Genomic DNA, 56,048 nt, shown 5'->3' with positions numbered 1-56,048 from the left:
TGGAAGTGACGTTCCTCCAAGGTATTCACCACTTTTTCAATGGTAAAGACAATGTGATCTTGTGGTAAAATGCAAGCAAGTTCTAGTGGTAAAGTCGTTTGATTTGTGTTATAGTGAATGTGCATGGGATAGCCTCTCTAAATGGTTTATTGGGCAATTCTATTTTAGCAAGACTATTGCAACCATGCAAAAAGCAACGGCAAATCCGTTGCTTTTTTTGTAGCAAAGGGACTATTGTCCCAGACTCTCTCTTATACGTTGCTCTATTTAGATGGCATAAAATTTTTTAGAATGGTTGCGAAGGTTTCAAGGTTGAGACTTTGGACATAAACTTCTCCATAACCTGAGAAAGTATTAACAATGCCCTCGCCCGTTCCCATGGACTGCAAGAAACCATGCTCAAGGTGAACGTTATAATCAAGTTCCTTATTCCATGCCACTACATGGGCGTTATCAATTGTTACTTTTTCGCCATTTAGTTCGAGCTTCTTAATGGAACCAAAGGCATTCGCAAGAAGCGTACCTTCGCCTTCTGTTGTCATAACAAAGAAACCACCTTGACCTCCAAATATTGCCTTACCAACTGACTGACGTTCCATCTTATAATTAGCAGAACCATCTAAGGCGAGGAAGGCACCGTCATTGAGGCGATATTGCTTTCTGCCTAGCTCAAGTGCAATGACTTGACCAGGCATTGATGGCGCTAAAGCCAACCTACCATCGTCAGCATTTGAGACTGCCTGCGTGATAAACATGGATTCACCTGATACCATAGAACGCCCTATAGCACCCACCAATTTCCCGAGCCCTCCACCCCGTGCATTTAGCTTGGTATTTAGGGTTACACTTGGAGTGTGGTAAACCATACTCCCTTGTTGAATAAAGGCTGTCTCTCCTGCTTCAAGAGCAATCTCAACCAGCGGGAACTGCATGCTTTCATCCATCGAATACTTCATTCTATTGTCCATATCTTTTCTCCTTTTTGATACTATTGCTCACAAGCAGATTAAGAGGAGTGTTTTCTTCCAAACTTTACTCCAACTAGTCCAAGAAAGCTGACAAGACCGATACCTAGGATACTTAGGATTGATGATGAACTTTCACCTGTTGCTGGTAGGACTGATTCTTTAACTGGATGAGCTGCTAGGGGCTTTGGTTTTTTCATATCTTTTTGTTCATTATCGCTGGCAGGTAAATCTAATGGTTCATGCACTGGATGAGCAGTCTTAGAGTTTGTTACAATTTCAGTATAGTGTTCATATTTGACAACAGTTTTCTCAAGGAGAGGACCTTCATAGACTTTATTGACAATCCATTGAGAGACACTCGTAGACAAAGTGTCGGCAAAATCACTATTGATATCCAAGAAGAGACCTCCAGTGCCTGCTACAAGCGAATTAAAGACACCTTGCAAATTGGACAGACTAATCACAGTAGTGCTAATCTTAGCAGCATTAAGAGCCTGGATTGTAGCTTCTTCAGTCGGTGTTGTGGAATCAAAATCATAATCTTCGTCTGTCACTAAGATGGCAAAACGTTTATTCCCCTTTTCCCAGCTATAAAAACCTGCATCAGTAATCTTGGTCAGAGGAACCGTAGGACTTTCTATACCGCCCTTAAGGACAATGGCTTCCAAGGCTGCGATAAAGGCTGTAGTGTCTGTTGTAAACTTAGAGCCGTTAAAGTCTGCATAGTTTACAGTTGCAGAGTCACTATAGTCAACCAAACCAAGTCTGACCTGAATATTTTTTTTAGCCAACTCCTTAACAAAATTAGTGATATTGTTTTTAACCCCTCCAATGCCTGTCTCCATAGAGACCGTATGGTCAATAACAAAGACAATATCAGCTCCGACAGTTTCCACTACGTCAGAACCCGCTCCCTTAACTACTTCGACAGTTTTAGTCGAAATGCAACGAACAAATTTTTGATAAGTGTTTTGCTCATCCTCGCCTGATTCAGTATAATCTAGGACTTTCACTTGAGGTTCTTGCTTGCCAATCTGAGCATCTGGAGCTGCGATACGGGTAGTGACAAGAGTAGCACTATCCGTTTGAACTTGCTTACTACCTGTTGCTGTCGGTGTGGTCACATCAGTATCAAGTGCAGGACTATTTTCATAATCTATAGAAATAACATCCCCAGGCTGAGCAGATTCAATAGGAACCGTAGGTAAGCTCAGTTCTTGTTCTATTTCTTTATTGGCGATACCAACTGGATTCGTATCAACTACCTGATAGTTAGCACCCTCTGGGATAGCAGGTGCACCTTCTGGGGCAACAGGGGCTTCCTTTGCAACTGATGTCACTGGAACAGCCAAAGCCGTTTCAGTGGATGGTGATGATGTTGCTTCAGTACCAGCAACCACTTGTTCAGAGCTTGCTGGTACTGCTGTACTTTCTGTTACTGGAGTGGAAGCAGGTATTGCTAAGTTGGCCTTAGCAGCGTTTGGAGGTAGACTTTCTGATGCTTGTGGCGAAACAGGGGCAACTACCGATGCTGCTGGCTGTGTAGCTTGCGTCGAAGATGGTGATGTCACTGGACCTTGATTTGAACTTATTTCAGTCACTGTCGGTACTGCTGGTACTGGATCATCTGCTGCAACTGGTCCTGCAAAGCTAAAGCAAAGCGCAATGGCAACGGATACTGCACCATATTTTGCCTTACGCAAACTGTAGCGTCTTTGACTATTAAATTGACTTGTCATAATACGACCTCCTTTTTTTATAAAAATTATTGATTAACTTATATCCAATGTTTTACTTGACTTTTTTACAGATAAACGTATCCGATGTATAGGTATCTGCATCAACCACATCTACGGTCAAAGTATTATCATCTGTTAATTCCCCTAGAATGTAGTAAGAGTCTGTCTGTAAAATACTAATCTTCTTATCACTGACACTCGTCGGCAATTCTCCTAAATCTTGACCAAAATACTTAATCTTTGTTGTCCCTTGTAAGGTGTACTCTAAGCTAAAAGCGTCTTTTAGCTCAGCATCAGCAAGTGCCGCATCCCCTCGTTTGGAACCTTGACTAGCTTCCCATTTTCCATAGATTTTCTTAGCTGATTCTGAAAAACAAGCTAATATTGTCTCTTCCTCAGCACCCTTTTTTACCAGAGAATACTTATCACCTACACCAACTAAATCGTATAAAGTAATCACCTTACCATCAAAACTACCAGTCCTTTTATCACCGTCGGATGGAGTTAAAGTCAATGTTTCACCAGTCAAATCCCACTTGATATCATCTAAAGTATCCTCTTTATTAACACCATCAGAAACTGACACAGTCTTATCTTCTTTAAATTCAAAGACGAAATTGTCGCCTAAAACATAACCTGAGCTATACTGTGTCTGGTCCTTGCTAGCAACCACAACTTCCCACTCTCCTAGCAGTGCTTTTTCAGGTTTGACCTCAACCTTTGACGTCCCCGTTTGCTTATCCTCCTTTTTGGAAGGTGTATTAGACTTGCTCTGACTACAAGCAATCAAGCTCAAACTAAGAACGATAACCAGACCAGCTGATAATATTTGGCGTAACTTCATTTTTAAACCTCCTTCTTTACTTCGAATCTTCTGTTACTGGAGGTTGTTCTAACTCTTTAAATTTACCATCCTTAACTTCAACGTAACCATCATCTTTATAGGCTTTAATTGTTTTTGATAGACTAACACCATCAGTCCCTGTTAAGGACGTTTGGGACTCCAGTTGAGTGAACTTTTCAAAATCGATTTTGTTATAATCAAATTTTACCGTTAAAGTTACCATCTTACCGTTATATTCAGTGGAATAGTCAATGCCTTCCATACCACCAAATTCTTTCTTAAATAATTCAGCTAAAGTTTTTTCAAACACCTCCTGATCTTCTATACCCGAACTAGTAAAGTCACGTGTGGTAACCTCTTCCGCATAAATAACATGATCATCTCCAGACTTATGTCTAAAAATAATACGATTATCCACTGTATCTTCAATTTTTTGAAGATATACTGTCTCAATCTCAGAAGAAGTCTTCCCAGCATCATTATCACTCTTGCATTGTGTCATCAAACTAAAGATGCCAAAAGCTACCGTAAGCAGGGCGCCAATAATACGAAAAATCGGACTCCGTCTTCTTTGTTTTCTCATGATAATCCCTCCTTTAAGAATAATGATTATATTACCTTTTTAATTTAGTTTATCACACACGTAAGTATAAATATCAGATTTATACTTATCGTCAATGACATCAACCATTATCTTTTTATCGTCAATTAAAGAAATAGAAATTGTATAGCCCTCCACATCAATGAGCCCACTGTCCTTGGATATATTGTAGGTCACACCTACATATTTCTGACCTTTATAGATAACATCTGCACTTAAATCATCATAGAAAGATATTTTCAAATCATGACTTATTCCCGCTTCATGTGAAGCCCGCGTCCTATAAGTCTTAGACTCCCATTTTCCTAATAATTTAATCAGACTCTTGGCCATATAGGGTTTAATATAGCTCGAAGCAGTTCCTTCTCTAGCAAAAACCAATGACAACTTTGTACCGTAGACAAAATCATCAAAAAGTAAAACATTATCCGCAACCTTTGCCTCCAGAGCGTTATCTTTTTGACTAATCTTAATCCTCCCCTCCTCAAGTTCCCAAGTAACGTCTCTTTCTTGCTTGTTCATTTTGAGTATTCCTTGATGATCAGCTTTTAATTTTAAGCTAATGCCCTCACCAAACGAATCTTTTATCTTAACTGGTATATCCTCTCCACCATAATAAACTAGTAACCACGTTCCTACAAAGTCAGTATCTTTTGATTGAACTGTTACCAATTTTATCGTTTTTTCTTCACTTTGACTTATCTGCTTTGTTGATCCATATTTAGTTGCTAGACTTGTTCGACAAGCAATAAACAGTGAAGATGCTGCTAATAAAAATAAGAATAAGAAAATAGGTACTATTCGACTTTTCATTTTTATCCCTCTTCACTTCTAAGTATACTCTCTTCTAATCAAAATACTAGATATGTCATAAAAATATCAATGACAAAACAATGACAAGCTATTAACATTCATTTATTTTGAATTTACAATTTACAAATAAATCTCTGCTATGATATAATATTAAGAACATAGTGTTCTGATTCTATAAAAAATTACTTTATCGACAACTTTTGATATTTAGGAGATTTATAATTATGAAAGAGGACAATATATTTGTTAGTAAGGTCAACTTTTTGCTAACGGTTCTAGGGGCTAGCAATTCAGATATTGCTCACATGATTGGGGTTGACCCTTCAAATATTAGTCGTTTGAAAACAGGAAAAAGACTTCCTGCAAAAAACAGTTCTAGTATTAGTCATTTTATTGAGGGAGTTTATCTTTTCGCTTTACAACATCAGAAACTCTCCATCCTGGAAAGAATTTTTGATAATCAAAATTCTCTAGATGAGAAGTCACTCAAAACAGCTCTACAAAACTGGCTCTTTAACGATGACAACGTACCTAACTTATTTCCAAAACAGACAGAAAATAATCTACGATTTTTTGGTGAAAAATTAGATGCGGTGATGAATTTACTTGGCCTCTCTAATCGTCAAATGGCTAAAATCTTAAACACTGACCCCTCCTACATTAGTCATTTTAGAACAGGTACTCGAACACCTAAACTCACAAATCAGCTTATTCAGGATATTTGTTTACTACTTGCAGAGCAGCTTATCCAACAAAATAAATTAATCGATTTTCAAAAGCTTCTGCTAAGCAAGGAAATCCTACCTGCACAACCAGACAAACTTAGGGAGACTCTATTTGTCTGGTTTGGCAACATCACACCTCTCACCGCTCAATCTCCGATTATAGATTTTGTTAATTATCTGGATAGCTTTGAAATAGAGAATTCCGAAAATATTCCAGATATTGATCCAAGCGCTTTTAAAGAGTTTTATCAGCAGCAAAGTCAATATTATAAGTATGAAGGATTCCGTCAAGCTACCCTTCGTTTTCTGATAGATGCCGCAGAAAACAAAGGGGAATTATGGCTCTACTCAGACCAAGCCATGACTTGGATGTTTGAAGATAAAATATATCTAAGCAGATGGAAGGCATTGATGTGCCACTGCATAAAATCTGGTGTACAGATTAAAATCATTCATAATATTAATCGTGACAGCAGAGAAATGATTAAATCGATCGAAAGCTGGCTGCCCCTTTATATGTCAGGGATGATTCAACCCTACTATTGTAAAAAGAAACCAGATAACCGATTCTCAAATACTCTCTTTCTCTGCCCAGGTATTGCCTGCATTGAAGCAACCCATGTCCGAAACTTTGAAAATGAAGGAGTTTACAACTATCATACACAAGCAGAGCGATTGGAGTTACTAAAAAAAGAATTTCTAGGTCTTTTATATGATTGTGAACCCCTCTTGCAAATCTTCACTGAAAATGACAAGGAAAACTTCCTGTTCGCTTTCAACCATAAACCTCAAAAAACAATCAACAACCTTTTGCCAACTCTTTCTCTTGCAACCATGCCAGAAAAACTGATGCAAGATATAGCCAAAACCTCAGCCCTATCTTCTGCAGAGAAGCTCCATTTTAAAACACTCTGGAAGCTGCAAAAGGATCAACTCCGCTATGCTTTGGAAAATGGCCATGTCTTTGAATTCCTCCCTCTCCAAAATCCCATCACAGACAACATTCCTATTGATTGTCAAAATATTATTCTGTCTCAGGAAATTAATTATTCACCAAAGCAATATAATTTGCACCTGAAGCAGATTTTAAAAATTTCTCAGGAGCACTATAACTTCTTTCCTGTTCCTCTGAATCAAAAAATCTTCGAACATGTTCAACTAATCATTGGCTCACAGCAGGTCATGGTTATGAAAAGAAATAACCCCCGCATTGTCTTTCTCTTCACACATCCTTTGATGTTGAAAGCGTTTAATGATTATATTGAGCAATTAAAGAATAAGCACGATTACTATAAAGAGGAAACGAACCTTCTCCTTAAAAAATATTTAGACTGTTCTTTAGCTGACTAGATCATTTTTATAGTCAATAACACTCTGAATAACAGACTTCGAATACTTAATCAATTCAAAGGTGATCTTGGCATCAACAATAGCAGCCAATGCTCTTTTATTGTTGATGCTTTTCGTTTTGCTTCAACACTTTTGTTAAGGCTGAGGATAGAAAAAAGGTAATTCAAACTTTTAATACTCCTTACTTCAAATATTAAAAGTTTGAAAAGAGTTCTATTTGCCACACATTTAAATTTTTTAAAAACCTACTATCGTAGCCTTTCAAAGGATCTTTTGTAAATAAAACAGCAGCAAAGATAAATTATGTCGAATCTTTCTTTGTTGCTTATCCTAGTAAGTTTTATGCACTTATTCAAACATATGAATTCACTAATCAAATAGACATGCAGGGGTACTTTTGTTAGTGTAGGGAGACCTACCTTGTCATCTTACCTTTCTCAATACCTATCCTACATCTGATAGATCTTTCCGACCTCATTAAACAGGCAGCTATGGTAGGGGAACACAGCCACATTCTTGTCGCATTTTCGTATTGCTTCTTTGAACAGGTGGATCTCGCGCTTGGCCTGCTCGATATTCAGGCTAGCCGTCGGATCATCGGCTAGAATAATGTCTGGGTTCTTGTAGAGGGCCTGGACATTAGTCACCCGTGGCTGAACAAAATCTCTTTGAATGCTAGAAACAAAATCCACTCCTTCAAATGAGAAACTATTTTCATGTCATGCTTTTACTAGATGAAAGCATATTTCCCGTCAATCTAGGGGAAGATTAGTTAGCAGCGTGATATTGGAGAACTATCCCTCATGACGAGTTCCTGAAAATCCAATTGGTTAAAATAAACTTTAATTAATTGATATAGTGGGAGTCGTATCGGCTTCTTCTATTGAAACCTTACATCGAGCAATGTTTTTACGATTCTTACATTCTACAGACGACGCTTTCTCGCATGACTCTTTACAAATGTGTGGTATTTGTAGTATGGATAATTCGATTTAAGATGGTACTCTAAAGGACTCACTTACAGCACCACCCCAATGGATAGTTTCAAAACTTGACAGTAAATCTCTTTTTCAGTATAATGAAAGTGAACAACGTTCATATTGAGGTGACCAAATGAATACAGTTGTAACGTCAAAAGAGAAAATATTAAAAACGAGCCGAGAGCTGATTCAAGAGCAGGGCTGGTCTGCGGTCAGCATTCGCTCGGTCGCGGCTGCCTGCGAGGTATCGGTAGGCTCTATCTACAATTATTTTGATTCCAAGACAGACTTAATCAGTTCTACCGTGGAAAGTGTCTGGTGCGAGATTTTTCACCGCCCCGAAGATGCTGCCGTATTTCAGGATATTCAGGCCTGTGTGACATGGATTTACGAACGAATGGCCTACGGCTGCAAACAGTATCCTGGCTTTTTCACTCTGCATTCTCTCGGCTTCATGCGGGAAGACAAAGCTGACGGCAAGCAGCGGATGCAGCAGACTTGGCAGCATATTTTAGCTGGCTTGTGCTCTGTCTTGAAACAAGATGTCAACATTCGGGCAGATGCTTTCACGGAAGACTTTACCGCAGAAAAATTTGCGGATGTCTTATTTTCCCTAATGATTTCGGCTCTACTGCGGCAAGACTATGACCCCTCAGCCGTGCTGGAGATTATCCGCCGAACGCTTTATTAAAATTCCTACTGAATTGTGGGAAATTTTTATCCAGTAAATTGAACGTTGTTCAGAAAGGAGCTATTTCATGAAGGTAAAACGAAATACCTTGCTACTTATCGCCTGTCTTGTATGGACCACAGCAGGTTTTAACATCCTTCGCATTGGACTTTTAGCCTATCCTGCCTATCAAGGAATAGTAAATTATCTGCTGACCGCACTGGTTTTCGCTGTGTTTCAAATCTTTATTTTCGGCAAACTGGTCAAAAAGCATACAAGCAGGATTCGTGCTTATCAAGAAGAACGCCACTTTTTTCTCAAATTCTTTGACGGAAAATCCTTTGCTATCATGGCGATGATGATGACCGTCGGTATCTGGTTACGGTCAAGCGGTTTTGCACCAGAGCGATTTATCGCGTTTTTCTATACCGGTCTGGGAGCTTCTCTTTTACTGGCAGGGCTCTTGTTTGGCTTTAACTTTGGCAAAGCGATATTTGCCGCTGACAAAGAAAGATAGTGAATAATTTAAGAAAAGAGGCGATTAATTGATGCAAGCAATCGTAGAAACACTTTTTGACGCTGTCTATCTGGTAGCCGTCATGACCATTGGCATCCTGATGATTCGTAAAAGCAAGAGAAATTCTCAATTCCGTTTATTCGGATGGATGGCGGTGGTACTGGGAGCAGGTGATTCTTTCCATCTGATTCCCCGTGCGCTGGCACTATGCACCACTGGACTTGGACAATTTACCGTTCCTCTAGGTCTTGGAAAGTGGATTACCTCCGTCACCATGACCGTCTTCTATGTGCTGCTTTACTATGTCTGGCAGCAGCGGTATCAAGTCAAAGGGCAGAATGGTCTGACTGCCGTCGTGTACGCTTTAGCTGGTGTACGGATTCTGCTTTGCATGATGCCGCAGAATCAATGGTTAAGTTCCGACTCCCCTCTTTCTTGGGGCATCTATCGCAACATTCCCTTTACGCTAATGGGTTTATTAATCATTGTGTTCTTCTATCAGAGTACAAAGGAACACAGGGATCAAGCCTTCCGCTGGATGTGGCTGACTATTGTGCTCAGCTTTGCTTTTTATATCCCAGTAGTGCTATGGGCAGATACTCTTCCTCTGGTCGGGATGCTGATGATTCCCAAGACCTGTGCCTATGTTTGGACAGTGTTCATCGGATATTTTGCAATGAAAAAAGAATGTGAGTAAAGAAAAATGAACTTGAAACGATACATGAACGCCTCTATGCTCTATGCCATCCTTGCTATGGCGGGAGGTGTGTTTTACCGCGAATTCACTAAATTCAATAGTTTTACTGCCAAAACCTCCCTCGGAGTCGTGCATACACACTACTTCCTGCTGGGCATGGTCGTCTTCCTTTTGTTGCTCCTGCTAGAAAAGAACTTTTCCTTTACTGGAGCAAAGACGAAGCGTCTGTTGCTGACTTATCATATCGGTCTGAACCTAACTGCTGTGATGCTTGTGGTGCGGGGTGTGACGCAAGTATTAGGAGTGGCTCTCTCCTCTAGTATGAGTGCGGTAATCTCCAGCATCGCTGGGATTGGACATATCCTGCTTGGAGTCAGTTTGCTGCTCTTGTTGCTACAAGTCAAGCGCAGTATGTCAGAGATGCGCTAGATTCTCCTAATATTATTCCTGATTATCGGACATTCTCAGCGAAGCGGTAGACCGAGAATAATCGTCACTTTATGTCATTAGGGAAACTTATTCCCTAGAAATGTCATCCTTGCAACCTATTGCTTCGAATATTTGTGATTAACTGAGCAGTCACCACAACAGTGGCTGCTTTTTTCTGCTCTGAGAATCTTTCATATTATAAGTACCCCCGATATGGAGAATGAGTATCGCAACAATTTAGCTCTGGCACTATTTTAAAAATATAAACCAACATGTTCGAGAGAGAAAATGAGAATTTTTCACCACCTTGAAAATTCGTCCAATGCTTTTAAGTCTACATTTACTACCAAGTTAAAAGACCAACTGTCACATAACAGCTGGTCTTTTCTCGTTTAGAGAGTTTTGCGTTTCTTAGCGGCTTTGGAAAAAGCAATATCCTGAATCTGATCATAGCGCAGGAATTGCTGAATAAGCTCCCTATCGCTTACCTCAGGATTCAAATCAATTACATAGTCTAGCTTGATGGTCTTCTTTGCAGCCGACTGGATAGAGGTCAACTCAACCGACTTGCAGGCCGTTTCAAAGAGAGCTTCAAAAAGAACTTCATAGTCGAAATCAGCCGGAATCTGAATCTGAACATAGCGTCTGGTCTGACTGACAGAGCTAAAGGTCATCTTTTCAAAGAGCAGCCAAACTAAGGAAATAAAGAGAGTAAAGACGATTCCCAGAGTTACAAAGCCCATACCTGTCGTAATCCCAATCGCTGTCGCCATAAAGATAGCCAAGAGCTCCTTGGAGCCTCCTGCTGCCGATCGGAAGCGAATCAGACTGAAGGTCCCCGCTACGGCGACACTGGTACCCAGATTGCCATTAACCAAAAAGATGATCATAGAAACAATCGTCGGCAAAAGGGAAAGAGTGATGACAAACTCTTTGGTATAGATGGTCTGGTGCTTATAGACCTTGGCCAAAACGATTCCCAAAACTAAGCTGATTGCCAGAGAAAAAAGTAGAGCTAAGAGATTAATCTTTACCTCAGCTGAGGAATAAATACTGTTAAATAGCTGATCAAGCATAGGCTATCCCTCCTTAGGACTTGAGCGTTTGAGCCATTCTTTCCTTCATTTTTAGATAGGCTCTGCCATATTTTGAGAAGGACTGCTCCTCAATGCCGTACTTGTTTAAGATATCGGCCAACCACTGAGGATATTGACCGGAAATTTTGATTTCCATAATCACCTGACCCTCCTCCAATAAAGGTAAACCATAGCGGCCTGAAGTTAAGTCTACATCATAATCTCGGTAACGGATATTGGAATCGACCGTCACACGAACTTTTTTGTCTTCTAAGCCCTTCCTCGAATAGCGCTCATAGCTAATTACCATTTTTGGCTTCAAGTCCACATAGCGCTCCTGTAGCTCTTCCACTTCTGCCTTAACACGTTCGTCAGAAATAGTCTGATCTGCTAGACCGTTCTCAATATAGTTGACAACAGAGGTTAGATTTGAAACTAGACGGTATTTAAAACCTACTTCATCACATTTTTTCTTGATTTCCAAGAATACCTGACTATCATCTGTTGGTTCTTCCACATAAGTTCGCATCCGCAACTTTTCACGCCCGCCTTTTTTGGCAATCGAATCCTGAATCATCTGGAAATCATCATTATCAAAATATACATTGGAAATTGTCGAAGTCGCATAATCGTCTGGAATCAGGTAAGCCTGCATCTCAGCCTCTAGCAGAGCAAGCGTTGCTCGGTCTAGAATATACTTGGTTTCGATACGTTGGAAGTTTGTTTGGATTTGCTTTTGTTTCATTTAAATTCTCCTTTTATTCTACAAATGTAGTTTGTTCTTTTAAAAGAAAGAGAGCTTCCGCTCTACATCTCACAAGCATCTGGCTAAACTTTATCTGTCTTCTCCTTTCCTAACAGTATTTTCAAAAGACTTTCTACAATTGTAGTTTATAGTTATATTCTACACTTGTCGTTCTTGGAAGTCAAGAGCCAAATGAGTGATTTTTCTAAAAAAATGAACGAGTCTCCTCTAATAATTAAAGAAAAGCAAATTTAGGTTAGAAAACGGACTGAAAGATTGTTGGTGCGAACAGCTGAGGTTCGTTAAGGAGATCTAACATCAACTTTTCAAAGAACCTGAGAAGATAAAAAAATCTACTAGCCCAAGTTTTTAAGAAACTTAGACCAGCAGAATTCTTTTATCTAATCATCGTCATCATCGTCATCGTCTTGATCATCATCAGTATCTGGATCATCCTGAGAAACCGTATTCTGGGCAGGGGGCTGTACTGTTGTCGCGCCGGCACCAGTTCCCGTACTATAAGAACTGGCTGTTCCCGTCTGTCCTGTGACTGGAGTTTCATGGTTGGCTGGATTGGCTCCAGTAGCCGATGAGGAAGGACTGACTTCTTTCTCGACTGTCACTGTCTTTTCGATAGTGGTGTGCTGCTTGGACTGGAGAAGCTTCCCATCCTTGGCATTGATAATAATCTCATGAACTGTCTGTTCGTGAGAAAAACGAATTTTATAAGTATCTTTTTCACGCACAACCTGCAGGTCTTTAACATCCTTTTCAGCAAGAGACAGTTCTTTTAGGGCCGCAGTTAGAGCTTGACTCTGGCTGAGCCCTTGAGACTGCTTCTGACTGGTCACCAGCTTGCTCTTCTGCACTTGGACATCTGGACTTTCAAAGGCAAAGACCGAGCTAGACAGCAGCAAAAGGAAAGGAGCTGCCACTATAAAGGCAGTGGATAAAAACTTTTTAGGCAGGCGACTATCCATAATGCCAATAATCCGCCGCTTAAGATTAAACTTGTCGGAGTAAAAGCAAGTCGTCAGGGCGATAGGGCTCTTTTTGCTACGATCGATCATGGTCAGAATCGTTTCGCCATAAAAAGTACGATACTCCGTGTCTCGGCTACTTAGAACATCATAGTCACAGTACATTTCTCCTACTTCTTGCATCTCCCGACAGGCAAAGCGAACAACTGGGTTAAACCAATGCAAGCTCCTAGCAAGAATCCCTAAGAGATTGACCAAAATATCTCGGTGCTTGTAGTGAGTCAGCTCATGCTTGAAAATCAACTGCAGTTCTTCTTCTGTATAGTCCAGTTCTGGCAACACAATCAAAATGTCTCTGAATCCAAGTAACATCGGACTTTGAGTCATAGGATAGTGAAGCAGACGAATCTTGCTGTTAATCCCCATTTCCTGCTGAACAATCGGCAACTGAGCAAGCGTTCCCTCGTCTTGAACTTCTGTCCCCCAACGCTGCAACATCTTTCTGAAGCGAATATAGGAATAAACATACCTACCTAAGCTAAAGGCAAAGCCGACCAGCCAGACAACAAAGAGAATTTCAAACCACGGTAGCCTTAAAAAAGCCTCCCACAGATTTGACTGGGCAGCTTTTTCAGCTACTTGCGAACTTCCTTGTGCTCCATCTGTCCCAACAGCAGTGACTGCCGTCTGAACAGCCGGTCCAGCATTCAGCCGAATCAAGCCTGAGCCCAATTGGGGACGAAATGGGACAAGAAAACTCAGCAGGACCAGAAACCAGATAAAATATTTGACCCTGACCGAAATCTTGGTCTTTAAAGCCGCAAAAAGAAGACTTAGCAAAAGAACCAAAATTGATGTCGAAAGACTGGTCAGCAGGAAGGACAAAAGGAGCTGTTTCATGGCTATTACCTCATCTTACTCTTTCTGATTCAGGAGATTACGCAACTCATCTAGTTCATTTTCTGAAAATGAATTAGACGAAAAAAGTGTTTTGACAAAACCACCCATGGAATGACCGCTGTAGCGCTTCAGGAAGTCTGACGTTTCCACTTCTAGGTATTCCTCCTCCGAAATCAAGGCTGTGTACTGCCTTTCACGCCCCTTGCGGACGCTTTCTAAAAATCCCTTTTCCGTCAAGCGTGCTAAGACCGTCAACAAAGTTTGAGGTTTCCAATGGTTGTCTTCTCCCAATTTTTCCATGATTTGGGCTGAAGTCGTTGGGTTTGGCAAATGCCAAATAATCTTTAAGATAGCAAATTCACCATCTGGCAAACGTTTCATTGAACTTTTCATTGTTTTTATATACTTTCTAAAGGCTATTTCTAACTTTATTCTACACATGTCTAACAAAAAAGTCAATCATTATGTAAAAAAATAGCGGGAAATCACTATTTCCCGCTCCTTTTTAGAAAAATAAACTCAGCAAAGTCAACATTGCCAAACCACCCTGCTTGAGCAGAATTTTCGGATCGCTGGTAACTGCACCATAAGCCGCTACTAAGATGATATAAACCATAAAAATTCCCAGCCAAACTGGATTAGGCTGCACAAAGGCCGCAATTAAAACCAAAATACCCAGCAGACCATTATAAACTCCTTGGTTTTTGAAAAGAGTATTGACCGACTTCTGCTCTAACTCCTCTTGAGACATACCAAAGGCCCGTGCTGTCGTAGCTGAAGTCGTTGCGATAGTCTCTAAGTACATAATATAGAAAAATTCCAAGGCAACCAAACTTGCCAAAATCAGTGTAAAAATAGACATTTTCTTCTCCTTATAGAAATTTATGACGAAAAGAAGTATAACATAGCGCTAGAATTTAGTACCAATAAAGAGGTAAATTATGTTAACCTATGATTTAATTGTCATCGGCTTTGGTAAGGCCGGTAAAACATTGGCAGCCAAAATGGCGACTCAAGGAAAAAAAGTTGCTTTGATTGAGCGTAGCAAGGTCATGTACGGAGGAACCTGTATCAATATCGCCTGCATCCCAACCAAAACTCTGCTTGTCGCAGCTGAAAAAGGCCTAGCTTTCGACTAAGTCATGGCTGAAAAGAACGCTGTAACCAGCCGTCTCAACGAGAAAAACTACGCAGCAATCAGTGGCGCTGGTGTCGACATCATGGATGCGGAAGCTCATTTCCTTTCAAATAAGGTCATCGAAATCACAGCTGGCGATGAAAAAGAGGAACTGACTACTGAAACTATTGTCATCAATACTGGTGCAGTTTCCAATGTCCTGCCAATTCCAGGACTGACTGAAACCGAGCATGTCTATGACTCAACTGGCTTCCAGAACAAATGTCTTGGGATGTGGAAACAGTCAGGGAAGTGACTGTTTCAATCGGAAGATAGAGATGAGCTTTATTGCTCAAGATTTCGATTCCAGAAAGATCCTAGCTATCCTAGACGGACGGACACAAGTAACGATTCGCAATCACTTTCTGCGCTATTCCAGACAGGTCCGAAACCAAGTTAAAGTCATTACCATGGACATGTTTAGTCCCTACTACGATATTGCCAGAAAACTATTTCCAAACGCTAAAATCATCCTCGATCGTTTTCACATTGTACAACATCTTAGCCGGGCTATGAGTCGTCTTCGCATCCAAATTATGAATCAGTTGGATCGAAAATCGTACGAATACAAAGCGCTGAAACGCTACTGGAAACTGATCCAACAAGACAGTCGGAAACTCAGCGATAAACGCTTTTAGCGCCCAACTTTTCGCTTGCACTTGACCAACAAAGAGATTCTAGAAAAGCTTCTCTCTTACTCTCAAGAACTCAGAGAACACTATGAAATCTACCAGCTCTTACTCTTTCATTTCCAAGAGAAACAGACTGATCATTTCTTTGGACTCATTGAAGATACCATTTCTTATGTAAATCCTATCTTTCAGACTGTTTTTAAAACCTTTCTCAAGGACAAAGATAAAATTATCAACGCTCTTGAACTCCCTTACTCAAATGCAAAACTGGAGGCTACTAACAACCTCATCAAGGTTATCAAGCGCAACGCTTTTGGCTTTCGGAATTTTGAAAACTTCAAAACTAGAATCCTCATCGCTTTGAATATCAAAAAGGAGAGAACCAATCCGGTCCTCTCCAGATGTTAGCTGACATCGACCCACTACAGTTGACAAAGAGCCAAGAAAATGACCTCTAGCTTTACTCGGCTAGAGGTCTGACTTACCTTGCTGATATTTGAGAACATTCAGTTCATCTCATTCGGAACTGAACAACAACTTGATTGTTGATTATTTAATTTATTAAATTTTTAATTCCTTTAACCGCTAATGATTTTCTTTTATCTTAGCATCAGAAACATTTATAATAAAGCAACTATTGATTAACATCTTGAAGTCTGAAAACCATCTAAAAGCTTCTACTTTCTATCCCACCGTCATAATCAGATAAGCTAAGCAGGCCTATCTAATGATTTAACCAATAGTCCAGTAAAGCAACTACTTATATGTTATAAACATCTATATTTATCAGCAAAGCAAATCGAATGCGAAATTAATTTTTTCCTTTCCCTATCTTTACTTATATTATACTCCTCTGCACAGAAAAATGCAAGCGTTTACAATCAAAAAATATAAATTTTTTAAATAATTTTTGCAACTAAAAAGAGCTGAAAATATCAGCTCACAATCTTATTCAAATAAGCTATAATAGTCAGCTATGGTCAGCTTGGCCTTTTCTTCCTGCTTGAGGTCTTGGATGATCTGACCTTCCTTCATGACAATCAGCCGGTTGCCGTATTTGAGGGCATCTTCCATGTGATGAGTAATCATGAGGGCCGTCAGTTGGTCTCTTTGGACAAAGTCATCAGTCAGCTCCATAAGGGCAACACTGGTTTTTGGATCCAGCGCTGCCGTATGCTCGTCTAAAAGAAGCAGTTCTGGGCGCTTGAGGGTCGCCATCAGCAGACTTAAAGCCTGTCTCTGACCACCAGAGAGAAACTCTATCGGCGTATCCAGATGTTTTTCCAGACCATTGCCAATTTTATCGATGGTCTCCTGAAATTCCTGCCGGTGGCTATTCAGCCGACGAGGGACTAGACCGCGCGATTCGCCACGAAACTTGGCAATCAGAAGGTTTTCTGCCACCGTCATCCGAGGAGCCGTTCCCATCTTGGGATCTTGAAAGACCCGCGACAGATATTTAGCTCTCTTTTCAGGAGAAAAGTTGGTTACATTTTCGCCTAATATATAAATGCTTCCGCTGCTCAGAGAGAGCGTACCGGCAATGACATTAAAAAGAGTTGATTTCCCTGCTCCATTGCCACCCAAAATCGTGATAAAATCATGCTCATGAATCTCCAGCGAAACATCGTTTAGGATGACCTTTTCTTCATCAAAGCCGTTATTGACCCGCTTGCTGGCATTTTTTAATTCTACAATCGCTGTCATTTGCTTAACTTAGCTCCTTTAAAGAATTTATTTTTCAAGGTCGGAATCATGAGGCAGACCGCCAAGATAACCGCACTATAGAGGCGGAGATAACTCGTGTTGAAACCAAGAGCGATGACACCCCAAATCAGAAACTGATAGGCAATCGCACCAACTACAATGGTAATCAGACGTTCAGCCAAGGTCAGGCTCTTAAAGAGAACTTCCCCGATAATCAGACTAGCCAAACCGACGACGATAACCCCAATCCCGCGGGATACATCAGCATAGCCTTCCTGCTGGGCAATCAGAGCACCAGACAAGGCAATGACGCCATTGGATAAAATCATGCCCATCAATTCCATGCGTCCAGTATTGATACCGAAACTACGTGCCATATCAGGATTATCTCCAGTCGCGATATAAGCCTGCCCTAGCTTGGTATCTAGGAAAAAGAGCAGGGCTGCAATGACCAGACTGACAAAAATCAAGCCTGTCAGGAGATTGTTTATGTCTCCAGAGAAGGGCAAAAAGTCCTGAATCTGCCGAGTTCCCAGCAGACCTAGGTTAGCCCGCCCCATGATCATCAGCATAATGGAATGGCAAGAAGTCATGACCAAAATCCCTGATAGCAGGGTTGGAATCTTACCCTTGGTATAGAGAAGCCCTGTCGCCAAACCTGCTAGACAGCCTGCCAGTACCGCAGCTGCCGTTGCCAAGAAAGGGTTCATCCCTTTGGTAATCAAGGTGACGGCTACCGCCCCACCCAAGGGAAAGGAGCCTTCTGTCGTCATATCTGGAAAATTCAAAATCCGAAAGGTCATGAAAATCCCCAGACCCAAAATGGCCCAGACCAGCCCTTGTGAAATAATGGAAAGAATCATCTTATTGTCCTAACTAAATTAAAATCGTATTCTATTTTAACATAAAAAAGCAGCCAATTTCAATGTTGACGCGCAAACAAAGAAATTGGCTCACTGACTATTCACTTAACCACCGTCATCCGTCCTGTGTCCACATCGTAAACTGCCCCTGAGATTTCTACATCGTCCGGAATCAGCGGCGACTGCCGCAGCAATTTCATATCTTCACGTACACTTTCCACCACATCTGTAAAGGGCAGAAAATCCTGACCGCTGACATCGACACCCAGCTCTTTGTTGAGATAGGCTACAAACTCCTCATTCTTAAAGGTCTGTGCTCCGCAGTCTGTATGGTGCAAGACCACGATTTCCCGCGTTCCTAGCTGCTGCTGAGAGATGACCAGCGAGCGAATTATGTCCTCCGTGACCCGGCCGCCAGCATTCCGCAAAATATGTGCATCCCCAAGAGCCAGACCCAGAGCCTGAGCCACGTGGAGCCTAGAGTCCATGCAAGTTACAATGGCTACTCTGGTTTTTGGCTTGATAGGGAGATGTGCTGTTCCATGCAGATCAACATAAGCTTGATTGGCCTTCATAAAATTTTCAAAATAAGACATTTTCACCCTCATAGATACTTTGATATTCAAATAATTTTCTCTTATCTTACCATCTTTTCGGTCATTTGTCAGCTGTTAGCTTTTTTATAAAAAAGCTAGGACAGATAAATTCAGCACCTGTCCTAGTTTGTCTTTTTATGAGCTTTTTGGAATATACTTGCTGAGTGAGCCTGCAAAGGTTTGAAGATTCAAGCTTTGAACATAGATTTCTCCAGTACCTCGGAAGGTATTGACTACGCCTTCTCCCGTTCCGATAGACTGCCAGAAGCTATTTTCCAGATGGATATTATAATCCAAAGACTGGCTCCAAGCTACTACATGGGCATTGTCAATGGTCACTTCTTGGTTATTCAGTTCAATTTTCTTAATAGATCCAAAAGCATTGGCCAAAAGTGTGCCTTGCCCTTGGGTCGTCATAACAAAGAGACCGCCCTGACCGCCAAAGAGAGCCTTGCCAACAGACTGGCGCTCCATCGTATAGTAAGCCGTACCATCAAGAGCCAGAAAAGCTCCGTCATTGAGCCGATACTGCTTCTCTCCCAGATAAAGAGGAATGACCTGACCAGGAGCATCCGGCGCCAGAGCCAAAAAGCCATTATCCGACTGAGCGACCGCCTGCGTGATGAAGGTGCTTTCGCCAGACACCATCGAACGCCCGACTGCTTTGACAAAGCGTCCCAAACCAGAACCGCTAGCATTGAGCTGGGTGTTCAAGGTTACATTAGGCGTGTGGTAGACCATACTGCCACGCTGAATAAAGACTGTCTCACCTTGATTTAGGTGCAAGTCAACGAGTGGGAATTGCATATTGCTATCCATGGAAAATCTCATGATCTTACCTCCGTATTTTTATATGATTAGATTATAACATTGGAAAAATATTTTTGCAAACAAAAACTAGTCTGACAATAAAATTTAGCCAAAAACCTTTTTCAGAACTTCTCCAATCGTTGTCACACCGATAACTTGGATATTGTTCGGAACCTTGAGACCATTCAGAGAGTTTTTAGGAGCGTAAACCTTGGTGAAACCCAGTTTTGCTGCTTCGTTGATGCGCTGCTCGATGCGGTTGACCCGACGGATTTCGCCAGTCAGACCAATTTCACCGATAAAGCACTCTTGAGGGTTGGTCGGCAGATCTTTGTAGCTGGAAGCAATGGCTACCACCACCGCCAAATCAATAGCTGGCTCATCTAGCTTGACACCACCAGCTGATTTGAGGTAAGCATCTTGATTTTGCAGGAGGAGCCCTGCTCGTTTTTCTAGAACAGCCATGATGAGGCTGGCTCGGTTAAAGTCCAGACCAGTCGTGGTCCTCTTAGCATTGCCGAACATGGTCGGTGTCACCAAAGCCTGCACCTCAGCTAAAATCGGCCGCGTCCCTTCCATGGTCACAACGATGGAAGAGCCTGTCGCACCATCCAGCCGCTCTTCTAGAAAGACTTGGCTGGGATTGACAACCTCAACCAAACCGCTGGACTGCATTTCAAAAATGCCAATCTCATTGGTTGAACCAAAGCGATTTTTAACTGCCCGTAAAATACGGAAAGTGTGTTGGCGTTCGCCCTCAAAATAAAGCACGGTGTCCACCATATGCTCTAGCGTGCGGGGGCCAGCTAAGGTTCCTTCCTTGGTCATGTGACCAACGATAAAGGTCGCGATATTATTGGTCTTAGCCAACTGCATGAGCTCAGCCGTCACTTCTCGTACCTGAGAAACAGAGCCTTGAACACTGGAAATTTCCGGCGACATAACTGTTTGAATGGAATCGATAATCAGAAAATCTGGCTTGATTTTCTCAATCTCCGTACGGATATTTTGCATATTGGTCTCGGCGTAGAGATAAAATTCACTGTCAATATCACCGAGCCGTTCCGCCCGCAGCTTAATCTGCTCAGCTGATTCCTCCCCGCTGACATAAAGGACGGTGCCCTGATGAGAAAGCTGGGTGGATACTTGCAGAAGCAGAGTGGACTTACCAATACCGGGATCTCCGCCAATCAGGACCAGACTGCCAGGCACTACGCCACCACCCAGCACACGATTGAACTCGTCCATGTCCGTCTTGGTCCGGTTGACATCAATCGAAGTGACCTCAGCCAGCTTCATAGGCCGAGTCTTTTCGCCCGTCAAGGAAACGCGGGCATGCTTGACCTCAGCAGCCTCTACCTCCTCAACAAAAGAAGACCAAGAGCCACAGTTGGGACAGCGGCCTAGATACTTGGGCGAATGATATTCACAATTTTGACAGACAAAGGTTGTTTTTTTCTTAGCGATGAGATATCTCCTTTATTATTTCTAATTCACATTCAATAAACTGGCAGAAATCAATAGTTTCATCTGGCACAAACTGACGGATGAGCATGCGATGGGCTACAACGACTACTGTCTGGTAGTCACGATACTTTGCCATACATTCTACAAAACGAGACTTCATCTGCTCAGCTGTCTCATACTGAATAGGACTACTGGAGAGCAAGGCTCCATTATTTTCTAAAAACAGGCTTCGAGCTTTTTCAAAGTTCTCTCTTCCCGTTTCATAAACCTGCCATTCATGCAGCAAAGGCTCCACAAAAAGCGGTAGTTGGCGGTCTCGAATCAGATAGGAGGCCGTCTCCAAAGCCCGCGTCACAGAAGAGGAAATCAGAATTTCCGCCTGTTCCAGCAAAGGATTAGCAGCAGCCTCTGTCGCCATCCGACGACCAGCAACTGACAAAGGAGCCAAATCTAATCCAAAACCAGTATAACCAGCCTCTTCCAAGAGTGAATAATCTGGTTCTCCATGGCGCACAAAAATCACTTTCATCTCAATGCCCAGTAGAGCCAAATCCGCCTGTCCGCACACCTTCCGCTTCATCTCCATCTGCAATCAAAAATGGTGCAAAGACAGCCTGGACCACACGTTCCCCCACTTCGAGGACGACTTCCTGATCTGTGATGTTTTTCATCTGAGCAAAGATATGCCCTTCATTTCCAGGATTGCCGTAGTAGTCACCATCAATAACCCCAACGGAGTTAATTAAAACCAGACCTTTTTTACGAGGATTGGACGAGCGGTCATAGAGGTAAAGCACCTCGCCCGGCTGCATATAGGCCTTGACACCCGTCGGAACCAGCTTAATCTCCCCCGGCGCAATGATGATGCGCTCTGCCACTTTTAAATCATATCCTGCTGCGTGAGCCGTCTCTCTCTTGGGCAGCAAATCGTCATTTGGAAAGCTGGAAACCAGCTCGAATCCGCGAATTTTCATACAGTTCTCTTTTCTATTTTTACTGTCCCTATTATACTAAATTCGCAAAAAACAAGCAAAAAAACCGCCGATTGGCGATTCTCCCTAGTATAGATCTCTGATGATCTCTCCATTATCCAGATAGGTAAACTGCTCCGTCAAATCTGATGTGAAAACTTGATACATTTCTTTAAAGCTCAAGGCCAGCGAGTGGTGATCAAGTTCCTCGCGTTTAATCCAGAACACTTCTCCTTCGTCGGACGAGACCAGCTCTCCTTCAAAACGATTGGTCTTGTAAAGAAAAACGATATAGCGCTCATCTTTTTCAGTATAAAACTGCTTGACACCACACAAGCGAGGCTCGTATATGGTCAGTCCCGTTTCCTCTTTGACTTCACGAATCACTGACTTAACAAAGGACTCCCGATGTTCAACATGACCGCCTGGAAAGCAAAGGCCGGTCCAATCATCATTTACTTTATTTTGCACTAAAATGCGGTCTCCATCGTAAACCATACACATATTTGTTAAAATAACTCGCTCCGCTCTTGACATCTCTGCTCCTCCATCTACCGACCGATTCGCTCGGCCTATTTGTGACTCATTATAACATAAAAGACATCAAATTGCTGAAAATCCAGATTGCTCAGCCTTTCCAGCAAAAAAACCGCCGATTGGGCGGTTCTTATAGGGAGATTATTATGAAAAAGAAAAGTTTTAGGATTTCATCAAATAAAGTTAGGAGGTCTTCATTTGATGGTTATATTATATAAAGCTTATCTTAAAATTACCTAAAATCAATTTCAGTTTTTATAATTCTTGCAAAAGATATTGGAAGAGCTCCAAATTGCCCTTTTCTTCGTTGATCAAAAACTCTGGATGCCACTGAAGGCCGATGATACGACTGCCATCCACAGCCTCAATCGCTTCGATGGTATTATCTCTTGGATCAAAGGCAGTTGCTCGGAAATTGGACGCCAAGTCCTTGATGCTTTGGCGATGGACAGAATTAATCTGACTCGCCTGACCAAACAAGCACTCCACAACGCTATCTTTCTCCGTGCGAATGGAGTGCGAAGTTCCAAATGGCTGCCCCTGCCAATGATTGTCAATCTGCTGATTAAGCGTGCCGCCAAAAGCAACATTTACCAACTGCAGACCGCGGCAAATCGCCATGACTGGCTTATTTTGGCGCAGAGCTTCTTTCAAGAGTGCCAACTCAAACTCATCGCGAACCAGATTGTAATCATCGCTGTCAATGGTCTTCTCCTCCCCATAAAACTGCGGGTGAACATTTTGCCCACCTGACAAAATCAGCTTGTCAATGGTTTCTACGTAATCCTGAACTAAACTTTTATCGCCAACGGGAATCACCATCGGCAGGCCACCAACCATTCGTACGCCGTCCACAAACTTGCGTGAAACAGAGGTGTGAATATTCTTTCCAGCTTCATCTACTGGACAAAGATTGGCTGAAATTCCAACAATTGTTCTGCACATACCGTGATTCCCCCTTATTTTGATATAGTATATCTTACCATGCCTTTTCTCAGTCGTCCAATAGATTTTTTTAAAGCGGGTTATAAAAAATTTTTATCAAAGACTCTGCATGTCTCTCGAATAAAAAAACTCTCGAATGCACTATAAGCACAAACGAGAGTTTGGAAAAATGTCTCAACTTTCTACTCAAATACAAACTGGTTATGATAAAGTTCTGAGTAGAAACCGCCGAGTTTGAGGAGCTGGCGATGATCGCCCTGTTCAATAACCTCTCCATCTTTGAGGACGATAATCTGGTCCGCATTGAGGATAGTTTTGAGGCGGTGAGCAATGACAAAGCTAGTTCGGCCAGCCACAATGGCTTCCATAGCCTGCTGAATCTTGCTCTCTGTTACCGTATCGACATTAGAAGTCGCTTCATCCAAAATCAAGACTTGTGGGTCAGTCAGCAGAGTTCTAGCAATGGAAATCAGCTGTTTCTGCCCAGTTGAGAAGATATTCTGGTCATCATCCACCAAAGTATCGTATTTGTCTGGCAGACTTTCGATATAGTCATGAATATGGGTCGCACGCGCAGCGATTTCGACCATCTCCTGACTGGCATCCGGCATACCGAAGCGGATATTGTCCCGAATCGTGCCACTAAAGAGCACCGAATCCTGTAGGACAATGCCCACATGGCTCCGTAGGCTGTCCAGCTCATAGTCTCGAATATCGCGACCGTCAAACTCAATACTACCACTGTCTACATCATAAAAGCGGTTGAGGAGGTTCATAATGGTCGTCTTACCTGATCCAGTCGGGCCAACAACAGCCGTCATCTTGCCCTTGGGTGCTGAAATGCTGATATCTTTTAAAATTGGCTTACCTTTCAGATAAGAGAAATCAACATTCTTGATCTCAACTCCTTCTTTAAGCTCTGTGAAAGCAGGTGCATTTTCAGACCGAACCTCTTCTGGTGCTTCAAACATTTCTTGGATCCGATCAGCGCCAGTAAAAGCAAGCTGTAAGCTCCCCCAACTGGCAGCAATCTGTATGATAGGCTGGTAGTACTGCTGAGAAAATTGAGAATAGGTTGTAATCAATCCGACCGCAACCGCAGTACCAATACTCGAATCATTCAGCAACATAGCCGAACCTACAAAAATCACAATCGCGGTGTTGATAAGACTCAGCCCATTCATAACCGGAAAGAGCAGCCCTGAGCAGGCACGACCTTTAAAAGTTGCCGAACGAACCCTATCATTTTGGGCGACAAAGCCTTTAATCACCTCCTCCTGCATACCTTGAACAATCACAGCCTTCTGGCCCGAAATTGTCTCATCCATATAAGCATTCAGTTTCCCGACCTCTTTTTGCTGGAGGTCTGTATATTTACGAGCCAGCCTGACAATCGTGATCAAGACAAGAAGGGAAACAGGCGTGCTCGCTACGGTTACCCAAGCCAAGCTTGCATTTTGGGCAAACATAATCACAACTAGAGCAATATAAAGAAAGATGTTTTTCATCACCTGAATCATGCTCTCATTCAAAGCCTGAAGAATATTGTCCAAATCACTGGTAAAGCGCGAGAGGATATCTCCATCCTGATGACGGTCAAAGAAAGAGACCGTCAACTTAGCTAACTTCCCAAAAAGGCCCTTTCTCATTTCATTGGTCGAATGAGAAATGACGCGAGACATCAAGGTCATATAAATCATGCTGGAAAGAGACAGACACAAAAAAGTGAAAAATAAATTCCACATAATGCCTCCAAATACAGTAAGAATCCTTTCTGTATTCTGATTATCGGCGAAAGCGGAGCCCAGCTCAACAAGATTCTGAACGACCTGACCAACGTAAATCGGAAAAAGAACTTGAAGCACTGTGGACAGGAGAATCATGAGGATAACTATTACAAATGACAGTTTGTAGTGTTTAAAATACTGCCAGAAAAATTTCATCGTCCGCATCTTAATCCTCCTTTCCTTTTTGTGTTTCGTAGATTTCGCGGTAAATCTTATTGGTGGCAACTAATTCAGAATGGGTGCCCTGACCAATCAGCCGCCCTTGATCTAAGACCAAAATTTTATCTGCATGGACAACCGAACTGATTTTTTGAGCGATAATAATCGTTGTTGTCCCTTTCAGCTCTTTATTCAGAGCTTCCTGAACCAGCTTTTCAGATTTGGCATCCAAAGCTGAGGTGGAATCATCTAGAATGAGGATATTGGGATTGTTGACAACCCCGCGAGCAATCGACATCCGCTGTTTTTGCCCACCTGAGAAATTATTCCCGCGCTCTTCAACTTCACTCTCAAAAGTATCTTCCATTCGGTTGATAAACTCACTAGCCTGAGCAATCTGAGCCGCTCGCTCCATCTCAGGCAGTGAAGCATTTAACTTCCCTTGACGCAAATTGTCTGCAATCGTTCCCTTGAATAGGATTGCTTTTTGCAAAACAATCGATACATTTTTACGAAAGGTGCCCTGACTCAGGTCGCGCAAATCCTTGCCACCGATCGTGATAGAACCTTCCTGTGGATCAAAGAGACGAGGAATGAGTTGAGCCAAGGTTGACTTTCCCGCCCCAGTCGCTCCGACAACACCAATCATTTGACCCGCTTGTACTTCAAAACTAATATCTTTGAGTATTGGTTCTTCGTCTGTCGGATAGGTGAAGGTCACATGCTCAAAAGTGAGGCTACCTTCTAGTTTTTCATCAGGAACATCCTTAAATACCATAGCTGGTGCTGTATCTAGAACTTCATTGATTCGGCGGATTGAAATCAGAGCCCGAGTTACTGTATTCCCCAAAAATCCAACCATAATAATCGTAAAGATAATCTGGTTTAAATAGCCAACAAAAGAAGCAATCGAGTTGACAATCTCAGGATCTGCTTGGACCATGCCTGAAAGAGCCCAGACTGCTAAAAATACTGCTCCATATCCAACAAACATCATAATCGGCTCGACAATAGAAAAAGCATAGCCAATGAAAAGATTTTGCGAAAGCAAATCATCAGAAATCTGGCTAAATTTTTTAAATTGCTCCTGCTCTTGAACAAAGGATTTGACTACACGTACACCGCGCAGGTTTTCCTTCGCAATACTATTCATCTTTTCTAAGAGAACTTGAAATTTCCTAAACCGAGGTCCCATCAAGCCCATCATTAAAAGCAGTCAATCCCGAGACCAGCACAATTAATAGGACAATGATCCACCACAGTGATGGTAGGGTCATCAAAGCCAAGATGACTGAGCCAATGAACAGCAAGGGCAAATGGAATAGAATCTGAAAAACCATCATCACCAAATTTTGCACTTGGTTGATATCATTCGTCATCCGAACAACAAGATTTCCGGCATTGAATTTCTCAATATTGGCATAAGAGAAGGTCTGAATTTTACGGAAAGTTGCTTCACGAAGGTCAGAGGAAACAGCCTGAGCAATATAGGCCGCTATAATGACATTGATGCCTCCGGCAACCAAACCAACTATTCCTATCCCAATCAGCCAGACTCCTGTACTGGAAATTGTTTGTCCACTGTTTGACTGGAGCGCATCTAGTATACGTTTCAGCAGCCAAGGCTGGAGCAGCGAGCTGGCAATCATCAGGGTGGCCATTGTGATTGACCCAAGTACAAACCATTTATAGCGTGATAAGGTTTTAAAAAACATATTTTCTCCTGACTTTCTCTTACTTTTGCTTAGCTTTTTTACTATATCATAGATAAATACAATGTCAAGCAAGAAATTTCGTATATTATGTGGTAAAATAAAGTATAGAACTCTAAAACTGATTCCGCCCATTCTGGAGTCTTGAAGTAAGGAGAAAACATGGATAAACAACGAGTTGCTGTGATTGGCCCCGGCTCTTGGGGAACCGCTCTATCACAAGTCCTTAATGACAACGGACACCAAGTCCGTATTTGGGGCAATATTGCAGAGCAGATTGACGAAATCAATAACCAGCATACAAACAAACGCTATTTCAAAGATACTGTGCTGAGCGAAGAAATTAAGGCTTATCATGACTTAAAAGATGCTCTGGAGAACGTGGATGCTGTGCTTTTTGTAGTGCCGACTAAAGTAACCCGGCTGGTAGCCAAACAAGTAGCGCAGACCTTGGATCACAAGGTGAAAATCATGCACGCCTCCAAGGGATTGGAGCCTAACAGCCACCAACGAATCTCAACCATCTTGGAAGAAGAAATCCCCGCAGAGCTACGTAGCGAGATTGTCGTCGTTTCAGGTCCCAGCCATGCTGAGGAGACTATTGTCCGCGATATTACTCTGATTACCGCAGCATCCAAGGACTTGGAGACCGCTAAGTATGTACAGGAACTCTTCAGCAACCACTACTTCCGCCTCTACACCAATACCGATGTCATCGGGGTAGAGACAGCCGGCGCTCTGAAAAATATCATCGCAGTTGGAGCCGGAGCTCTCCACGGACTAGGCTATGGTGACAATGCCAAGGCTGCCATTATCACACGCGGTCTGGCTGAAATTACCCGATTGGGTGTCAAGCTTGGAGCCAGCCCTCTGACCTACAGCGGTCTTTCTGGTGTCGGTGACTTGATTGTCACAGGAACCTCTGTTCACTCTCGCAACTGGCGGGCCGGCGATGCGCTGGGTCGCGGCGAGAAATTAGCTGATATTGAAGCCAATATGGGCATGGTTATCGAAGGAATTTCTACGACCAAGGCTGCCTACGAACTAGCTCAAGAGCTAGATGTCTATATGCCCATCACTCAGGCCATCTACAAGGTCATCTATGAGGAACATAATATCAAAGATGCCATTCATGATATGATGAGCAATGAATTCAAAGCTGAAAATGAGTGGTCTTAATTCGCACTATTATTTATAAAGGAGAAACTTATGTCAAAAGTCAGAAAAGCAGTCATTCCTGCTGCTGGTCTCGGTACCCGCTTCTTGCCAGCTACGAAGGCTTTAGCCAAGGAAATGCTGCCCATCGTTGACAAACCAACTATTCAGTTTATCGTCGAAGAAGCCCTCAAGGCTGGAATCAAAGACATTCTAGTTGTCACAGGTAAGTCAAAACGCTCGATTGAAGACCATTTCGACTCCAACTTTGAGCTAGAATACAACCTCAAAGAAAAAGGCAAGAACGACTTACTCAAGTTGGTGGATGAAACCACTGGTATCGGTCTACATTTCATCCGTCAGAGTCATCCGCGCGGGCTGGGAGATGCTGTTTTGCAAGCTAAGGCCTTTGTCGGAAACGAACCTTTCGTTGTCATGCTGGGTGATGATTTGATGGATATTACCAATGACAAGGCAGTACCGCTAACCAAGCAACTCATGGATGACTATGCAGCGACTCATGCCTCTACTATCGCTGTTATGAAGGTTCCACACAACGAAGTCTCTGCTTATGGAGTCATTGCTCCGCAAGGTGAGGGAGTCAATGGACTGTATAGCGTTGAAAAGTTTGTTGAAAAACCTGCACCAGAAGAAGCACCGAGTGACTTGGCCATTATCGGCCGCTATCTGCTGACACCAGAAATTTTTGAAATCCTAGAAAAACAAACTCCCGGCGCTGGCAATGAAATTCAACTGACTGATGCCATCGATACCCTCAACAAGACTCAGCGCGTTTTTGCCCGCGAATTTAAAGGCGACCGCTATGATGTTGGTGATAAGTTTGGCTTCATGAAAACTTCCATCGACTATGCTCTCAAGCATCCGCAAGTTAAAGATGATTTGAAGCAATACATTATCGATTTGGGAAAGAAATTAGACGGAGCAAAATCATCTGATAAGTAAAGAAATAGAGTTTAGAAATTGAACTGCACCCCAAAAGTTAGACACAAAATCTAACAATTGGGGTGCTTTTTATTATGAAATTAACTTATGAAGATAAACTGCATATCTACTTCAAAAGATAACTTGATAGCCCTGATAAAAAAGAACTCAGGAATTAGATTCAAGCAATTTATGATGATTATAAAGGCAACTATGCTTCCCGTCGGATTTATTTAGAGCTTTGTAATCCTAGTTTCCTAGTCGATCACAAAAATGTTCAGCGTTTGATGATAATCACAGGGTTCTCTGCCCGCATTCATCGCAAGCATGTCCATTCTCCTACCGAAGCAAACTTGGTAAAAAGCTGACAACCTTATTCAGCGTCAATTTGAAGCTTCGAAACCCTATCCGAAGTGTTATACCATCTATCGAAAGGAAACTTTCCCTATAGCTAGATTTATCATGATTTTCTTAAAGGCAAAGGAGTAACCCATCTATGTCATGAAAATAGAGTAAGCCTGAGATGTTCTATGCTTATGAAAAATCTTATCACTCACTTGATGACCTAGAGAAAGCTATTGGATTAGGTTGTTTACTACAGATTAAAAAAAATGAAAAGGACTGAGTCCTGTGCAGTACAGGATCCAATCCTTTCAATAATGATTTGTCCAACTTTTGGAGGCAGGACACTTAGTAGGCTCTTTTTATTTTTCTAACAATTGCAGGTCCCATTAAGCTTTATGGTTTCTGCGTTTTTCTAAATAAAAGACAAATCCAAGTGCGCTCAGAAGGACGCCTCCGATTATCCCTACCATGGACATCGTTTGACCAGTAGATGGCAATTTCTTGTCATTTTCCTTTTGCGTTACTTTTGGAGCTGATTTGTAAACAACACCATAAGCAGAGAAATGATTAGTCGTGAAGGTGACTTTTGTTTTATCTGCATTGAGAGTAAACTGATAGTTTTCTAGCTTGCCATCTTCTCCAATTGCAACAATTGCTTCAACTTCTTTGTTTGGATCAACTGGAATCGTTACGACTGTTGAGCTGATTTGATGAACAGGTCCATTTTGATTAGATAACTGAATGTCATAAGCTTTATAGTCTTTCCCTTTCAGCGCTGCTACATCACTCAAAACACCAACTACTAAACTAAAACCACCTTGAGAAAAATCTGGATTTTGCAAGATGATACCTGTGGCAGGATCTATTAAAATGTATGAGTTAGTTGGAAGGACTGGGCGACCATTTGTCGTCGGTACAGTCGGTTTTGGTTGATTTTTGCTTGGTTCTGTACTTGGCTCTGTCGGTTTCGGCTCGTCCTTGCTTGGTTCTGTACTTGGTTCTGTCGGTTTCGGCTCGTCCTTGCTTGGCTCTGTACTTGGTTCTGTCGGTTTCGGTTCGTCCTTGCTTGGTTCTGTACTTGGCTCTGTCGGTTTCGGCTCGTCCTTGCTTGGTTCTGTACTTGGTTCTGTCGGCTTCGGCTCGTCCTTGCTTGGTTCTGTACTTGGTTCTGTCGGCTTCGGCTCGTCCTTGCTTGGCTCTGTCGGCTTCGGCTCGTCCTTACTTGGTTCTGTACTTGGTTCTGTCGGCTTCGGCTCGTCCTTGCTTGGTTCTGTACTTGGTTCTATCGGTTTCGGTTCATCTGCTGGATACTTGTAATCATCCGGAAGCGAAGCCCGATACGGATCATCTGTTCTTCCAGCTTCTTTCAAGGTTGCAGACAACTCTGCTTCATATTGTTTGAATTGCTTAAAGAGACGTTCTGAGCGTGCCAAAGCTTCTGTTGTTACCTGATCTTCTGCATCCTTAGCTGCTGCTTCATCTGCTTTCAAAGCTGCATATTTAGCATCACTAACTTTCTGCTCAATCATTAACTGTTCTTCGAGCGCTTTCCAATGATTTTGGATAGATTTTCCAAAGAGATCTTGGTTGTTAATCGCCATTTGGTCAATGTGCCAAACAGTCCAATACCAAGAATTCGGATCATAGGTTTCTGTTCGAGGTTTAAAGGCTTGATAAGTATCCTTCACATTCCCATAGAATGGAACGTACGGAGTATTCCGAGAAGGCCCCAAGCCTAGCCAGACAGTCCCACCAAATGTCTTTGGTAGATTTGGATTGATCTGATAAACATGGGCATCAATAACGTTTTCATTTCCAAGCGCATATTTATACTGATCTTGACGCACTTCATCCTTGCTTCCATCATCACCTTGTTTTTTAACACCAATTTGATCATCTGGTACAAAGCGTCCATTCAAGTGTTCAAAACGGTTTCGTTGGAAAGCAAAAGCATCTTCCAAAGTATACTTCTTATCTGGATCACTTGGTGAGCGGAAAAGTTCGTACTCATCGTCTTCATACGTCACTTTTGCTTTTGGATCTAGCAAAGTAATCCCTGCATAGGTCCGAGAACGATCTCCTTCAGCATATTTAGCAGGTCCGTATGATTTGGCAATGTGGAAATTTCCGTCTTTATCTGTTTGATAGTTTCCAGACTCTTTGGCTACTTTTTCAACATCTTTTGACGCAATGACATTTTCTGTATCTGTCAAATCTACATGACCAAGATAATAGGTATTGGCAAATACTGCATATTTATCTTCTGGTACCTTCACGGCTACATATTGATGTCCAGAAAGGATTTCCATATACCAGGTCTCGTTTTCGTCTGCAAAGACAACAATATTGCCTTCAGCCGAACCCTTTTCCTCGATCACTTTGGCCAGTAATTCAACCCCTTCACGTGCTGTTTTCACACGAGGCAAAATCACGTCCAGCATGGCTGCTTCTGGAAGTCCATCCGCTTTTAGAGGGTCTGTAGCTAATACTTGTTTATTGGGACTAGCTGAAACAGTTGCCGTCATAGAAACACCAGCTTCATTAAAGCCATGTTCCCCAAAAGCTCCATTACTACCATCACCTCGAGCAGAGTCATAGGTCGCTGTATATCTCATCTCGCTAGCAGCGTGAGGATAAGTGAAACCATTGGACTCATCTTGGATTTGATCCCCTTCATTATAGGTTTTCGCATCTACAACAACATAGTTTTTGTTGTGTTTCCCGCCATTTGGATAGTAAGGGTAGTCTTCTGTCCGACCAAAAAGTGTCGTTCCATCCTTGGTCAACTGTCGACCAATAATGAAACCACAGCAGGCTTGAACAGCCTGAATAGGCAACAAGAGAATTACCATTATAGCAATGACAACTTTGAATGTTAACTTCTTCATCGTTAACTCCTTTTTATTTTTTGAAAGTCCTAAACTTCCTTTATTTCATCAATCATAGTATACCCTTTTCATTCCGCCTTTGCAAGCGCTTTCAAAAATGTTTATTTATACGCTTTACAGATAAAAAATAGAGAAAACATACACAAAAAAATAAAAGCTTTCAAAGCGTTTGCTCATTTATATGTACGCGAATCAAGTAAAAGCAAAATTTATAAAATATTATAATCTCTAAGAATTAAAAATCCTTACTCTATCAAAAGTCGCAGTTATAAAAAATACCGCTTTTTTAAAGCGGTATTTGAGTTCATTTCTTAAAAAATTGGTCGTTGAAAGCTCAGAAAAATCAGAATAGCTGCTAATCCAAGGTAGGCTGCCAGTGCTAAAAACCGTTGAGACTTGCTAAAAGCATAGCGCTCTCCTGACACTGGTAAAATTACAGCCCCTAAAGCTCCGCCGACTAGACCACCCAAGTGACCTGGAAGGCTAATTCCCGGTAAAAAACTCATGATTAAATTGACAGCTAGCAGAGTCATATAGGATTGACCCAACTGCTGCAGATAGTAGTTTCGCGTAGCATAACGAAGCACGACAATCGAAGCAAAAAGTCCAAAAAGTGAGGTAGAAGCCCCAGCTGCGAGACTACTGGGTGAAAAATAGACAACAAATAAATTCCCCATCACCCCCGACATCAGGTAAAGTATCAAGAATTTCCAAGAACCAAAGATGGCTTCTATTTGTCGGCCAAGGAAGTAGAGCGTCAGCATATTGACCACAAAATGCTCCAAGCCAATATGGATAAAAATGGCAGCAAAAACCCGCCAAAACTGCTCCGGCAGCGCTTGGATCGTGTAACCGTGCACGGCTCCAAAGTGATACAAGGCTTCTGAATTGCTGTATTGAAAACCGTAAGAAAGAATCATCAAGACAAAGACAAGACTTGTTGCGATAAGCAAAGTGCTTGTCACTGGATAATTTCTATCATAGATTTGTTTCATACATGATTAACTCCTTTACTGCGACATCATGTTGGGCTGGCGTAAAATCCGCTTGCTGGATTTGATAAATGGTGCTGACACTCGTCCCCTCATAATCATCCAAATAGCGGTCGTAGTAGCCACCGCCGTAACCGATCCGAAAACCTTGAGAATTGAAAGCAACGCCCGGCACATGAATCAGATCAATCTCCGTCTTGTCCACAGTCTCTTCACTCATCGGCTCCATAAGACCAAAAGAGCTCTTTTGCAGGCGGCTTTCATCATAGTCCACAAATATCATCCGACCCTGGCCATAGGTTTTGGGCACTAAAACCCGCTTGCCGTCCAACCGAGCCTGCTTGATAAAGGCGGCAGTTGAGACTTCATGCGGCATAGAAAGATAGGTAGCGATAACCTGAGCGTTTTGATAAGCTGCTGAACTGAGAAAGCGCTGGGTCAGCCAGCTATCTGCCTGCTCTTTTTCTTTTCCTGAAAGTTTCTTCATCTGGTTCAGTACAGTTTGTCTCAGCTCTTTTTTCATGCAGCTCGTCCACCCTTTCCTTATCTTTCGTTGATTTTATAATCTAGGAATTTCCCAATCTTTTCAATAGCAAAGGGCAGTGCTGCCTCATTCGGTGTCATCTTGGGATGATGGAGGGCATAGGGACTGTCCACTCCCAGCCAGAACATGACACCCTTTACCTTACTGAGCAGATAGCCGAAATCCTCACCTGTCATAGCCGGCGCAATATCAATCAACTGCACTCCTTCTTCCTTCTGGAAAAAGTCCATCAATTCGTCTGCCAAATCAGGATGGTTTTCCACAGGCAGATAGCCGCCTTGTTTAAGCTCCAAGTCCAATTCCAAACCGAAACTTTGAGCTAGGCCCTCTGCTATTTCCCGTAAACGCTTCTGGGTCAAGAGGTTCATCTCCTGAGTCAGAGTCCGAATGGTGCCATGCAAAAAGGCCGTTTCTGCGATGACATTATTGGTCGTGCCAGCATGGAGCAAACCAAAGGTTACAACCGCTCCCTCGATAGGATCGACATTGCGGCTGACAATGGTCTGCACCTGGGTGATAAAGTAGCTAGCCGCTACCAAGGCATCATTGGCTTCATGAGGAAAGGCCGCATGGCCTCCCTTCCCCTTAAAGGTCAGCTTAACTTCACAGGTACCAGCAAAAAGCGTTCCTCTGTTAGTGGCAATATCGCCGACCTTGAGGTCCGGTCGCACATGGAGACCGTAAAATTCATCTGGCAGCCAGTCGCCAAAGGCACCGTCTTCATACATGAGCATACCGCCAGCTTCATTTTCCTCTGCAGGCTGAAAGAGAAAGAGCAGATTGTGGGTAGGCTGAGTGCTCACAGCTTGCTCCAGCAGGCCTAGGGCAACCGTCATGTGCATATCGTGTCCGCAGGCATGCATCCGGCCTTCATGGGTACTGGCAAAGTCCAGTCCTGTATCCTCCACAATCGGAAGACCATCAATATCTGTTCGCCAGCCAATCGTCTTATCCGGTGAACTTCCCTTGATAAAGACCAAAATACCCGTCCGCCAAGTTCGGATTTCCACAAAGTCTAGACCTGCTGTCAGTCCATTAATAACCCGCATCAAATAGGCATGGGTCTTGTATTCTTCCAGACCGATTTCCGGTATCTGGTGCAAATCACGGCGAATTTTCAGATAATCAAGCATCGTTTCTTTCCTTTAAAATCTTGTCAGAGCAAACTAAGAGCTAGACCGCCCCTGATGACATTCAAGGGCGGCAATATTCTGTTAACTAAAATCAGAGCGTACGCAAGGCATCTTCCAGAGCTGTCTTCTGCTGAGTCTTCTCGTCAATGGTCTTGATAACTCGTGCTGGAACGCCAGCAACCACTACGTTTTCCGGGACATCCTGGGTCACAATCGCGCCAGCCGCAACAACCGATCCGCTGCCAATTTGTACACCTTCAATCACAACCGCATTGGCACCAATCAGTACATTGTCTCCAACCCGAACTGGCTCAGCACTAGCCGGCTCAATGACTCCCGCCAGAACAGCACCAGCACCGACATGACTGTTTTTGCCAACAATAGCCCGGCCGCCCAGAATAGCACCCATATCAATCATGGTTCCGGCACCAATCTCCGCACCGATATTGATGACTGCCCCCATCATGATAACAGCATTATCACCAATTTCGACTTGGTCACGGATAATGGCACCCGGCTCAATACGGGCATTGATGTCGCGCTTGTCCAGAAGCGGCACAGCCGAGTTACGAGCATCTTGCTCAACGACATAGGTCTTATTTTCCTCTAAGTTCACTAGGAGTGGCTTAATTTCTTCCCAGTCTCCAAAAAGAACATTGCCTAATTTCACAACAGACCAAGGAATAAAACCGTGCAATGCCCCGTTAAAGGTTACTTTGACAGGAGTCTTTTTCTTGGCATCAGAGATAAATTTGATGATTTCTTGAGCGTTCATTTTCGTAGCAGACATGGTGGCACCTCTTTGTTCTTTCTATCTTTGTTGGGAGAGGAAAGTTCCCTCTCCTATCTCTTTTATTTCTCTATTATAACACAATTCAGTCGTTTCGTTTTGACTTTCTTAGGAAGGACTTATTATCTCCTGTTCAGAGACTTGTATATTTTTCAAATGCAGGTTCCCATCCTTACCCTCTGAAAATTCTAAATAGTAGTAAGTACTATCTAATACTTTGTAGACCATGGTCACAGAGTAATAACCCTTAATGCCTATTTTTTTGTGTAACTTTTTGGAGGCCTCAAATATTATAGGATTCCTTGATCACTCATTCCTTTTTCTGGGTCTGATTTCAATTCCTTAAGAAAGGAAAGTTCCTCATCTGACAACTCTTCTTTTTTATCTGTATAGTAAGTAACGCTAGCAAGATGTAGACCTGAACCAAAATCCCAAAATTGAAAAAACGCAAATCCCCCTCCCGCTAGAGTGTAAGTAAGTGACAATAATTTATCTTTCTGCCCCATTGTCATATCTTCGCTGCTTTTAGCTAACCCATACCGTTTGACAAAGTCAGACACTGTAATATTTTTATCTTCATCCTCTTCAATAGTGTAGTTTATAAAATCCATTTGTTCCCAATCCAAAGATTTAGCATCTGGAGAAGTATATTTTGATTCTGTGCTTATGAACTCATTCTTTCGGTGAGAATTTGTCCAATTCCCAATTAGGACGAGTAGTCCTATCACAACACCTAGCAGGGCGACAGCACTCACTACCCTGAAAAAAGGGGATTTTTGTGATACCTTTAGTTTCCTAGACTTCGTTTTATGAATTGGTTTGGATAAAGCCTTTGTCTGTTCGAGGTCAGCTCCTCCCCTTTCCCGCTGATTCTTGACCGACGAAGTGTTTCTGGCTTTAAACTTGGATTTATGCTCCCGCCTCAATGTTTCTAAATTTCTATCTTTCACCTTTTCACCTATCAACTAAAAACTTGATTGCTCATTACCTTTCTACAAACGGCTGATTTTCCTGCTAGATAAGCGCTACTAAGCACCCGCTTCTCCTGCTTCGCTTGCCAAACCTGAGCTGTCTTTCAGTCGATAGCTCTGAGTGTCATCTTTTTCAAAAGAAAAACTAACCTCCTGGCCATCCTCCAAACGATAAGAAATCGATAAAGTGGTATAGCTCAAGATTCCCCCATTCCAATCGAGGCGCTCTGGAAGTCCCAACTGACTGACAATCTCCTGATAGGTCTTCCCATTCTCTATACCAGAAAGATCTTGACGAGTGAGCTGAGCATTTCGGTTAGGCAGTTGCGCACTACTGAGATGCGTACATTTTAGGGACTGTAACTTAGGAGTTTCAGAAGAACCAAAATGGCTCTTAAAAGAGAGGCTAACTTTCGCTTCCGTCCCTGCTTGTGAATAGTCTAAAGCTATCGTCTTGATTGGGTCATCTTGATCCAATTCTTTTCCAGACTCAGCTTTCCCTAACTTTGCAACCACCTTGTCAACCTTTGTCAGATTTGGAACCGATGAAGTGAAGCCTGAGAACAAAGAAGTAATATCATCATAGGTAATATGAAACTGATACTCTTCTTTTTTAGCAATCCATTCTGGACGATTATCAGATTTTAAATCTTGATCCTTACCATATGAGTCTAACATACGAGAAATATCTGCAGCTTTTTCTTTATCTTTTACCTTTTCCATCTCTAGCCACGTTATTCCAGCGTTAGCCAAAAAAGTCATAATCCCCAAACTAGAAAGTACCATCATCCATATCCTAGAAAAGATTCCTGTTTTTTTCTTCTTAAACTCTACTTTATCTATCTCTCTAGCAAGCTCATTAGTGCTTATTCGCGGAGAAAGCTTTGTCTGCTTTGCTTCCGTTATAAGGCCTGACACCGGCTGGCTAGCTTGATTTCCACGAAGGACTTGGTTTTGTTTTTTAGCTTTCAGTGATTCTAAACTAGAAATGAGACGCTTCAGCTCCCTCTGCTTTAATTCCAACAAATTCTGTGATAGAAGCGACAGAGGCTCCTTCACCTGCTGAACTCCTGCTAACTGCTCAGAAAACACCAGCTGGTCTTGAGGACTTGTTTTAGCCCCATAGTCGTTTTTGTCCTCTATCGAAGAGACAGCAGACGGCTCATTGCTTGAGCTATCTATTGGAAATACCACTTTTGATGGAGACGAACCTGAAGGACGAGCTTGATTTTCTTCTGCCCCTCTCTGCGCTTCTTGCAATCCCGCAGACGGTTTAATGTCTTGGTCTTCCTTGGTTTTCCATTTGGATAGAAAAGATGAATGGCTATCTGCTGGCTTTTTCGTTTGAGCATTCTTGAATTTTGATTGATGTTTCTGCCTCAAAGCTTCCAGATTTCTTTTTCCCATAACTCCTCCTCATCTATTGACTCTTCTATCATTGAAAAGACGACTCTATTAACAGTTCACAATTCCTACCCGCTGAATGCTGCTATTCTCTTTTCTATAACATTCATACTGGGGGCAACATCCCGCGACTGCATACACCGTTAAGCAGTCATTAGCTACACAAACTATCAGGGTGGCTACCTTTTATAAAACAACTGTTTGAAGACAGTAGCCTAGCGTGAAACTTGTCATGCTAATATAACTTTATTCCAGTATATCATATTTTGAACTGGCTTAGCTTGAAAGCACACAAGCAAAAAGGCACGAACTCTCGTCCGTGCCCAACAAAGCAATTCCAAACTATATACCAACGATATTATTTAATTCTTTCGTTCAAAATGTTCCCACTGTTGGCATCAATGGTCATTTTGATCTTTTGCGTACCGTTCAGAGCTTCCAGCTTATAGACTACCTGACCGCCCCAAATATCCAGTTCTTCGTCATAAACATGGGCTTGAGGGTATTTTTGCTGCAAAATCTTCTCAGCATCTTCAAAGGTCAATTGCACATTGGTCTGAGTCAGTTGCATGTCCTCATTGTCATCAATTGGCTCTTCCTTGGCTTTGAGAATGCTTCCTGTTCGAGCATCAATCTTGTACTCTTTTTCTGTAAAGCCGTCCAATACTGTTACATCATAGTATACAGCACCAGCTTTATTTCCGTCTAAATCAATAGAAACGACTTTCCCTGAACCAGCTGTCTGCAAGGCAATCGCCTTAGCGTCTGAAAGAGTTAGGCTTGCCGCCTGAATCCGAGTAGCTTGCTTAGCTGAATCGGCTGAAACAACAGTTGCCGCTCCACCTGCTAAAATTCCTACTACCAAACCGACTAATAAAATTCCTTTTAGTTTTTTCATGGTTGGTCCTTCCTTCTACAACTTGACCCTAGAAAATCAAAATCAGGCTAAGAAAACACCGTTTCAGTTAATGCATCCTAGACCATTCTTTTCATTTCAAAGGGGAGAGCTATCAAATGTTAGTCATTTGATACTTATATTGTACAAGGACTAAATGAACCTAAAATGAATTTTGAGGAAATTTAAAAAATAATTCTAAAAGTCTTTTATTTCTTCTCTAGCTGAAAAGTCAGGATAAAGCGACTTCCCTGGCCAAGCTCTGACACCAGCTCTATCTGGATCTGGTGCAAATCGGCGATTTTTCGAACCAAGGCTAGTCCCAGGCCGCTTCCTTCTCGGCTGTTTTTATTTCTGGCTTGATCGACTTGGTAAAAACGATTCCAGATTTTATCAGCTTCAGATGGAGGGATGCCAAGACCATTATCCGCCACTGTCAGCTGACAGACACCGTCTAGCTTCTGCAAGGACAGCTCAATATGGTCTTTGGTAAATTTCAAGGCGTTGCTAATCAGATTGTCCAAGAGCCGATGCAACAGAAGCTCATCACCAACAATCCAGCAATCTTCATCTATAGCAGCTTCTAACACAAGCCCGCGCTCCTGACTTAGCTTCTGAAAATCTGTCAGCTTATCTGCCAGCAAGTCAGACAGAGACAGGGATTTTTTGACAAGAGCCGGCTGATTCTCAAGCATGGACAAATCCAAGATATGGCTAATCATCTCCTTCATGCGCTTGGTCTGACGGTTGATGATTTCAAAAGATTCCTTGGATTCATCCAGACTTTCCGCATAATGAAGGCCATACTCACTCTCCGATAAAACAACCGCCACCGGTGTCCGCAATTCATGGGAGACGTCATGGTTAAACTGCTTTTCCCGCTGGAAGGAAGTCTCCAGCGAGTCCAACATGAGATTAAAAGCCTGACCTAGACGGTGCAGCTCATCATCCTTATCTTTCAGAGTCAGCCGCTTGGAAAAGTCTCCGCTCTTGCGAATTTCCACTGCCGTCTGCGATAGCTGATCCACCGGCCTCAGGGCTTTCTTGAGAATTCCATAGCCACCAACAATGATCAAAACTAAGAGAAATGGAGAAATGAAGGCCAGAGCTGTCAGATAATCAATCCATTCATGATTGGTATGACTACTCATAGTTACCGCCCGCAGCCACTGACCGCCATTTTTCATCTCGATATCAAAGTAAAGATATGTCTTTTGAGCAACTGTCACAGTCGTCACGACCGATTGGTTGAAGGGAAGGGTCTCATCAAAGCCTGATGGCAGACTTTTTCTAACAAGGTTTCCCGAACTATCATAGATAGAATAAAAAATTCCATCATCCATAACCTCATACTCACTAGGCTGCTGGCTGATTTCCGTGGCTGACTCAATCAGTTCCCGCTTGGCCGCCGCATCTGCCAGATTGCTGGACAGCAGAAAAGCCAGCCCCAGCAGAACTAGAATAAAGACAAAGAGAAAACTGCTGTACCAAAGAGTAATGCGTAGAACTATACTGCCTTTTTTCTCCTTATTCCGAGCTCCAGATAACATAGCCTACTCCCCTCTTGGTGTGAATAATGGACTGCTTCTTATCCTGATCGATTTTGCGGCGAATATTTTTAATCAGAACATCAATGATATTGGATTCTCCTTCATAGTCAAAATCCCAGACATGGTCCCGAATCTGCTCCCGCGACAGAATATGATCTAGATTGCGTGCCAGGTATTCCAACACTTCGTATTCCTTGGCTGTCAGATCTAAGACTTGATCATCTTTCAGGACTGCCTTCTTAGTCAAATCCAGGACTACATGACCCAGATCAATTTTCTGACTAATTAGTTCACGCTGCTTTCGCCGCAAAAGAGCCCGCAGCCGAGCCAAGAGTTCCTCAAACTCAAAAGGCTTGACCAGATAATCATCTGCTCCCAAGTCCAAGCCCTTTATCTTATCTTCCAAGCTGTCACGGGCCGTTAGGATCAAGACGATGACCTGCCGTCCAGCCTGACGGATCTTCTCCAGAAAGGCAAAGCCGTCCATATGAGGCATCATAATATCTAAAATGATCAAATCATAGTCCATCATTTCCAAAAATTCTAAGGCTTCCTCCCCATCAAAAGCACTGTCCACACTAAAGTGCTCTTTCTTGAGAAGCTTGGTCAAACTACGGTTCAGATCCACTTCATCTTCCACCAACAATAACTTCATCAGGACTCCTTTCCAATCTTGGCCTTCTGTTTTTCCAGTTGCGTCCAAAGAGTAATAATCACGACTTTTAAAAAATACTAAGCCGATTGGGTTTCTAGTAGCTAGATGAAAATCTATCACAATGCTACTACATCTCCTCTGATTGTAACATAGATCCAGAAAAAGGAAAACTGCTGCCATCCTCGATTAGTCAAACGAAAAACAGCTGCCTGTAAGCAGCTGTCGTTCTACTATTTAAAACTTAAAGCGGAGATCTCTCACTCATTTCTACTTGCTCAGCCGCAAAAAATTGAGCTGCTGCAACAGCTTTTTTCCAGCCCTGATAGAGCTTTTCTTTCCGCGCCAGCTCCATCCGCGGAGCAAAACTCTGGCCGACAGCATTTAACTGTTTCAACTCTTCTAAGTCTTTCCAGTAGCCAACTGCCAGACCCGCTAAGAAAGCTGCTCCTAGAGCTGTCGTTTCCAGATTTTGAGCACGGGCAATTTCAATTCCTAAAATATCCGCCTGAAACTGCATGAGATACTGGTTCATGGCAGCACCACCATCTACTTTTAGGAGCTGAATAGGTGTTTGAGTGTCCTTTTCCATCGTCTCAATGATGTCTCTGACCTGATAGGCAATCGACTGGAGGGTCGCCTTAACAAAGTCTTCTTTAGAAGTTCCCCGAGTCAAGCCAAAGACAGCCCCTCGAGCATTCTGATCCCAGTAGGGAGCCCCAAGGCCAGTAAAGGCCGGCACCACATAGACCTCATCCTCATTCTGCGACTGCTGAGCACACTGCTCAGACTCTGCTGAAGTAGCAATCAGCCTCAAGCCATCTCTCAGCCACTGAACCGCACTGCCCGCAATGAAAATTGACCCCTCTAAAGCATAAGTGATTTTCCCATCAATACCATAACCGATGGTCGTCAGGAGATTGTTCTGAGACAGACGCATATCACTGCCAGTGTTGAGAATGATAAAAGATCCAGTCCCATAGGTGTTTTTGACCATACCTGGCTCAAAAGCCAGTTGCCCAAACAAGGCTGCTTGCTGATCTCCAGCCATGCCCGAAATGGGCACTGTTCCGCCATAGAAGTGATAAGGTTTGGTGTAGCCATAAATTTCTGAATTAGAGCGAACCTCCGGCAGCATCGCCAAAGGTATCTGGAGAAGCTCTAAAATTTCCTTGTCCCAAGCCAGATCCTTAATATTATAGAGCATGGTTCTAGCTGCATTTGAATAATCTGTGACATGGGCAGCACCATCTGTCAACTTCCAGACCAGCCAGGAATCAATGGTCCCAAAGAGCAACTCACCTCGCTCTGCCCGCTCTTGAGCCCCCTCCACATGATCCAGTATCCAACGAACCTTGGTAGCTGAAAAGTAGGCGTCGATGACTAGGCCCGTCTTAGCATGAAAAAATTCCGTATAACCCTGCTGCTTGAGCTCTTCTGCCAGCGGAGCTGTCTGCCGTGACTGCCAAACGATAGCATTGTAAATGGGCAGACCCGTCTCCTTATCCCAAACCACGGTCGTCTCCCGCTGGTTTGTAATCCCAATAGCCTCAATCTGACTTGGCTTAATCCCGCTTTCAATAAAGGTATTCGCGATGACCGATTGAACCGAGTTCCAAATTTCATTGGCATTATGTTCCACCCAGCCTGGTTGAGGAAAAATCTGCCGAAATTCCTTTTGACTGGCACAGACCTGCTCGCCCCGATGATTGAAAATAATAGCTCTGGAACTAGTCGTTCCCTGATCAATAGCCATAATGTATTTTTCTTGCAGCATAAAAAGCCTCCATTCTGTCTTTGCTTCCATTATACAAAATAAAGCGCTTTCTTGCTATTCTTTTAGAAGGTTTTTGTGAAGAAATCACAAAAAACCTCCCCGAAGGAAGGTTCCATGCTGCATTATAGGCGTGCATTCAATTCTGCACCAAGCTCTTCAAAACCTGGTTTGCCCAGCAAGGCAAACATATTTTTCTTGTAGGCTTCAACACCTGGTTGGTCAAATGGGTTGATGGAATTCAAGTAACCTGAAAGGGCGATGGCCAATTCGAAGAAGTAAATTGTGTAGCCAAGAGTAAAGGCATCTTGCTCAGGAAGGGTTATATACATGTTTGGTACATCCCCGTCTGTGTGGGCAAGGAGAACACCGTCCGTTGCTTTTTTGTTTACAAAGTCAACGTCTTTACCTTGCAGGTAACCGAGTCCGTCAAGGTCTTCTTCCAAGGTAGGGATAATCACGTTCTTACGTGGTTTGTCAACACGGACAACTGTTTCAAACATGATGCGAGTTCCTTCTTGGATAAATTGACCAAGTGAGTGCAAGTCAGTTGAGAAGTTTGCTGAAGTTGGGTAGATCCCTTTTTGGTCCTTCCCTTCTGATTCACCAGCCAATTGTTTCCACCATTCTGAGAAGTATTGAAGTGATGGCTCATAATTTACCAAAATTTCAGTTGCATAACCTTTACGGTAAAGGATGTTACGAACGGCTGCGTATTGGTAAGCTTCATTTTCAGCAATCTTGTCTGAAGTGTAATCTTTGCGTGCAGCCTTTGCACCTTCCATAAGGGCTTTGATATCTGCTCCAGAAGCTGCGATTGGAAGCAATCCAACAGCGGTCAAGACTGAGAAGCGTCCGCCGATGTCATCTGGCACAACAAAAGTTTCCCAACCGTTGGCATCTGCTTCAACTTTCACAGCACCTTTGACGCGGTCAGTTGTTGCATAGATCCGTTTGTTGGCTTCTTCTTGGCCGTATTTCTTAACCAAAAGCTCTTTAAAGACACGGAAGGCAATCGCTGGTTCAGTTGTTGTACCTGATTTAGAAATCACATTTACTGAGAAGTCTTTGTCCGCGACATACTCTACCAAGTCAGCAAGGTAAGTAGAGGAGATTGAATTCCCAGCATAAAGGATTTGTGGGGCCTTGCGTTCTTCTTTTGTTTGCAAGTTAGCAAAGTGGTTGTTGAGGAAGTCAATAGCCGCCTTGGCACCCAGATAAGATCCACCGATACCGATCACGACCAAAACATCGCTCTCACCTTTAATCTTTTCTGCTGCCGCCAAAATACGGGCAAATTCTTCCTTATCATAGTTTTCTGGCAAATCCAGCCAACCCAAAAAGTCGCTACCTGCTCCAGTTCCCTTACGAATCAACTCATCTGCTACAGTGACTTGAGACTGTAAGTAGTCTACCTCGTGTGGTGCAACAAACTTGTTCAACACCTTTGAGTAATCAAATTTAATATGTGTCATGGTGGTCCTCCTTTATTCTTCACCTCTATCATATCGCTTTCATACTTTTTTATCAAGCAATTCCTGTAATAAAACGCTTTCATTTTGTAATTTATTAATTTTTCAACAAATTTGCTAAACCTTTACCAGAAGCGAACGCAATCGTTTGCGCAATCTGCTATTTTTACCAGAAAATTCCTGCCCCCAATTTCAAGAGCAGGTTGAGATTTTCAGCGTCCTTTAGGCTTGATTGATTCAACATTGGAACCTAGTTCTCGCTTCGCTCAAACTACGTCAATGTCTCTAAACTCATCTTCCTCCTTCGGAGTTGATTCGTTAAGAGGCATAGAAAAAGAGCACACAGTTCAAATCGCTTAGGGCTGCTGGATTCCTCCCCTGACCCGCTTCACGCAGAACTGTTGCTCCACTAATTAGTATAACACAAACTTTCTTTTTTGGCTAATTTTCTCTACTTTTTCCTGCGATTTCTGAAAAAGTTCTGCATAATCGCCGCACATTCTTCTTCTAAAAGGCCGCTTTCAACCTCTACGCGATGATTCAACCGCTCATCCGTAAGAATATCGTAAAGACTACCCCCAGCTCCAAATTTCTGATTTTTCGCCCCATAGATCACCTTGGGAATGCGAGCCAGACCGATAGCTCCGCTACACATGACGCAGGGCTCAATCGTGACAAAAAGCGTCGTATCTAGTAGGCGCCAGCTATTTTCCTGCTGATTAGCCTCCTCGATCGCCATGATTTCCGCATGCATGACCGCTCGTTGCAGCTCCTCACGCGCATTATGCCCGCGGCCGATGATTTGACCATCCTTGACCAAGACACAACCAATCGGTATTTCATCATTGGCTAGGGCAATCTCTGCCTCCTTCAGAGCTTCCCTCATAAACATCTCTTTTTCCTCTATCGTGTAGTCCATCTCTTCCTTCTTCCTTTTAGTTTCTTTGTTCATTATACCACAGGCAGCTTAGGACTCACAAAAAAAGCCGCCGATTGGGCGACTCTTATGGGAGATTATTATGAAAAAGTTTAGGAGGTTTAAACAAAGTTAGGAGGTCTTTGTTCATGCTTCTAGTATAGCTGGTCTATCTTAAATAAAGCTTAAGCTTTCTGAATATTGATGATTTTGGAAATATCGCCACTTAGAATCTCAAAAATATCAGACAAAGTGCTGGCTTACTACTCTTTGTCGCAGAAGCAACTATTGTGATCTCTCTCATTCTTTACGTAACTCAAGGATTTGGTCATAGCGCTCTTCTTCATCAATATGATGGGCTATTTCCAGCACAGTGATCGGTAAAGAAAAGATCAGGTCTCTAACCAGACGACTATTTTTTTCATCCAAAGCTGATGTCACTTCGTCCGCTAATAAAATATCCTTCTCACGTAAGAGAAAACGCGCTAACTCTAATCTGACACGTTGACCTCCTGAAATGTTTTCACCATTATTATGAATCTCTACATTCAAAATATCCTGAAATTCATCTATTAAGCCAACTCGGTCCAATACCTCCAATAATTCATGATCCTGAAAAGGCTGACCAAAAGTTAGATTATAGCGGATAGTATCGTTAAAGAGGAAGGGATGCTGACTAATTAAACCGATATTCCCTTGAAAATGACTTGTTATTTGATTTCCATCATACTGAACGAAAATGTCTCCCTCATCACATGCTTCTTCTCCTAAAATCAAGCGAAAAAGAGTCGTCTTTCCAGATCCACTCGGCCCTTTGATTAAGACCTTCTGACCTACTGAAATCGTTGCCGTCAAATCAGAAAAAAGTTGACGTCCAGCAAAGCTTTTTGAAATATGATTTAAGCGCAAAGATTCAAGATTTTCGACAAATTGATCCTTTGTCTCTTCAAAATCAGGTTCTTCTTCGATAATTTTAAACAGACGGTTCGCAGTCGGCAGGGCACCTTGGAGATTGGCTGCACTGTACATCAGAGTTTGGATCGGTTCGACCAACATCCCCGCAGCCACATACATAGAGATGAGGCTTGTGATGGAAATAGATTTCCCCTGTAAGCTCAAATAAAATCCTAAAGCAAGAGGAACAACCTGACTAAAAAAGACCATAAAACCATTAAAGAAAAAAATAGTATTATGTGTGAAACAAAATCTTTGGATGGCTTTTTGATATTCTCCGTTTACATCATTCACTCGCTCTTCATTCAGCTTCATGGCCTGATTAATCCGTAAGGTTTGACTGCCTTGCATACTATCTGAGACAAGCCCATGTAATTTTGTTCTAAGTTTGGACCAGCTGTCTCCTGAATCTTATAAACGACGATTCATGATGAACTGAGGAATGGGTCTCATAATCGTAAAAATGACAAAAATAAGTCCTAAGAGAAAATTTTGTGAAACAATATAAATGGCTGTAACAAGGGCAACAAATCCCCAACTCACCATAACATTTATATTTTCTAAATAATTATCGCCCACATATTCCATATCTTGAGTTAGCAGACTAACTTTTTCATCATTGGAAAATTTAGGATTCAATATGACCTTTTTAAATAAAAGGGCACGGATACTTTTGTTAATTTCCCTTCGAAATATATTATGCGAATGGTTTGAAAATAGCATCAGACTATAGATAACAAGATAGACGGACAAACCAAATAAAGCAAAATTGAGAATCTTTTCATAAGAAAGGCCGTCTTGATCCAACTTCAAGGCCTTCGTTAAAATCAGAGGTTGCGCCAACACCAAACCACTATTCACAATACGCCCTAGAAAAATAGGAAAAAGGTACTTCTTATCTATGTACTTGTAAATATTTCTCATAATTATCACCTATCAAAATAGAAAAGTGCAGATTCTAATAGATATCGTGACAAATTCACATCATCGCTTTTTTATATATGCAATTTATTTATACTCATTATACATTTTTTGAAATAGTAAATCAAGAATATCTAAAAGATTAGCCGATAAAAGCTGCAATATCGCTAACTTTTTGGGCAATATAGGTGGCGCCAGCTTCTTCCAATTCTTCTCTGCTACCAAAGCCATAAAGGACACCGATAGAATCAAGCTTTTGCGCTTGAGCGCCAAGCACATCGTGCTCTCTGTCTCCAATCATGATGGTATGTGCCAAATCTGTAATCTGATTTTGCTCTAAGGCATACTGGATAACATCGCTTTTTTTACTACGTTTTCTGTCCATGGTCGCACCAGCTACAAAGTCAAAATAGTCATACAAACCAAAGTGTTTGAGAATTTGAATGGAAAATTCTTCAGGTTTCGACGTAGCGACAATCAACTGTTTACCAGCCTGCTTCAGGGAAGCCAGCAAGTCTGGAACGCCTAGATAGACCTCATTTTCATAAAGGCCTTTTTCGGAAAAGTACTCATGATAGTAGTCAATGGCCTTTAAGCATTCTTCCTTAGAAAATCCATAAAAGCGCTCAAAAGAATCCTGCAAGGGCGGACCGATAAAAACTCTCAATGCTTTCTTGTCTGGCACTTGGATCCCATATTTTCCTAAGGCATAGGCCACCGAGTTGGTAATACCTAGTTCTGAGTTGGTCAAGGTACCGTCTAGGTCAAATAAAATCGTTTGATACATTTTTTCCTCTTTCTGTTTTCAAAAAGAGAGTGGGACAGAAATCGGTAATTCGTTAGAATTCGATTTCGTCGTCCCACCTCCGCACAGTTGAGTAGGGCTGTAAAAGCTGATGAAATCAGCGTAGTAGAGCCCACTCAACCACTGCGTCTTGCTCGTCAATCCAAAGACAATTGAGAGGCTAGGACTTTTGTCCCCGCCTCTGTCTTCATTTGCTTATAAACTAGACCAAACACTTTCCAATATATTGGTCTGCTCACGGCCAGGGCCTACTGAGAAGGTCGAAATGCGAACGCCAACCAGCTCGCTGACGCGGCGGACATAATTGCGGGCATTTTCTGGCAGGTCTTCTAGGCTGCGGACACCAGTGATGTCTTCTGACCAGCCTGGCAATTCTTCATAGATTGGCTTGCAGCGCTTGAGCTGTTCCAGACTTGCTGGGTAATGGTCGATTCGCTCCCCATCCAAGTCATAGGCCACACAGATTTTGACTGTATCCAGACCACTCAAAACGTCAATGGAATTGAGGGAAAGGTTAGTAATTCCTGATACGCGGCGGCTGTGACGCATAACAACGGAGTCAAACCAGCCCACACGACGCGGACGGCCAGTCGTTGTGCCGTATTCATGACCCACTTCGCGAATGCGATCGCCCACTTCATCAAAAAGCTCCGTTGGGAACGGTCCATCACCGACACGGCTCGTATAGGCCTTGCAGACACCAACCACCTTGTCAATCTTGCTCGGACCAACACCTGAACCAATCGTCACCCCGCCGGCAACTGGATTAGACGAAGTTACAAACGGATAGGTACCTTGGTCAATATCCAGCATGACGCCTTGAGCCCCTTCAAAGAGGACACGCTTGCCTTGATCCAGAGCGTCATTGAGGATGACAGATGTGTCAGTCACATACTGCTTGATTTGCTGACCGTATTCATAGTATTCTTCAAAAATATCGTCGATGTTCATGGCTTGGCTATCGTACAATTTCTCAAAGAGGCGATTTTTCTCAGCTAGATTACGCTCCAAGCGCTCTCTGAAAATGTCTTTATCCAAGAGGTCTGCAATACGGATACCAACACGCGCAGCCTTGTCCATATAGGCAGGGCCGATTCCCTTGATCGTCGTACCGATTTTATTGTCACCTTTAGCTTCCTCTTGCAGGCGGTCCAGCTCGATGTGATAGGGCAGGATGACATGAGCGCGGTCTGAAATCCGCAGATTGTCTGTGGTAATGCCTTCCTCATGCAAATAAGTAAGCTCTTTGACCAGAGATTTAGGATTGACCACCATCCCGTTTCCGATTACTGAAATTTTTTCTGGGAAGAAAATTCCTGACGGAATTAAATGCAATTTATATTTTTTCCCGTCGATTACAATTGTATGGCCAGCATTGTCACCGCCCTGATAGCGAGCAATCACTTCAGCATTGGCCGAAAGAAAATCGGTGATTTTCCCTTTCCCTTCATCTCCCCATTGGGTTCCTACAACAACAACTGATGTCATAATTTCGTCTGAGCCGCGAGAGCTCTTCCTTTCTTAATCTACAAGGCAGGAGTTTCACCTGCAAACGTATCTTACACTTCATTATAAGAAAATTTTGAGTTTTTTTCAAGATTGAACAGTTTGTAAATTTGGATTTTCCCCCAATAAATAAAGCAGATAAAAAGAAAAGTTCGGAAATTTCCTAGAAACGTAGCGAATAGTTGTTTTCTGACTTTTTTTGTAATAGACTGAATGTACCATATCAAGAACGGAAGAGAATGATGACAATTGAACGGTTATTAGAAAAGCTAGACCCAGCCAGCCCTATCTTACAAGCAACTTTTGGCCTGGAAAGAGAATCGCTGCGCGTGACAGAAACAGGAAAAATGGCTCAGACTCCCCATCCTAACTGTTTGGGCTCTCGCAATTTTCATCCCTATATCCAGACGGATTTTAGCGAGCAGCAGCTAGAGTTGATTACCCCCATTGCCACTTCGACTCGGGAAGTCCGCCGGCTTCTGGGAGCTATTACCGATGTGGCCGGGCGCTCCATTTCCAGAGAAGAACTCATGTGGCCCTTGTCCATGCCGCCGCAAATTCGAGAAGACGAGATTGAGATCGCTCACCTTGAAAATACATACGAGCTCCGTTACCGCCAAGGTCTAGCAGAAAAATACGGCAAACGGCTCCAGACCATTTCCGGCATTCACTACAATATCGAGCTAGGGAAAGATCTGATTGCTGCGCTATTTAAAGTTAGTGGCTTCAAATCACTCAAAGATTTCAAAAATGCTCTCTACCTCAAATTGGCTCGCAATTTCCTGCGTTTCCGCTGGCTGCTAACCTATCTTTATGGAGCAACTCCTCTGGCAGAAGCTGGATTTTACGATAATCCGCCCGATGCTCTTGTCCGTTCACTCCGCAATAGCCATTACGGCTACGTCAATGACGAGCATATCCATGTGTCATTTCGCTCGCTGGAAAGCTATATCTCAGACATCGAGGCCTATGTCGAGTCTGGCGACCTAAGTGCAGAAAAGGAATTTTACTCGCCCGTACGCTTTCGCGGGCAAAAACGAAATCGAGATTATCTAGAACAAGGCATTACTTACTTGGAACTGCGCTGTTTCGACCTCAATCCATTTGATGCCTTGTGCATCAGTCAGGAAACTTTGGATACAGTCCATCTCTTTCTCTTGGCCCTGTTGTGGCTGGATGATGTGACGGATAGTGATGAGCAGCTACAAGCCGCTTTTGCTCTCAACGATGCTATCGCTTTAGCTCACCCCTTGACTCCTCTACCTGCAGAAGCCGACAGTTCTCTCCTTCTCCAAGCTATGGAACATGTGATTCAGCATTTCAATTTGCCTGACTCCTATCACCAATTACTGGCACAAGTCAAAGCTGCACTGGCTGATCCCAAACTGACTCTGGCAGGCCAATTATTGCCTCATATTGAGAAGAATTCCCTATCAACATTTGGACTTGCAAAAGCGCGAGAATATCGGGATTATATCTGGACTGCTCCTTATGCCCTCAAAGGCTATGAAAATATGGAATTATCCACTCAGATGCTTATGTTTGACGCTCTCCAGAAAGGCCTCCATCTCGAAATCCTAGATGAAAATGACCAATTTCTCAAACTTTGGCATGGTCAGCATGTGGAGTATGTCAAGAACGGCAACATGACTTCCAAGGATAACTATGTCATCCCTCTGGCCATGGCCAATAAAACGGTCACCAAAAAGATTTTGACGGCAGCTAACTTTCCTGTCCCTGCTGGGGCGGAGTTTTCTTCCCTTGAGGAAGGCTTGACCTATTACCCTTTGATTAAAGACCGACAAATTGTTGTCAAGCCCAAGTCAACCAATTTCGGACTGGGCATCTCTATCTTCCAAGAACCGGCTAGTCTGGAAGCTTATGGCAAGGCTTTGGAGATTGCTTTTTCAGAAGACGCCGCCGTCTTGGTGGAGGAATTTATCGCTGGAACGGAGTACCGTTTCTTTGTCTTAGACGGTCAGTGCCAAGCAGTCCTCTTGCGAGTGGCGGCCAATGTCGTCGGAGACGGTCAGCATACCGTGAGAGAATTGGTTGCCATCAAAAATGACAATCCCTTGCGAGGACGAGACCATCGTTCACCGCTTGAAATCATTGAACTGGGAGACATTGAACTGCTCATGCTGGACCAGCAAGGCTATGGACCAGATGATATTCTACCTGCTGGAGTCAAGGTTGACTTGCGGCGCAATTCCAACATTTCTACTGGCGGAGACTCGATCGATGTCACAGACAGCATGCACCCATCTTACAAGGAACTTGCTGCTGACATGGCAAAAGCTATGGGAGCTTGGGCCTGTGGCGTTGACCTGATCATCCCTGACAGCTCTGCTATTTCCACAAAGGAAAATCCCAACTGCACCTGCATCGAGCTCAACTTCAACCCCTCTATGTATATGCACACCTATTGTGCTGAGGGGCCGGGACAAAGCATCACCCCGAAAATACTAGCCAAACTTTTCCCAGAAATGGACTGATAAAACAAGAATCGCAGGGGATTCCTTGCGATTTTTGCTTGTCTACTTGCAATAAACAATGAACCTTTCGCTCGACAAACAAGGCTTGCTTTCGTGATAGGAAGCAAATCTCTTTCTTGCTTACGCAAACATTCTCAGCAAATCTAAAAGCGCATCCGAATATATAAAATCATTGCACTCTTTATCCTTCAAAAATCAGCTTTTATGTTAAAATAGAGATAACATATTGAGTAGAAAGAGAAAGGTTCATGTCGAGGAGAAATGATGATTCTAACCAGCAACCGGAATGGTTTAGCTGGTTTTGGATACTTATATTTGTATTTGGTTCTGGAATAGTGGCCAGTTATCTGCTCCCCATTGCTATTCTGGGAGCTGTTGGATATGGGATTTATCGTTACCATAACCAGAGAAAAGATCGTATTGAAGCTAAACAAAACAGCATCGGTCGTATTGAATATCTGAAATCAGAGATTGGGCAGGCCGACCGCCGCATTAAAAAATTGGAAAGCTACCAAAAAGATGGCGACCAAGAAAGCTATCAAGATTTAGCTCTACAAATTCTTCCCCAGCTCACCTATATCAAAAATACTGCTAACGACTTACGGGGAGAAATTCCTGCCTCTGTCTACCAGCGAATCCAGACCAAAATTCGTACTGTCACCGATGAAATAGACGAACAGCTACAAAAGATTGAACGAGAGAAAAAACGAAAAGAAGCGCAGCCCAAGAAAACTAGTCTAGAAGAGCTAGCACCAGAATTAGCCGCTACGGTTCGCAATATTCAGATTGACCATGAGGCCATTCTGCAAAAAATCTCTCAATCCGAAAGCAATAATAAGGAGGAGCTGACTGCCATTCATCAGTCACAGATGGAGCACTACGAAGATATTTTAGAAGGCTACCTCAAAATCAAAGCTTCTCCCAAAGATTTTTACAATGCTGAGGAGCGGCTAGCCAAGGCCAAAGCAGCCATCGAGCAGTTTGACTTGGACCTAGACGAAGCGCTGCGCCAGCTAAATGAAGCTGATTTGAGGGATTTTGACATTAGCCTGCGTATCTTAGACAAAGAAAAGCAAACAGACCCCGGCTTTTAAGCTAGATAAACCAAAGGAGAAACTATGAGCCTAGAATTTAATTTTGACATTGATAAAATTGCTAACAATGCTATCAGCAAAAGTGATAAAACAACAGAAATCATCGAAGCCAATACGACCCAAGAAAATGGCCAGCTAACTTTTCTGGAAAAACTGACTCCTGAGCAACAGAGTGCGATCACAGCTAAAGCCCCTCAACTGGTGGATAATTTCGTATCGGACCAAAATGCCTTGCTAGACTTTGGCCAATCTGCTGTCGAAGAAGTCAACAGCACCGTCAATCGTATCTTAGCCGAGCAGAAAAAATTACAAATTCCTCAGGTAGATGAGCTTTTAAAAAATACCAATAAAGAACTCAATGGCTTTGTCGCAAAATACAAGGATGCTCAAGTAGCAGAACTAGACAAAAAGCCTAATTTCCTGGAAAAACTCTTCAAACAGAGCAAAAACACTCTTCAAGAATTCTATTTTGACTCACAAAATATTGAGCAGAAAATGGACGGCATGGCTGCAACCGTCGTCAAACAAGAAGATGTTCTGGCTCGCAATATTGTTTCTGCTGAAATGCTGATTGAGGACAATACCAAATCGATTGAAAACCTAGTCGGAGTTATTTCCTTTATCGAAGCTGCTGAGCAAGAATCTGGCAATCGAGCGCTCAAGCTGCAGGCTGAAGTTGCTCAGTTAGATATGACAACCGTTGACTACCAAGTAAAATCACAAGAATTAGCCCGAATGACAGAGGTGGTCAATACTCTAGAGCAGCAACACACTGAATATGTCAGCCGTCTCTATGTGGCTTGGGCAACCACTCCTCAGATGCGTAATCTGGTCAAGGTTTCCTCTGATATGCGCCAAAAGCTTGGAATGCTCCGTCGAAATACTATTCCAACTATGAAACTGTCTATCGCCCAGTTAGGCATTCTCCAGCAATCCATGAAGTCTGGTCAGGTAGCTGACGCCATCTCGAATGCCAATAACGCTGCCCTGCAAATGCTCGCCGAAACGAGCAAGGAAGTCATTCCTCAGCTGGAACAGATTTCCCAAAGTCCTACTATCGCTGTTGAGTCTGTCACCAAGCTAGCAGAAAGCCTCGTTGCTCAAAATCAAGGCATTATCGAAGCCATTGATAAAGGACGGGAAAAACGCGCTCTGCTAGAAGCTACTGTTATCCAGTCTGCAGAGACCATCAACAACTCTGTTAAACTGCGTGATCAAAAGATTATCCAAACCCTGCTGGATCAAGGCAAGGAAGCCCAGAAAGAATTAACTACAGAATAAGTAAAAGAGCCTGGATGGCTCTTTTAATGTTTTACTTTTTAAATGATCAATACAGTCCTGTCTTCCGATTATCCCTTTAAAACAAGCAGCTTTCCAACAGTTCTTTATTGCGCAGCTGGGCTAACCAGTTGTCAGGAATCCCTTCCAAACCATAGATGATACCAGCCAATCCGCCAGCAACTGCTGCTACTGTATCAGTGTCATCGCCCAAATTAACAGCTTTCAGGACAGTTTCCAGATAAGAAGTGCTAGTCAGTAAGCACCAAAGTGCTGCTTCCAAGGTATCTACCACATAGCCACTAGAGCGAATGTCATCTTCGGTCAGCTCTGCTAAAGTTTGCAAACGAGCATAGGTCGTGCTAGTCTCTAAGTCTGATAGTATTTCCGATAGTTGCTGACCTTTTAAGAGCCTACGAGCAATATCCACATAAAGCTGACAGGCCTCTATGGAAGTCGCATGGGCATGTGTAATACTGGAAACAGCTTCAATATCAGACGGACCAGCTGCCGTAAAGACTAGGGGCAGAATCCGCATCAAAGAACCATTTCCATTGGAACATTCATCAGATAGACCGTGTCCTCTTGTCAAAGCTTCGCGAGTCGCATTTCCTACATCAAAGGTCAAGCCATCTGGCATGTAAGCTCCCTCGAAGAGCCAATGTTTAAACCGCTGCTGCATATCGACAGGGTCAATCTTACCTTTTTCCCTGATAGAATCACAGGTCGCCAAAACAAGACTGGTATCATCCGACCATGTCCCAGCTGGCTGTTGATGACTGCCGTATCCAGTCATACCGGTCGCTTCAAAGCTCCCTCTTTCTTGAAATTCATAGGGTACTCCCAAAGCATCCGCCACTGCTAGGCCATAAACAGCTATCTTTAAATCCTGATTCATCAACTCGCTCCTTTCTATTTTAACTTGATTATAGCACGATTAAAGAAAAAATCTAAAACAAAAACAAGCACAGTGTACGTTTGTCAATGATGTGAGACCAAACTAAAGTTATCTAAAAACTTGATATGGTATTCTCTACAAGGAGCTAGTTCCTTGTAGAGTTTTTCTTATTTCGATAGGTGACATCCAGTTTAAAGTTTGCATGGGCAATCGATTGGATTTGTAGAGATAGCGCCCCATCTGTTTGATGAGATCGTCATAGGAATAGAACTGGAGA

46 protein-coding genes, 1 other RNA gene and 6 pseudogenes are annotated in these 56,048 nt (G+C 42.7%); 13 read left to right on the top strand and 40 right to left on the bottom strand.

What is annotated here, in order from left to right; all coding sequences use genetic code 11:
• Window positions 1-263: 263 nt before the first annotated feature.
• Genes FZ952_RS07605 through FZ952_RS07580 form a run of 5 tightly spaced genes read right to left on the bottom strand, consistent with a single transcriptional unit; the run spans window position 264 to window position 4,965 of the window.
• Window positions 264-968 carry a TIGR00266 family protein gene (locus FZ952_RS07605; RefSeq protein WP_148881210.1) on the bottom strand — a complete coding sequence of 235 codons (705 nt, stop codon included), beginning with the start codon at window positions 966-968 and terminating at the stop codon, window positions 264-266.
• Window positions 969-1,006: 38 nt separating this feature from the next.
• Complete coding sequence (locus FZ952_RS11600; protein WP_187423891.1) at window positions 1,007-2,707, bottom strand: VWA domain-containing protein; 1,701 nt, start codon at window positions 2,705-2,707, stop codon at window positions 1,007-1,009.
• 52 nt (window positions 2,708-2,759) lie between these two features.
• Window positions 2,760-3,551, bottom strand: coding sequence for a hypothetical protein (locus tag FZ952_RS07590; protein ID WP_148881209.1), 792 nt, complete (start codon window positions 3,549-3,551; stop codon window positions 2,760-2,762).
• 16 nt (window positions 3,552-3,567) lie between these two features.
• Window positions 3,568-4,134 carry a DUF1307 domain-containing protein gene (locus tag FZ952_RS07585; RefSeq protein WP_148881208.1) on the bottom strand — a complete coding sequence of 189 codons (567 nt, stop codon included), beginning with the start codon at window positions 4,132-4,134 and terminating at the stop codon, window positions 3,568-3,570.
• A gap of 39 nt (window positions 4,135-4,173) precedes the next feature.
• The gene (locus tag FZ952_RS07580) at window positions 4,174-4,965 is read right to left on the bottom strand and encodes a hypothetical protein (protein WP_148881207.1); all 792 of its coding nucleotides are present in this window, start codon (window positions 4,963-4,965) and stop codon (window positions 4,174-4,176) included.
• Window positions 4,966-5,189: 224 nt separating this feature from the next.
• On the opposite strand from FZ952_RS07580, the gene FZ952_RS07575 reads away from it, so the two are divergent.
• The 5 genes from FZ952_RS07575 (at window position 5,190) to FZ952_RS07555 (ending at window position 10,333) form a co-directional block, all read left to right on the top strand.
• Window positions 5,190-7,040: a helix-turn-helix domain-containing protein gene (locus FZ952_RS07575; protein ID WP_148881206.1), complete on the top strand. Its 1,851-nt coding sequence runs from the start codon at window positions 5,190-5,192 to the stop codon at window positions 7,038-7,040.
• A 1,113-nt stretch (window positions 7,041-8,153) separates the two neighbouring features.
• The gene (locus FZ952_RS07570) at window positions 8,154-8,711 is read left to right on the top strand and encodes a TetR/AcrR family transcriptional regulator (RefSeq protein WP_037616618.1); all 558 of its coding nucleotides are present in this window, start codon (window positions 8,154-8,156) and stop codon (window positions 8,709-8,711) included.
• Window positions 8,712-8,778: 67 nt separating this feature from the next.
• Window positions 8,779-9,207, top strand: a complete 429-nt coding sequence (locus FZ952_RS07565; protein WP_148881205.1) for a hypothetical protein — start codon at window positions 8,779-8,781, stop codon at window positions 9,205-9,207.
• Window positions 9,208-9,238: 31 nt separating this feature from the next.
• Complete coding sequence (locus FZ952_RS07560) at window positions 9,239-9,904, top strand: hypothetical protein (RefSeq protein ID WP_148881204.1); 666 nt, start codon at window positions 9,239-9,241, stop codon at window positions 9,902-9,904.
• Between the two features lie 6 nt (window positions 9,905-9,910).
• Window positions 9,911-10,333 (top strand): DUF2871 family protein, encoded by a 423-nt coding sequence (locus tag FZ952_RS07555; protein ID WP_148881203.1) that lies wholly within the window; start codon window positions 9,911-9,913, stop codon window positions 10,331-10,333.
• Between the two features lie 392 nt (window positions 10,334-10,725).
• Here the strand turns inward: FZ952_RS07555 and FZ952_RS07550 are convergent, their stop codons facing one another.
• From FZ952_RS07550 to FZ952_RS07530, 5 genes are all read right to left on the bottom strand, one after another.
• Entirely contained in the window at window positions 10,726-11,409 is a 684-nt protein-coding gene (locus tag FZ952_RS07550; protein WP_148881202.1) for a DUF4956 domain-containing protein, read from the bottom strand.
• 13 nt (window positions 11,410-11,422) lie between these two features.
• A complete protein-coding gene (locus FZ952_RS07545; protein ID WP_148881201.1) occupies window positions 11,423-12,154 on the bottom strand; it encodes a polyphosphate polymerase domain-containing protein in 732 nt (243 codons plus the stop codon).
• A gap of 401 nt (window positions 12,155-12,555) precedes the next feature.
• Entirely contained in the window at window positions 12,556-14,034 is a 1,479-nt protein-coding gene (locus FZ952_RS07540; protein ID WP_148881200.1) for a M56 family metallopeptidase, read from the bottom strand.
• 15 nt (window positions 14,035-14,049) lie between these two features.
• Window positions 14,050-14,427, bottom strand: coding sequence for a BlaI/MecI/CopY family transcriptional regulator (locus FZ952_RS07535; protein WP_062201216.1), 378 nt, complete (start codon window positions 14,425-14,427; stop codon window positions 14,050-14,052).
• Between the two features lie 112 nt (window positions 14,428-14,539).
• Complete coding sequence (locus tag FZ952_RS07530; protein ID WP_062201219.1) at window positions 14,540-14,896, bottom strand: DUF1304 domain-containing protein; 357 nt, start codon at window positions 14,894-14,896, stop codon at window positions 14,540-14,542.
• A 79-nt stretch (window positions 14,897-14,975) separates the two neighbouring features.
• On the opposite strand from FZ952_RS07530, the pseudogene FZ952_RS07525 reads away from it, so the two are divergent.
• Together FZ952_RS07525 and FZ952_RS07520 are read left to right on the top strand one after the other, a co-directional pair.
• A pseudogene (locus tag FZ952_RS07525) lies at window positions 14,976-15,431 on the top strand (FAD-dependent oxidoreductase); the annotation flags it as partial.
• A pseudogene (locus FZ952_RS07520) lies at window positions 15,413-16,251 on the top strand (ISL3 family transposase); the annotation flags it as partial. The pseudogenes FZ952_RS07525 and FZ952_RS07520, both read left to right, overlap by 19 nt.
• Window positions 16,252-16,791: 540 nt before the next feature.
• Here FZ952_RS07520 and FZ952_RS07515 read toward each other — a convergent pair.
• The 11 genes and pseudogenes from FZ952_RS07515 to FZ952_RS07455 form a co-directional block, all read right to left on the bottom strand.
• Complete coding sequence (locus FZ952_RS07515) at window positions 16,792-17,550, bottom strand: ABC transporter ATP-binding protein (RefSeq protein ID WP_148881199.1); 759 nt, start codon at window positions 17,548-17,550, stop codon at window positions 16,792-16,794.
• On the bottom strand, window positions 17,547-18,413 hold the full coding sequence (locus FZ952_RS07510) for an ABC transporter permease (RefSeq protein ID WP_148881198.1): 867 nt from the start codon (window positions 18,411-18,413) through the stop codon (window positions 17,547-17,549). Before FZ952_RS07510 ends, FZ952_RS07515 begins: the two co-directional genes overlap by 4 nt.
• 101 nt (window positions 18,414-18,514) lie before the next feature.
• Window positions 18,515-19,009 (bottom strand): beta-class carbonic anhydrase, encoded by a 495-nt coding sequence (locus FZ952_RS07505; RefSeq protein WP_148881197.1) that lies wholly within the window; start codon window positions 19,007-19,009, stop codon window positions 18,515-18,517.
• Between the two features lie 135 nt (window positions 19,010-19,144).
• Entirely contained in the window at window positions 19,145-19,840 is a 696-nt protein-coding gene (locus tag FZ952_RS07500; protein ID WP_148881196.1) for a TIGR00266 family protein, read from the bottom strand.
• Window positions 19,841-19,924: 84 nt separating this feature from the next.
• Window positions 19,925-21,286, bottom strand: a complete 1,362-nt coding sequence (gene radA, locus FZ952_RS07495; RefSeq protein WP_148881195.1) for a DNA repair protein RadA — start codon at window positions 21,284-21,286, stop codon at window positions 19,925-19,927.
• On the bottom strand, window positions 21,279-21,815 hold the full coding sequence (locus FZ952_RS07490) for a histidine phosphatase family protein (RefSeq protein WP_148881213.1): 537 nt from the start codon (window positions 21,813-21,815) through the stop codon (window positions 21,279-21,281). The genes radA and FZ952_RS07490 overlap by 8 nt, the downstream gene beginning before the upstream one ends.
• A gap of 1 nt (window position 21,816) precedes the next feature.
• Window positions 21,817-22,260 carry a dUTP diphosphatase gene (locus FZ952_RS07485; protein ID WP_148881194.1) on the bottom strand — a complete coding sequence of 148 codons (444 nt, stop codon included), beginning with the start codon at window positions 22,258-22,260 and terminating at the stop codon, window positions 21,817-21,819.
• 84 nt (window positions 22,261-22,344) lie between these two features.
• Window positions 22,345-22,794, bottom strand: coding sequence for an 8-oxo-dGTP diphosphatase (locus FZ952_RS07475; protein ID WP_148881193.1), 450 nt, complete (start codon window positions 22,792-22,794; stop codon window positions 22,345-22,347).
• A gap of 255 nt (window positions 22,795-23,049) precedes the next feature.
• Complete coding sequence (locus FZ952_RS07465) at window positions 23,050-23,739, bottom strand: gamma-glutamyl-gamma-aminobutyrate hydrolase family protein (protein WP_148881191.1); 690 nt, start codon at window positions 23,737-23,739, stop codon at window positions 23,050-23,052.
• Window positions 23,740-23,921: 182 nt separating this feature from the next.
• On the bottom strand, window positions 23,922-25,691 hold the full coding sequence (locus tag FZ952_RS07460; RefSeq protein WP_148881190.1) for an ABC transporter ATP-binding protein: 1,770 nt from the start codon (window positions 25,689-25,691) through the stop codon (window positions 23,922-23,924).
• Window position 25,692: 1 nt separating this feature from the next.
• Window positions 25,693-27,400: pseudogene (locus FZ952_RS07455) on the bottom strand (ABC transporter ATP-binding protein).
• Window positions 27,401-27,559: 159 nt separating this feature from the next.
• Between FZ952_RS07455 and FZ952_RS07450 the strand changes: the two are divergent.
• The 3 genes and pseudogenes from FZ952_RS07450 to FZ952_RS11955 form a co-directional block, all read left to right on the top strand.
• Window positions 27,560-28,576, top strand: coding sequence for an NAD(P)H-dependent glycerol-3-phosphate dehydrogenase (locus FZ952_RS07450; protein ID WP_148881189.1), 1,017 nt, complete (start codon window positions 27,560-27,562; stop codon window positions 28,574-28,576).
• A 30-nt stretch (window positions 28,577-28,606) separates the two neighbouring features.
• Entirely contained in the window at window positions 28,607-29,515 is a 909-nt protein-coding gene (galU, locus tag FZ952_RS07445; protein WP_148881188.1) for a UTP--glucose-1-phosphate uridylyltransferase GalU, read from the top strand.
• A gap of 158 nt (window positions 29,516-29,673) precedes the next feature.
• Window positions 29,674-29,917 (top strand): annotated as a pseudogene (locus tag FZ952_RS11955) (IS3 family transposase); the annotation flags it as partial.
• A gap of 308 nt (window positions 29,918-30,225) precedes the next feature.
• Here FZ952_RS11955 and FZ952_RS07435 read toward each other — a convergent pair.
• From FZ952_RS07435 to FZ952_RS07350, 17 genes and pseudogenes are all read right to left on the bottom strand, one after another.
• Window positions 30,226-32,727, bottom strand: a complete 2,502-nt coding sequence (locus FZ952_RS07435; RefSeq protein WP_148881187.1) for a C69 family dipeptidase — start codon at window positions 32,725-32,727, stop codon at window positions 30,226-30,228.
• Between the two features lie 311 nt (window positions 32,728-33,038).
• On the bottom strand, window positions 33,039-33,722 hold the full coding sequence (locus tag FZ952_RS07430) for a rhomboid family intramembrane serine protease (RefSeq protein WP_148881186.1): 684 nt from the start codon (window positions 33,720-33,722) through the stop codon (window positions 33,039-33,041).
• The gene (locus tag FZ952_RS07425) at window positions 33,706-34,242 is read right to left on the bottom strand and encodes a 5-formyltetrahydrofolate cyclo-ligase (RefSeq protein WP_148881185.1); all 537 of its coding nucleotides are present in this window, start codon (window positions 34,240-34,242) and stop codon (window positions 33,706-33,708) included. Before FZ952_RS07425 ends, FZ952_RS07430 begins: the two co-directional genes overlap by 17 nt.
• A 20-nt stretch (window positions 34,243-34,262) precedes the next feature.
• On the bottom strand, window positions 34,263-35,396 hold the full coding sequence (locus FZ952_RS07420; protein WP_148881184.1) for an N-acetyldiaminopimelate deacetylase: 1,134 nt from the start codon (window positions 35,394-35,396) through the stop codon (window positions 34,263-34,265).
• A 91-nt stretch (window positions 35,397-35,487) separates the two neighbouring features.
• Window positions 35,488-36,186, bottom strand: a complete 699-nt coding sequence (gene dapD / locus FZ952_RS07415) for a 2,3,4,5-tetrahydropyridine-2,6-dicarboxylate N-acetyltransferase (RefSeq protein WP_148881183.1) — start codon at window positions 36,184-36,186, stop codon at window positions 35,488-35,490.
• Window positions 36,187-36,476: 290 nt separating this feature from the next.
• Window positions 36,477-37,136, bottom strand: coding sequence for a hypothetical protein (locus tag FZ952_RS07410; protein WP_262366346.1), 660 nt, complete (start codon window positions 37,134-37,136; stop codon window positions 36,477-36,479).
• Between the two features lie 78 nt (window positions 37,137-37,214).
• A complete protein-coding gene (locus FZ952_RS07405) occupies window positions 37,215-38,564 on the bottom strand; it encodes a hypothetical protein (protein WP_148881182.1) in 1,350 nt (449 codons plus the stop codon).
• A 355-nt stretch (window positions 38,565-38,919) separates the two neighbouring features.
• Window positions 38,920-39,459 (bottom strand): PepSY domain-containing protein, encoded by a 540-nt coding sequence (locus FZ952_RS07400; RefSeq protein WP_148881181.1) that lies wholly within the window; start codon window positions 39,457-39,459, stop codon window positions 38,920-38,922.
• A gap of 206 nt (window positions 39,460-39,665) precedes the next feature.
• Window positions 39,666-41,006, bottom strand: coding sequence for a sensor histidine kinase (locus FZ952_RS07395; protein WP_148881180.1), 1,341 nt, complete (start codon window positions 41,004-41,006; stop codon window positions 39,666-39,668).
• Window positions 40,984-41,661 carry a response regulator transcription factor gene (locus FZ952_RS07390; RefSeq protein WP_148881211.1) on the bottom strand — a complete coding sequence of 226 codons (678 nt, stop codon included), beginning with the start codon at window positions 41,659-41,661 and terminating at the stop codon, window positions 40,984-40,986. Before FZ952_RS07390 ends, FZ952_RS07395 begins: the two co-directional genes overlap by 23 nt.
• 241 nt (window positions 41,662-41,902) lie before the next feature.
• Window positions 41,903-43,435 carry a glycerol kinase GlpK gene (gene glpK, locus FZ952_RS07385; protein WP_148881179.1) on the bottom strand — a complete coding sequence of 511 codons (1,533 nt, stop codon included), beginning with the start codon at window positions 43,433-43,435 and terminating at the stop codon, window positions 41,903-41,905.
• A gap of 122 nt (window positions 43,436-43,557) precedes the next feature.
• Window positions 43,558-44,907 carry a glucose-6-phosphate isomerase gene (locus FZ952_RS07380; RefSeq protein WP_148881178.1) on the bottom strand — a complete coding sequence of 450 codons (1,350 nt, stop codon included), beginning with the start codon at window positions 44,905-44,907 and terminating at the stop codon, window positions 43,558-43,560.
• Between the two features lie 324 nt (window positions 44,908-45,231).
• An RNA gene (gene ffs, locus FZ952_RS07375) (signal recognition particle sRNA small type) lies at window positions 45,232-45,317 on the bottom strand.
• Between the two features lie 38 nt (window positions 45,318-45,355).
• The gene (tadA, locus tag FZ952_RS07370) at window positions 45,356-45,823 is read right to left on the bottom strand and encodes a tRNA adenosine(34) deaminase TadA (RefSeq protein ID WP_187423890.1); all 468 of its coding nucleotides are present in this window, start codon (window positions 45,821-45,823) and stop codon (window positions 45,356-45,358) included.
• A gap of 297 nt (window positions 45,824-46,120) precedes the next feature.
• Window positions 46,121-47,698, bottom strand: a pseudogene (locus FZ952_RS07365) (ATP-binding cassette domain-containing protein).
• Window positions 47,699-47,837: 139 nt separating this feature from the next.
• Window positions 47,838-48,482 (bottom strand): HAD family hydrolase, encoded by a 645-nt coding sequence (locus FZ952_RS07360; protein WP_148881176.1) that lies wholly within the window; start codon window positions 48,480-48,482, stop codon window positions 47,838-47,840.
• A gap of 213 nt (window positions 48,483-48,695) precedes the next feature.
• Window positions 48,696-49,988, bottom strand: coding sequence for an adenylosuccinate synthase (locus tag FZ952_RS07350; protein ID WP_148881175.1), 1,293 nt, complete (start codon window positions 49,986-49,988; stop codon window positions 48,696-48,698).
• Between the two features lie 260 nt (window positions 49,989-50,248).
• Here FZ952_RS07350 and gshAB point away from each other — a divergent pair, with 260 nt between their 5' ends.
• The 3 genes from gshAB (at window position 50,249) to FZ952_RS07335 (ending at window position 54,876) form a co-directional block, all read left to right on the top strand.
• The gene (gene gshAB, locus FZ952_RS07345) at window positions 50,249-52,501 is read left to right on the top strand and encodes a bifunctional glutamate--cysteine ligase GshA/glutathione synthetase GshB (protein WP_187423892.1); all 2,253 of its coding nucleotides are present in this window, start codon (window positions 50,249-50,251) and stop codon (window positions 52,499-52,501) included.
• 248 nt (window positions 52,502-52,749) lie between these two features.
• The gene (locus tag FZ952_RS07340) at window positions 52,750-53,595 is read left to right on the top strand and encodes a hypothetical protein (RefSeq protein WP_148881173.1); all 846 of its coding nucleotides are present in this window, start codon (window positions 52,750-52,752) and stop codon (window positions 53,593-53,595) included.
• Between the two features lie 24 nt (window positions 53,596-53,619).
• Entirely contained in the window at window positions 53,620-54,876 is a 1,257-nt protein-coding gene (locus FZ952_RS07335; RefSeq protein WP_148881172.1) for a toxic anion resistance protein, read from the top strand.
• A 76-nt stretch (window positions 54,877-54,952) separates the two neighbouring features.
• Here the strand turns inward: FZ952_RS07335 and FZ952_RS07330 are convergent, their stop codons facing one another.
• On the bottom strand, window positions 54,953-55,771 hold the full coding sequence (locus FZ952_RS07330; RefSeq protein WP_148881171.1) for an ADP-ribosylglycohydrolase family protein: 819 nt from the start codon (window positions 55,769-55,771) through the stop codon (window positions 54,953-54,955).
• Window positions 55,772-55,906: 135 nt separating this feature from the next.
• Window positions 55,907-56,048: pseudogene (locus tag FZ952_RS07325) on the bottom strand (IS481 family transposase); the annotation flags it as partial.

It is taken from the genome of Streptococcus sp. Marseille-P7376 (assembly GCF_902460385.1).
GTDB classification, from domain to species: Bacteria; Bacillota; Bacilli; order Lactobacillales; family Streptococcaceae; genus Streptococcus; species Streptococcus sinensis.
Note: the sequence above shows the minus strand (reverse complement) of the source record. Positions and strands in the feature narration are given on the sequence as shown.

Excerpts from the sequence above, each read along its gene's own strand:
- FZ952_RS07335 (WP_148881172.1), top strand. The coding sequence starts at position 53,620 with ATGAGCCTAGAATTTAATTTTGACATTGATAAAATTGCTAACAATGCT.
- FZ952_RS07560 (WP_148881204.1), top strand. The coding sequence starts at position 9,239 with ATGCAAGCAATCGTAGAAACACTTTTTGACGCTGTCTATCTGGTAGCC.
- dapD (WP_148881183.1), bottom strand. The coding sequence starts at position 36,186 with ATGTCTGCTACGAAAATGAACGCTCAAGAAATCATCAAATTTATCTCT.
- FZ952_RS07435 (WP_148881187.1), bottom strand. The coding sequence starts at position 32,727 with ATGAAGAAGTTAACATTCAAAGTTGTCATTGCTATAATGGTAATTCTC.
- FZ952_RS07585 (WP_148881208.1), bottom strand. The coding sequence starts at position 4,134 with ATGAGAAAACAAAGAAGACGGAGTCCGATTTTTCGTATTATTGGCGCC.
- FZ952_RS07580 (WP_148881207.1), bottom strand. The coding sequence starts at position 4,965 with ATGAAAAGTCGAATAGTACCTATTTTCTTATTCTTATTTTTATTAGCA.
- FZ952_RS07555 (WP_148881203.1), top strand. The coding sequence starts at position 9,911 with ATGAACTTGAAACGATACATGAACGCCTCTATGCTCTATGCCATCCTT.
- FZ952_RS07465 (WP_148881191.1), bottom strand. The coding sequence starts at position 23,739 with ATGTGCAGAACAATTGTTGGAATTTCAGCCAATCTTTGTCCAGTAGAT.
- gshAB (WP_187423892.1), top strand. The coding sequence starts at position 50,249 with ATGACAATTGAACGGTTATTAGAAAAGCTAGACCCAGCCAGCCCTATC.
- FZ952_RS07450 (WP_148881189.1), top strand. The coding sequence starts at position 27,560 with ATGGATAAACAACGAGTTGCTGTGATTGGCCCCGGCTCTTGGGGAACC.
- FZ952_RS07550 (WP_148881202.1), bottom strand. The coding sequence starts at position 11,409 with ATGCTTGATCAGCTATTTAACAGTATTTATTCCTCAGCTGAGGTAAAG.
- FZ952_RS07420 (WP_148881184.1), bottom strand. The coding sequence starts at position 35,396 with ATGCTTGATTATCTGAAAATTCGCCGTGATTTGCACCAGATACCGGAA.
- FZ952_RS07605 (WP_148881210.1), bottom strand. The coding sequence starts at position 968 with ATGGACAATAGAATGAAGTATTCGATGGATGAAAGCATGCAGTTCCCG.
- FZ952_RS07340 (WP_148881173.1), top strand. The coding sequence starts at position 52,750 with ATGTCGAGGAGAAATGATGATTCTAACCAGCAACCGGAATGGTTTAGC.
- FZ952_RS07535 (WP_062201216.1), bottom strand. The coding sequence starts at position 14,427 with ATGAAAAGTTCAATGAAACGTTTGCCAGATGGTGAATTTGCTATCTTA.
- FZ952_RS07590 (WP_148881209.1), bottom strand. The coding sequence starts at position 3,551 with ATGAAGTTACGCCAAATATTATCAGCTGGTCTGGTTATCGTTCTTAGT.
- FZ952_RS07390 (WP_148881211.1), bottom strand. The coding sequence starts at position 41,661 with ATGAAGTTATTGTTGGTGGAAGATGAAGTGGATCTGAACCGTAGTTTG.
- FZ952_RS07330 (WP_148881171.1), bottom strand. The coding sequence starts at position 55,771 with ATGAATCAGGATTTAAAGATAGCTGTTTATGGCCTAGCAGTGGCGGAT.
- FZ952_RS07545 (WP_148881201.1), bottom strand. The coding sequence starts at position 12,154 with ATGAAACAAAAGCAAATCCAAACAAACTTCCAACGTATCGAAACCAAG.
- FZ952_RS07430 (WP_148881186.1), bottom strand. The coding sequence starts at position 33,722 with ATGAAACAAATCTATGATAGAAATTATCCAGTGACAAGCACTTTGCTT.
- FZ952_RS07400 (WP_148881181.1), bottom strand. The coding sequence starts at position 39,459 with ATGAAAAAACTAAAAGGAATTTTATTAGTCGGTTTGGTAGTAGGAATT.
- FZ952_RS07510 (WP_148881198.1), bottom strand. The coding sequence starts at position 18,413 with ATGATTCTTTCCATTATTTCACAAGGGCTGGTCTGGGCCATTTTGGGT.
- FZ952_RS07360 (WP_148881176.1), bottom strand. The coding sequence starts at position 48,482 with ATGTATCAAACGATTTTATTTGACCTAGACGGTACCTTGACCAACTCA.
- FZ952_RS07505 (WP_148881197.1), bottom strand. The coding sequence starts at position 19,009 with ATGTCTTATTTTGAAAATTTTATGAAGGCCAATCAAGCTTATGTTGAT.
- FZ952_RS11600 (WP_187423891.1), bottom strand. The coding sequence starts at position 2,707 with ATGACAAGTCAATTTAATAGTCAAAGACGCTACAGTTTGCGTAAGGCA.
- glpK (WP_148881179.1), bottom strand. The coding sequence starts at position 43,435 with ATGCTGCAAGAAAAATACATTATGGCTATTGATCAGGGAACGACTAGT.
- FZ952_RS07460 (WP_148881190.1), bottom strand. The coding sequence starts at position 25,691 with ATGCGGACGATGAAATTTTTCTGGCAGTATTTTAAACACTACAAACTG.
- FZ952_RS07500 (WP_148881196.1), bottom strand. The coding sequence starts at position 19,840 with ATGAGATTTTCCATGGATAGCAATATGCAATTCCCACTCGTTGACTTG.
- FZ952_RS07350 (WP_148881175.1), bottom strand. The coding sequence starts at position 49,988 with ATGACATCAGTTGTTGTTGTAGGAACCCAATGGGGAGATGAAGGGAAA.
- FZ952_RS07570 (WP_037616618.1), top strand. The coding sequence starts at position 8,154 with ATGAATACAGTTGTAACGTCAAAAGAGAAAATATTAAAAACGAGCCGA.
- FZ952_RS07425 (WP_148881185.1), bottom strand. The coding sequence starts at position 34,242 with ATGAAAAAAGAGCTGAGACAAACTGTACTGAACCAGATGAAGAAACTT.
- FZ952_RS07395 (WP_148881180.1), bottom strand. The coding sequence starts at position 41,006 with ATGTTATCTGGAGCTCGGAATAAGGAGAAAAAAGGCAGTATAGTTCTA.
- FZ952_RS07405 (WP_148881182.1), bottom strand. The coding sequence starts at position 38,564 with ATGGGAAAAAGAAATCTGGAAGCTTTGAGGCAGAAACATCAATCAAAA.
- tadA (WP_187423890.1), bottom strand. The coding sequence starts at position 45,823 with ATGGACTACACGATAGAGGAAAAAGAGATGTTTATGAGGGAAGCTCTG.
- FZ952_RS07515 (WP_148881199.1), bottom strand. The coding sequence starts at position 17,550 with ATGACAGCGATTGTAGAATTAAAAAATGCCAGCAAGCGGGTCAATAAC.
- FZ952_RS07540 (WP_148881200.1), bottom strand. The coding sequence starts at position 14,034 with ATGAAACAGCTCCTTTTGTCCTTCCTGCTGACCAGTCTTTCGACATCA.
- FZ952_RS07380 (WP_148881178.1), bottom strand. The coding sequence starts at position 44,907 with ATGACACATATTAAATTTGATTACTCAAAGGTGTTGAACAAGTTTGTT.
- FZ952_RS07490 (WP_148881213.1), bottom strand. The coding sequence starts at position 21,815 with ATGAAAGTGATTTTTGTGCGCCATGGAGAACCAGATTATTCACTCTTG.
- FZ952_RS07485 (WP_148881194.1), bottom strand. The coding sequence starts at position 22,260 with ATGAAAATTCGCGGATTCGAGCTGGTTTCCAGCTTTCCAAATGACGAT.
- FZ952_RS07575 (WP_148881206.1), top strand. The coding sequence starts at position 5,190 with ATGAAAGAGGACAATATATTTGTTAGTAAGGTCAACTTTTTGCTAACG.
- galU (WP_148881188.1), top strand. The coding sequence starts at position 28,607 with ATGTCAAAAGTCAGAAAAGCAGTCATTCCTGCTGCTGGTCTCGGTACC.
- FZ952_RS07530 (WP_062201219.1), bottom strand. The coding sequence starts at position 14,896 with ATGTCTATTTTTACACTGATTTTGGCAAGTTTGGTTGCCTTGGAATTT.
- FZ952_RS07565 (WP_148881205.1), top strand. The coding sequence starts at position 8,779 with ATGAAGGTAAAACGAAATACCTTGCTACTTATCGCCTGTCTTGTATGG.
- FZ952_RS07475 (WP_148881193.1), bottom strand. The coding sequence starts at position 22,794 with ATGTCAAGAGCGGAGCGAGTTATTTTAACAAATATGTGTATGGTTTAC.